Source organism: Streptomyces sp. NPDC005266 (assembly GCF_040607655.1).
Taxonomy (GTDB): Bacteria; Actinomycetota; Actinomycetes; order Streptomycetales; family Streptomycetaceae; genus Streptomyces.
This window is the reverse complement of record NZ_JBEXHC010000003.1, coordinates 22,074-79,744: the sequence shown is the minus strand read 5'-3', so window position 1 is coordinate 79,744 and position 57,671 is coordinate 22,074. Positions and strand designations below refer to the sequence as shown.

Annotated in this window: 47 protein-coding genes and 1 pseudogene (1 of these 48 only partly in view); 25 read left to right on the top strand and 23 right to left on the bottom strand. The window is 69.6% G+C overall.

The window, feature by feature from the left end; all coding sequences use genetic code 11:
- From ABZU99_RS06685 to ABZU99_RS06635, 11 genes are all read left to right on the top strand, one after another.
- Positions 1 to 505, top strand: partial view of an LLM class flavin-dependent oxidoreductase gene (locus ABZU99_RS06685; protein WP_356043484.1) — the final stretch only. 590 nt of this gene lie to the left of the window's left edge; the window shows 505 of its 1,095 coding nt (coding positions 591–1,095); the start codon falls outside the window, past its left edge; it ends in the stop codon at positions 503 to 505.
- Between the two features lie 69 nt (positions 506 to 574).
- Positions 575 to 958 (top strand): NIPSNAP family protein, encoded by a 384-nt coding sequence (locus ABZU99_RS06680; RefSeq protein ID WP_355941368.1) that lies wholly within the window; start codon positions 575 to 577, stop codon positions 956 to 958.
- A gap of 158 nt (positions 959 to 1,116) precedes the next feature.
- The gene (locus tag ABZU99_RS06675; protein WP_356043481.1) at positions 1,117 to 2,622 is read left to right on the top strand and encodes an aldehyde dehydrogenase; all 1,506 of its coding nucleotides are present in this window, start codon (positions 1,117 to 1,119) and stop codon (positions 2,620 to 2,622) included.
- Positions 2,619 to 3,308 carry an HAD-IB family phosphatase gene (locus ABZU99_RS06670; protein ID WP_355941374.1) on the top strand — a complete coding sequence of 230 codons (690 nt, stop codon included), beginning with the start codon at positions 2,619 to 2,621 and terminating at the stop codon, positions 3,306 to 3,308. The genes ABZU99_RS06675 and ABZU99_RS06670 overlap by 4 nt, the downstream gene beginning before the upstream one ends.
- Entirely contained in the window at positions 3,308 to 4,072 is a 765-nt protein-coding gene (locus ABZU99_RS06665; RefSeq protein ID WP_355941377.1) for a glutamine amidotransferase, read from the top strand. The genes ABZU99_RS06670 and ABZU99_RS06665 overlap by 1 nt, the downstream gene beginning before the upstream one ends.
- A gap of 79 nt (positions 4,073 to 4,151) precedes the next feature.
- Positions 4,152 to 4,430: a hypothetical protein gene (locus tag ABZU99_RS06660; RefSeq protein ID WP_355941380.1), complete on the top strand. Its 279-nt coding sequence runs from the start codon at positions 4,152 to 4,154 to the stop codon at positions 4,428 to 4,430.
- A complete protein-coding gene (locus tag ABZU99_RS06655; protein WP_356043477.1) occupies positions 4,427 to 5,374 on the top strand; it encodes a ribokinase in 948 nt (315 codons plus the stop codon). The genes ABZU99_RS06660 and ABZU99_RS06655 overlap by 4 nt, the downstream gene beginning before the upstream one ends.
- 128 nt (positions 5,375 to 5,502) lie before the next feature.
- Positions 5,503 to 6,495, top strand: a complete 993-nt coding sequence (locus ABZU99_RS06650; RefSeq protein WP_355941386.1) for a ribose-phosphate pyrophosphokinase — start codon at positions 5,503 to 5,505, stop codon at positions 6,493 to 6,495.
- A gap of 43 nt (positions 6,496 to 6,538) precedes the next feature.
- Complete coding sequence (locus tag ABZU99_RS06645; RefSeq protein ID WP_355860034.1) at positions 6,539 to 7,843, top strand: amidohydrolase family protein; 1,305 nt, start codon at positions 6,539 to 6,541, stop codon at positions 7,841 to 7,843.
- Between the two features lie 84 nt (positions 7,844 to 7,927).
- Positions 7,928 to 8,116 (top strand): tautomerase family protein, encoded by a 189-nt coding sequence (locus ABZU99_RS06640; RefSeq protein ID WP_355860036.1) that lies wholly within the window; start codon positions 7,928 to 7,930, stop codon positions 8,114 to 8,116.
- Between the two features lie 419 nt (positions 8,117 to 8,535).
- Complete coding sequence (locus ABZU99_RS06635; RefSeq protein WP_355941392.1) at positions 8,536 to 9,486, top strand: flavin reductase; 951 nt, start codon at positions 8,536 to 8,538, stop codon at positions 9,484 to 9,486.
- A gap of 202 nt (positions 9,487 to 9,688) precedes the next feature.
- Here ABZU99_RS06635 and ABZU99_RS06630 read toward each other — a convergent pair.
- The 3 genes and pseudogenes from ABZU99_RS06630 to ABZU99_RS06620 form a co-directional block, all read right to left on the bottom strand.
- Positions 9,689 to 9,913: pseudogene (locus tag ABZU99_RS06630) on the bottom strand (transposase); the annotation flags it as partial.
- A gap of 24 nt (positions 9,914 to 9,937) precedes the next feature.
- Entirely contained in the window at positions 9,938 to 10,201 is a 264-nt protein-coding gene (locus tag ABZU99_RS06625) for an excalibur calcium-binding domain-containing protein (protein WP_355941395.1), read from the bottom strand.
- A 318-nt stretch (positions 10,202 to 10,519) separates the two neighbouring features.
- Positions 10,520 to 10,729, bottom strand: coding sequence for a hypothetical protein (locus ABZU99_RS06620; RefSeq protein ID WP_355941398.1), 210 nt, complete (start codon positions 10,727 to 10,729; stop codon positions 10,520 to 10,522).
- Positions 10,730 to 10,990: 261 nt separating this feature from the next.
- Between ABZU99_RS06620 and ABZU99_RS06615 the strand changes: the two genes are divergently transcribed.
- Positions 10,991 to 11,227: a hypothetical protein gene (locus ABZU99_RS06615; RefSeq protein WP_355941401.1), complete on the top strand. Its 237-nt coding sequence runs from the start codon at positions 10,991 to 10,993 to the stop codon at positions 11,225 to 11,227.
- 86 nt (positions 11,228 to 11,313) lie between these two features.
- Here ABZU99_RS06615 and ABZU99_RS06610 read toward each other — a convergent pair whose 3' ends face one another.
- The 3 genes from ABZU99_RS06610 to ABZU99_RS06600 are packed head-to-tail and all read right to left on the bottom strand — an operon-like array spanning position 11,314 to position 13,879.
- On the bottom strand, positions 11,314 to 11,457 hold the full coding sequence (locus tag ABZU99_RS06610) for a hypothetical protein (RefSeq protein WP_355941404.1): 144 nt from the start codon (positions 11,455 to 11,457) through the stop codon (positions 11,314 to 11,316).
- A 39-nt stretch (positions 11,458 to 11,496) separates the two neighbouring features.
- The gene (locus tag ABZU99_RS06605) at positions 11,497 to 12,135 is read right to left on the bottom strand and encodes an endonuclease (RefSeq protein WP_356043877.1); all 639 of its coding nucleotides are present in this window, start codon (positions 12,133 to 12,135) and stop codon (positions 11,497 to 11,499) included.
- Positions 12,136 to 12,181: 46 nt separating this feature from the next.
- Positions 12,182 to 13,879 carry a helix-turn-helix domain-containing protein gene (locus ABZU99_RS06600; protein WP_355941407.1) on the bottom strand — a complete coding sequence of 566 codons (1,698 nt, stop codon included), beginning with the start codon at positions 13,877 to 13,879 and terminating at the stop codon, positions 12,182 to 12,184.
- Between the two features lie 420 nt (positions 13,880 to 14,299).
- Here ABZU99_RS06600 and ABZU99_RS06595 point away from each other — a divergent pair, with 420 nt between their 5' ends.
- Positions 14,300 to 16,495, top strand: coding sequence for an EAL domain-containing protein (locus ABZU99_RS06595; RefSeq protein WP_355941409.1), 2,196 nt, complete (start codon positions 14,300 to 14,302; stop codon positions 16,493 to 16,495).
- Between the two features lie 43 nt (positions 16,496 to 16,538).
- On the opposite strand, the gene ABZU99_RS06590 is transcribed toward ABZU99_RS06595, so the two are convergent.
- Positions 16,539 to 16,919 carry a DUF779 domain-containing protein gene (locus ABZU99_RS06590; RefSeq protein ID WP_355941412.1) on the bottom strand — a complete coding sequence of 127 codons (381 nt, stop codon included), beginning with the start codon at positions 16,917 to 16,919 and terminating at the stop codon, positions 16,539 to 16,541.
- A gap of 192 nt (positions 16,920 to 17,111) precedes the next feature.
- Entirely contained in the window at positions 17,112 to 19,097 is a 1,986-nt protein-coding gene (locus tag ABZU99_RS06585) for an N-6 DNA methylase (protein WP_355941415.1), read from the bottom strand.
- A gap of 134 nt (positions 19,098 to 19,231) precedes the next feature.
- Between ABZU99_RS06585 and ABZU99_RS06580 the strand changes: the two genes are divergently transcribed.
- The 3 genes from ABZU99_RS06580 to ABZU99_RS06570 all read left to right on the top strand — a co-directional run bounded on the left by ABZU99_RS06580 (position 19,232) and on the right by ABZU99_RS06570 (position 21,597).
- Positions 19,232 to 20,173, top strand: a complete 942-nt coding sequence (locus tag ABZU99_RS06580; protein WP_356043470.1) for a serine/threonine-protein kinase — start codon at positions 19,232 to 19,234, stop codon at positions 20,171 to 20,173.
- Positions 20,174 to 20,276: 103 nt separating this feature from the next.
- On the top strand, positions 20,277 to 20,684 hold the full coding sequence (locus ABZU99_RS06575) for a protein kinase (RefSeq protein WP_356043468.1): 408 nt from the start codon (positions 20,277 to 20,279) through the stop codon (positions 20,682 to 20,684).
- Between the two features lie 451 nt (positions 20,685 to 21,135).
- Complete coding sequence (locus ABZU99_RS06570) at positions 21,136 to 21,597, top strand: ATP-binding protein (RefSeq protein ID WP_356043466.1); 462 nt, start codon at positions 21,136 to 21,138, stop codon at positions 21,595 to 21,597.
- Positions 21,598 to 21,664: 67 nt separating this feature from the next.
- Here the strand turns inward: ABZU99_RS06570 and ABZU99_RS06565 are convergent, their stop codons facing one another.
- Positions 21,665 to 22,033 (bottom strand): hypothetical protein, encoded by a 369-nt coding sequence (locus tag ABZU99_RS06565; protein ID WP_356043464.1) that lies wholly within the window; start codon positions 22,031 to 22,033, stop codon positions 21,665 to 21,667.
- A gap of 515 nt (positions 22,034 to 22,548) precedes the next feature.
- Here ABZU99_RS06565 and ABZU99_RS06560 point away from each other — a divergent pair.
- From ABZU99_RS06560 to ABZU99_RS06550, 3 genes are all read left to right on the top strand, one after another.
- On the top strand, positions 22,549 to 23,808 hold the full coding sequence (locus ABZU99_RS06560) for a hypothetical protein (RefSeq protein WP_356043462.1): 1,260 nt from the start codon (positions 22,549 to 22,551) through the stop codon (positions 23,806 to 23,808).
- 320 nt (positions 23,809 to 24,128) lie between these two features.
- Positions 24,129 to 26,429, top strand: coding sequence for a CCA tRNA nucleotidyltransferase (locus ABZU99_RS06555; RefSeq protein ID WP_356043460.1), 2,301 nt, complete (start codon positions 24,129 to 24,131; stop codon positions 26,427 to 26,429).
- A gap of 62 nt (positions 26,430 to 26,491) precedes the next feature.
- Positions 26,492 to 27,568: a hypothetical protein gene (locus ABZU99_RS06550; RefSeq protein WP_356043457.1), complete on the top strand. Its 1,077-nt coding sequence runs from the start codon at positions 26,492 to 26,494 to the stop codon at positions 27,566 to 27,568.
- Positions 27,569 to 27,681: 113 nt separating this feature from the next.
- Here the strand turns inward: ABZU99_RS06550 and ABZU99_RS06545 are convergent, their stop codons facing one another.
- The 5 genes from ABZU99_RS06545 to ABZU99_RS06525 form a co-directional block, all read right to left on the bottom strand.
- Entirely contained in the window at positions 27,682 to 28,779 is a 1,098-nt protein-coding gene (locus ABZU99_RS06545; protein WP_356043454.1) for a MerR family transcriptional regulator, read from the bottom strand.
- Positions 28,780 to 28,943: 164 nt separating this feature from the next.
- On the bottom strand, positions 28,944 to 29,786 hold the full coding sequence (locus tag ABZU99_RS06540) for a hypothetical protein (protein ID WP_356043451.1): 843 nt from the start codon (positions 29,784 to 29,786) through the stop codon (positions 28,944 to 28,946).
- Between the two features lie 14 nt (positions 29,787 to 29,800).
- Complete coding sequence (locus ABZU99_RS06535) at positions 29,801 to 30,400, bottom strand: hypothetical protein (protein WP_356043448.1); 600 nt, start codon at positions 30,398 to 30,400, stop codon at positions 29,801 to 29,803.
- 44 nt (positions 30,401 to 30,444) lie between these two features.
- Complete coding sequence (locus ABZU99_RS06530) at positions 30,445 to 32,991, bottom strand: DUF262 domain-containing protein (RefSeq protein WP_356043445.1); 2,547 nt, start codon at positions 32,989 to 32,991, stop codon at positions 30,445 to 30,447.
- 90 nt (positions 32,992 to 33,081) lie between these two features.
- Positions 33,082 to 33,915: a hypothetical protein gene (locus tag ABZU99_RS06525; RefSeq protein WP_356043442.1), complete on the bottom strand. Its 834-nt coding sequence runs from the start codon at positions 33,913 to 33,915 to the stop codon at positions 33,082 to 33,084.
- 401 nt (positions 33,916 to 34,316) lie between these two features.
- Between ABZU99_RS06525 and ABZU99_RS06520 the strand changes: the two genes are divergently transcribed.
- On the top strand, positions 34,317 to 40,259 hold the full coding sequence (locus ABZU99_RS06520; protein ID WP_356043440.1) for an AAA domain-containing protein: 5,943 nt from the start codon (positions 34,317 to 34,319) through the stop codon (positions 40,257 to 40,259).
- Between the two features lie 105 nt (positions 40,260 to 40,364).
- On the opposite strand, the gene ABZU99_RS06515 is transcribed toward ABZU99_RS06520, so the two are convergent.
- The 3 genes from ABZU99_RS06515 to ABZU99_RS06505 all read right to left on the bottom strand — a co-directional run bounded on the left by ABZU99_RS06515 (position 40,365) and on the right by ABZU99_RS06505 (position 43,410).
- Complete coding sequence (locus ABZU99_RS06515) at positions 40,365 to 42,536, bottom strand: UvrD-helicase domain-containing protein (protein ID WP_356043437.1); 2,172 nt, start codon at positions 42,534 to 42,536, stop codon at positions 40,365 to 40,367.
- Positions 42,537 to 42,619: 83 nt separating this feature from the next.
- Positions 42,620 to 43,066 carry a hypothetical protein gene (locus tag ABZU99_RS06510; RefSeq protein ID WP_356043434.1) on the bottom strand — a complete coding sequence of 149 codons (447 nt, stop codon included), beginning with the start codon at positions 43,064 to 43,066 and terminating at the stop codon, positions 42,620 to 42,622.
- Positions 43,063 to 43,410, bottom strand: a complete 348-nt coding sequence (locus ABZU99_RS06505; protein WP_356043431.1) for a hypothetical protein — start codon at positions 43,408 to 43,410, stop codon at positions 43,063 to 43,065. Before ABZU99_RS06505 ends, ABZU99_RS06510 begins: the two co-directional genes overlap by 4 nt.
- 180 nt (positions 43,411 to 43,590) lie before the next feature.
- Here ABZU99_RS06505 and ABZU99_RS06500 point away from each other — a divergent pair, with 180 nt between their 5' ends.
- Complete coding sequence (locus ABZU99_RS06500) at positions 43,591 to 44,436, top strand: aldo/keto reductase (RefSeq protein ID WP_356043428.1); 846 nt, start codon at positions 43,591 to 43,593, stop codon at positions 44,434 to 44,436.
- 163 nt (positions 44,437 to 44,599) lie between these two features.
- Here ABZU99_RS06500 and ABZU99_RS06495 read toward each other — a convergent pair whose 3' ends face one another.
- The 5 genes from ABZU99_RS06495 to ABZU99_RS06475 form a co-directional block, all read right to left on the bottom strand.
- Positions 44,600 to 45,634: an LLM class oxidoreductase gene (locus ABZU99_RS06495; RefSeq protein WP_355941440.1), complete on the bottom strand. Its 1,035-nt coding sequence runs from the start codon at positions 45,632 to 45,634 to the stop codon at positions 44,600 to 44,602.
- 582 nt (positions 45,635 to 46,216) lie between these two features.
- Entirely contained in the window at positions 46,217 to 47,740 is a 1,524-nt protein-coding gene (locus ABZU99_RS06490; protein ID WP_356043425.1) for an aldehyde dehydrogenase family protein, read from the bottom strand.
- A 50-nt stretch (positions 47,741 to 47,790) separates the two neighbouring features.
- Complete coding sequence (locus ABZU99_RS06485) at positions 47,791 to 49,101, bottom strand: GAF domain-containing protein (RefSeq protein ID WP_356043422.1); 1,311 nt, start codon at positions 49,099 to 49,101, stop codon at positions 47,791 to 47,793.
- A gap of 47 nt (positions 49,102 to 49,148) precedes the next feature.
- Positions 49,149 to 49,277 (bottom strand): hypothetical protein, encoded by a 129-nt coding sequence (locus ABZU99_RS06480; protein WP_356043419.1) that lies wholly within the window; start codon positions 49,275 to 49,277, stop codon positions 49,149 to 49,151.
- A gap of 177 nt (positions 49,278 to 49,454) precedes the next feature.
- Positions 49,455 to 50,720 (bottom strand): glycoside hydrolase family 18 protein, encoded by a 1,266-nt coding sequence (locus tag ABZU99_RS06475; RefSeq protein WP_355941452.1) that lies wholly within the window; start codon positions 50,718 to 50,720, stop codon positions 49,455 to 49,457.
- Between the two features lie 338 nt (positions 50,721 to 51,058).
- Here ABZU99_RS06475 and ABZU99_RS06470 point away from each other — a divergent pair, with 338 nt between their 5' ends.
- Positions 51,059 to 52,231 (top strand): acyl-CoA dehydrogenase family protein, encoded by a 1,173-nt coding sequence (locus tag ABZU99_RS06470; RefSeq protein ID WP_356043416.1) that lies wholly within the window; start codon positions 51,059 to 51,061, stop codon positions 52,229 to 52,231.
- A gap of 133 nt (positions 52,232 to 52,364) precedes the next feature.
- Here ABZU99_RS06470 and ABZU99_RS06465 read toward each other — a convergent pair whose 3' ends face one another.
- Entirely contained in the window at positions 52,365 to 52,727 is a 363-nt protein-coding gene (locus tag ABZU99_RS06465; RefSeq protein WP_355941458.1) for a hypothetical protein, read from the bottom strand.
- Positions 52,728 to 52,944: 217 nt separating this feature from the next.
- On the opposite strand from ABZU99_RS06465, the gene ABZU99_RS06460 reads away from it, so the two are divergent.
- The 3 genes from ABZU99_RS06460 to lnt all read left to right on the top strand — a co-directional run bounded on the left by ABZU99_RS06460 (position 52,945) and on the right by lnt (position 57,467).
- Complete coding sequence (locus ABZU99_RS06460; protein WP_009713557.1) at positions 52,945 to 53,385, top strand: Lrp/AsnC family transcriptional regulator; 441 nt, start codon at positions 52,945 to 52,947, stop codon at positions 53,383 to 53,385.
- A gap of 26 nt (positions 53,386 to 53,411) precedes the next feature.
- Positions 53,412 to 55,064 carry an amidohydrolase gene (locus tag ABZU99_RS06455; RefSeq protein ID WP_356043413.1) on the top strand — a complete coding sequence of 551 codons (1,653 nt, stop codon included), beginning with the start codon at positions 53,412 to 53,414 and terminating at the stop codon, positions 55,062 to 55,064.
- 666 nt (positions 55,065 to 55,730) lie between these two features.
- Positions 55,731 to 57,467 (top strand): apolipoprotein N-acyltransferase, encoded by a 1,737-nt coding sequence (gene lnt / locus ABZU99_RS06450; RefSeq protein WP_356043410.1) that lies wholly within the window; start codon positions 55,731 to 55,733, stop codon positions 57,465 to 57,467.
- Positions 57,468 to 57,671: the final 204 nt, after the last annotated feature.

The following is a 57,671-nucleotide window of genomic DNA, read 5'->3' as shown; positions in this document are numbered from 1 at the left end:
GAATTACGGCAACTTCGAGCCATACGGCGACCTGGAGGAACTGATCGAGAGTTACAACGACGAGATCGCCAAGACCGGGAATCCTCGCGGAGAGGTCATGGTGCTCCGCCACACCTGGGTCGGTCGCACCGAGGAGGAGGCGTTGGAGTACTTCGATGACGTGGTGAATGAGTACAACTACTATATGGCGCTGGTCAAGGGCCCCGGCACCGTCGATACGCGCGAAGGCCGCCTCGCCACTCGCGACGTGGGCGAGAGCCGTGACTTCGTGCACCGCGGGAATATGCGGCCTGAACAGCACTCCTTCTCCAAGGACAACCTGCAAGAGAAGTACGCCGACCCGGTGCTCACCACGCCTGATCGCATGATCGAGCGGTTCAAGGCCTACGAGAGGATGGGAGTGGACCACCTGGCATGCCTCATCGCGGTCGGCATGCCCACCGACGCGATCATCAAGAACATGGAGATGATGGCTGCCGAGGTCCTTCCTGCGTTCGCTGACTAGCGTCGCTCGTTCCGCCGGTGAATCTGAGGCCGTGAGCGGGACAAGAGGGCGGCACCACCGTCCTCCGCCGTGACGGGTCAGAACTCGAAGACAGCAGAGGAAATCAGCAAGGTGATCTACGAGGTGCGCGAGTACGTCCCGGTGCCGGGTCGGCTGGGAGATGTCGTCGACCTGTTCAGGTCAGTCGTGATCCCACTCTTCCGCAAGCACAGGATGGAGATTACCCAGGCGGGTTGCACCACCATCGGTGATAACTCCTTCAACGAACTCGTCTACACGATGAGGTTCTCCGACTTGGCTGAGCTGGAGCGTAAGTGGGGGGCATTCCTCGCGGATCCTGACTGGGCGTCAGCGCTGGCCACTCGCGAGGAGAACGGCCCGCTCTACCAAGCCATCCGCCGGCGGGTAGTCGATTCCGCACTCTTCGACGAGGTGCTGAAAGACTTTGTCTGACCCCGCAGTCACACACCCTCAGGCCGCCCGCTGGCGGTACTCGACCGCGGAGACGGTGCTCCACCGCCGAACGGGTGCGATGCGATGAAGGTCCGGTCGGCAATTGATGACAACCACGAGTACTGCCGCAGCCGAACATTTGGAGGTCAACGATTCCCATGACGACCAAGACAACAGGATCGCCCATCGCGAACTCAGAGAAGTTCTACATCGATGGGAAGTGGGTCGACCCGTCGACGAACCACACGATCGACGTGGTCGAAGCCTCGACGGAGGAGCTGTACTTCACTGTCGCTGAGGCCGAAGCGGCGGATGTCGCACGAGCAGTGGGAGCGGCTCGCCGAGCCTTTGACGAAGGTCCGTGGCCACGGATGTCGCCGACCCGGCGGGCGGAATACCTCCGCGCCATTGCCCAGGCTGTTGCTGAGCGCGTCGATGACATGGTCCAGTTGTGGCCACGTGAGTCAGGCGTCATCGCCCGCGTGGTGCCGGCTGTCATGGAGGAGGTCCCGGCGGCGTTCACCTACTACGCCGATCTCGGCGATCGGTACCCGTTCGAGCAGGAGGCACCCACCAGCTCGGGTGAAGGCTTCGGGATGATTGTCGGCGAGCCCGTGGGCGTCGTCGGAGCGATCATCCCGTGGAACACGCCGATGCATCTGATCGCGTACAAGCTCGCCCCCGCGCTGCTCGCCGGGTGCACGGTGATCGTCAAGGCGTCCCCCGAGGCTCCAGGGGCCGCGTACGTGATCGCGGAGATCGCCGAACAGGTCGGGCTCCCCCCGGGTGTTGTGAACGTGCTCACCGCCGACAGGGAGGCGTCCGAGACGCTGGTGAGCGATCACCGCGTCGACAAGATTACCTTCACCGGTTCCACGGAGGTCGGTAAGAGGATCGCCGGGATCATGGCCGAGCGCATCGGGCGATACACACTTGAGCTCGGGGGCAAGTCGGCGGCCGTCATCCTCGAGGACATGGACATTGCCGAGGCGGCGGACAGCCTGACCGGCGGTACATGCTTTCTCTCCGGCCAGATCTGTGCATCGCTGACCCGGATCATTGTGCCTCGCCATCGGCATGACGAGATGGTCGAGGCCCTCGCTGACCGGTTCTCTCGGATCAAGGTCGGGAACCCGTTCGACCCCAGCGTCGAGATGGGGCCGCTGACCTCACAGCGGCAGCGTGAGCGGGTCGAAGGCTACGTCCAGATCGGCAAGGACGAAGGAGCGACTCTCGCGTTCGGTGGCAGCCGACCCAAGGATCTCAACCGGGGCTGGTTCATTGAGCCGACGGTCTTCGGGAATGTCGACAACTCCTCGCGGATCGCCCGGGAGGAGATCTTCGGACCAGTGATTTCAGTCATCGCTGCGGCGGACGAGGAGGACGCGATCCGTGTCGCGAACGACTCGGTGTTCGGCCTCAATGCTGCTGTGTTCACCCGTGACGCGGCACGTGGCCGAGAGGTGGCCAGGCGTTTGCGCGCTGGGACTGTCGGACAGAACGGCAACCGGGCGGACTTCGGGATCGGCTTCGGGGGCTTCAAGCAGTCGGGGATCGGGCGTGAGGGTGGCGTCGCGGGTCTGCTCCCGTACCTGGAGAACAAGACCATAGTGCTCGACCAGAACCCGCGTCTCTCCTCATCCGAAGAGCAGCTGGGAAAGTGAACAACTCCGCTGAGACCGCTGCCGTCGGTTGCCTCCACGTCTTCGACATGGACGGCACCCTCCTGAGGAGCACCGCCACCATCGAACTGGCCCGTCAGATGGGCCAGCTCAAGGCTGGGCGGGAAATCGAGAAGAAGTGGGTCGAGGAGAAGATCTCGGACACCGACTTCTGGTTGCGACTCCTCGACATCTGCAAAGGCGCAACCGCTGCCGACCTCGACGAGGCGTTCCAGAACGCGCCCTGGATGAAAGGGATCGCCGGAACCTTCGCAGATATCCGATCTCGCGGTGAGGAGGTGATCGTGATCTCCCAGTCGCCGACGTTCTTCGTCCGCGGGCTCGAGCTCTGGGGAGCCGACGAGACCTACGGCTCGGCCGTGGAGTTGGGAAGCCCGCTGGGGGACTCAGCCACGCTGATGCCAGAAGAGAAGGTGGCGATCACCGAGTCGGCCCTCGCTGCTCGCAGCCTGAGCGCGGATGACTGTGTGGTTTACGGGGACTCCTCCAGCGACGTGGGGCTCTTCAAGGCGTTCTCGCACACGGTCGCGGTGAACCCGACGCCCACTTTGGCGCCACTGGCCGCGACGAGCTACGTGGGGACCGACATTCGCGAGGCGTACGCGATGGGTCGCCAACTCCTCGCTGCATCAACCAGAAAGCAATCAGAGCAAGGAAGTCCAAACTGATGAGCGTTACCGGGTCGTCGATCAAGGTCCTGTTCGTGGGAGAGTCGTGGGTGAAGCACACGATCCACATGAAGGGCTTCGACCAGTTCCACTCGACCGAGTACGAAGAGGGCGCGGGGTATTTCCTTGACTGCCTCGATGACGCAGGCTTCGACGTCAGCTACGTCCGGGGCCACGAGATCACATTGCGGTTCCCCCGCTCGGCGGAGGAGCTCGACGAGTTCGACGTAGTCGTCATCTCCGACATCGGATCCAACTCCTTCCTGCTGCCCGACGAGTCCTTCCTGAGGTCGGAGAAGTCGCCAAACCGGCTCGGCCTGGTGGCGGATTTCGTCCAGCGAGGCGGTGGCCTGGTCATGGTCGGGGGGTATCTTTCCTTCACCGGGATCGACGGTAAGGGCCGATACGGCATGAGCCCGCTTGCCGAGCCGCTGCCGGTGACGATGCTGCCGTATGACGACCGTGTCGAGAGGTCGGAGGGCGTCGAGGTGGAGGTCTGCGAGCCCGATCACCCGGTCCTCGGCGGCACGCCGTCCGACTGGCCGCACCTGCTCGGCTACAACAAGCTCATGGCGAAGCCAGACGCCACCGTCGTGGCGCGGGTGGGCGAGGATCCGATGCTGGTCGTCGGTGAGTACGGCCAGGGCCGGACGGCTGCGTTCGCCTCCGATCTCGCTCCGCACTGGGCACCTCCGGAGTTCCTGGACTGGCCGCACTATGCCGGGATGTGGACGGCCATGCTTTCGTGGACCGCACAGGCGTAGGCAGCGCGGACGCTTGCCGAACAGGTGCCGAGAGTTTGGCCGGAGTGACGTGACAGATCCCCATCAGCGGCGCCCCATCATGAAGGACACGGTGGCGAACGCCCAGGTGTCGTCGAGCTCGGTCAGCCACGTGCTGAACGACTCAGGACCGGTCGCGCCCGAGCGCCAGCGGCGGGTACGCGACGCGGTTCGTCTGCTTGAGCACGCGCGCGACGAGTCTGGAGTGACGGAGCCGACCTCGTCCCGGGACGCCCTGGTCTCGGTGGCGGTGCACGGTCGCGAGGTCGACACGATGACCGAACTGGAGACGAAGGTGCAGTTGAGAGAGTCGGTGTGCAGACCGGTGGACGAGGCATGAGCGGCCGGCTGCTGGTCGTCGGAGCATTGAATGTCGACATGGTCGTCACCGCGCCCAAGCTGCCGGGGCCAGGGGAGACCGTCGTGGGGGCCGACCTGCAGCGTCACGGCGGCGGGAAGGGCGGCAACTCGGCTGTCGCGGCGGTGCGCTCGGGGGCCGATGTCCGCTATGTCGGCGCCGTCGGACGTGACGAGCTCGGGATGACTGCGCTGGCCGAGCTGCGTGCCGAAGGGATCGATGTCACCGACGTCGTGATCAAGGAGGGATCCGCCACTGGAGCTGCCCTCATCGTCGTGGATTCCGTCGGCGAGAACCAGATTGCCGTAGCTGCAGGCGCAAACGCCGCGGTCGCTGCCCAGGACGTGAGCACCGCGGTGGAGCGAGCGAGCGGGTGGCCGGGTTGCGTCCTGGTCAGCACCGAGATCTCGGTGGCGGCAGTTGCCACCGCCGTCGAGGCCGCGACAGCACAGGGCTGGCTCTGCGTGCTCAACCCGGCTCCGGTCATGCCCGGCATCCGAGAGCTCCTCAAGCTCGCGCCGATCATCACGCCGAACCAGGGTGAGCTGCGAGACCTCTACCGTCTGCTCGGCGAGCACGGAGACCCGCCGGTGGAGATGATGGCGGCCGCGGTGGCGTCCCACACCAGGGCGCCGGTGGTCGTCACGTTGGGTGCCGACGGTGTGCTCTCGTGTGGTGCTGACGGAGTCAGCACCCGGATCCCGGCTGGTTCGGCACGTCGGGTGGTCGACACCACCGGCGCCGGCGACACCTTCAACGGCGTGTTCGCCGCCAGCCTGGCAGCGGGGGAGGACGTCACCAGTGCGGCTCGTCGCGGCGTGGTGGCTGCGGCGTTGTCGGTCGAGTCGGCGGGAGCGCGCACGAGCATGCCGAGTGCGCCAACGATCGACGTGGTGCTGGCGAGCGCCGACAGTACGAACACGTGATTCAGGTGGGCTATCAGTGATTTTTATTGACCCGAGTAGAAAGGTTTCTACTTCATGAATCAGAGCATGCACAGTACAGGAGAGTCGGACAGTCGCGCAGGCGTTGGCACCGAAGGACCAGTGATTTCATGAACGCGTCGTTGCAGGCGGATTCCGACAAGCGGCTCATGGTGTTCTCGGGTCGCTCCAACGCGCCGCTGGCGGGTGCCATCGCCGAGCTCCTCAAGATCGAGCTCGGCAAAGTGACACTCAAGACGTTCTCCAGCGGAGAGGTTTACAGCAGGTTCGAAGAATCGATTCGAGGGGCGCATGTCTTCATCGTCCAGCCGATGTGCGCGAACCCCGAGACCGGTGTCAACGCCAACGACTCGCTCCTGGAGCTCCTGGTGATGGCGGACGCTGCCGTCGGTTCGAGCGCACACCGCGTGATCGCAGTGACTCCGTGGTACGGGTACTCGCGGCAGGACAAGAAGTCGGCTCCGCGCGAGCCGATCTCGGCGCGCATGGTGGCGCGCGCTCTCGAGGCGACGGGTGTCGACCGCGTGCTGACGATGGACCTGCACGCCGGCCAGCTGCAGGGTTTCTTCGGCATCCCGGTGGACCACATGACCGCCGTGGGTATCCTCGGTGACTACTTCGCCGGCCTCGGCGACGACCTGGTGATCGTCGCTCCGGATGCGGGCCGGGTGAAGCTCAACAAGCAGTTCGCCACCCAGACCGGGGCCGGCCTGGCAATTCTGGACAAGGAGCGGCCGCAGCAGCAGGTCGCCGAGATCAACACCGTCATCGGTGATGTCCGCGGGAAGACGGCGATCGTGGTCGACGACATCATCGACACGGCGGGCACGCTGTGCGCAGCAGGAGAGGCGCTCATGCGCGCGGGGGCTCGTCGAGTGCTCGCCGCGGCGACCCACGGCGTCTTCAGCGGGCCTGCGTTCGAGCGACTTGCCGCGTCACCGTTCGAGCGGGTCGTCGTCACGGACACAATCCCGCTCCGCGCAGGTGCCCCCGCCAAGATCGAGGTGCTTTCCTGTGCCCCGTTGCTCGCGGACACGATCAGCAGGATATTCACCGACGGCTCCGTGAGCGCGGTCTTCGGTGGAAGAAACCACACGTTCTGAGGGGAACAGACATGTCGGATCCAGAGACCTTCCTGGACTTGCGGTGACACCCGGCGACATCGCCATCGAGGGCGGCGTGGTCTGGTCAGGGCCGGGTGAGCACCACGAAGACGGGCTCGTCCACATCCGAGCGGGCACGGTGGTCTACGCAGGGCCAAGGGTAGACGGCAAGGTGCCGCAGGGGACCCCGTGTCTCGACGCCGCGGGTTGCACGGTCCTGCCCGGCCTGATCGACGCACACGTCCACCTGACGACCAACTCCGATCACCACCACGTGATTGCGAGTGATGTCTTCCGCGGCCAGGTGAGCAAGCCGGGCAAGCTGCTGCACGGGCTGCGGAACGCCCACCGATCGCTCGCCGCCGGATTCACGACGCTGCGGGTCATGGGGCACCGCGGCGCCGGAGAGATCCAGCTTCGCGATTTCATCGATGAAGGGCTGGCCGTCGGACCTCGTTTGCTGGTCGCGCCGTGGTGGATCACGATGACAAACGGTCACGGCGATCTGTTCTACCCGCCGTACACACAGCGGGAGCAGTGGGACACGGCGGACGGCATCGACGAGTGCCGCAAGCTGGTGCGGCTCCACGCCAAGGCCGGTGCGGACTTCATCAAGGTGATGGCCAGCGGAGGGATGTCGAAGGGCGAACGGCCGAGCTGGCCAAATTACAGTGCTGCCGAGTTGACTGCCATCGTCGAGACAGCCCACGAGTTGGACCTGCGGGTCGCGGCTCACGCACTCTCCGCGGAAGGCATCCGGCGCAGCCTCGCGGCAGGTGTCGACTCCATCGAGCACGGCTCGTACCTCGAGGAAGACATGGCGGCCGAGATGGCTGAGCGTGGGACCTTCCTCGTCCCCACGATGTCCTTCAACGACTGGTGCCAACGGGAGGGGACGCTCCGTGGTCTGACCGCACAGGGGGTGGCTGATCTCAGTGACGCACACGACCGGACCCTCGAGTCGTTCGCACTGGCGCGCGAGGCAGGGGTCAGGGTGGTGATGGGCACCGACTCCTCGGGGACCCTGTGCCCGTTCGGGGCGCACGCTCGAGAGCTCGAACTGTACGTGGAGCACGGCATGTCCACCGACGAAGCGCTCGCCACCGCTACGGCGAACGCGGCGTCGCTGCTGGACCGACCGGAGCTCGGTTCACTGCGGCCCGGTGCCGTCGGAGATGTCGTCGTCGTGGAGGGGAACGTGCTTACCGACATCAGTCGCCTGGCCCAGCCCTCCAACATCAGGCACGTCGTGCGGGCTGGGCGTGACCTCAGCGGCTATTTGCGCGGTGTATCGGAGGTGCTCGACCTCCGGGCAGCTGAATACCCGACCCGGTCCGACGGGTCCTGATCGACCAGCGACACGACCGAGGCCGACCCACCAGGCCCGACGGTCCTCCCACCTTGGAACCACGAGAGAAGGAGAAAGAGAACAATGGCTCACATCGAAGCTTCGTTCTTCAACAGGCGTTTCGACGACGAGAAGTTCAGCGAGCAGATGGTCGAGGCGCTTACCCATGCGGTCGCCTCGGTCCTGGGCGAGGACGCGGGGAACGACACGACCGTCATCCTGCACAGTGTCGAGCCGTCGCGCTGGGGCTACCGCGGCAAGCTGCTGGGCTGAACAGCGGGGCCCTGCAGACCGGACTCATGCCCGCGACCAACGGCCTGTCAGACCGACGACTGTTGGCCGACGACTGTTGGCCGACGACAGGCTCGTCGGCCAACATGTCTACGCCCGCGCGCGACCTCTCGGCACCGAGTACATCTCCAGCTGCATCGAGTCCCGCGGGGGCGAGCCCGAGCCCTGCTACGCGCCGGTATTCGCGTCCATGCTGGCCGCAGCCGGGGCGTCGAGGCGGGAGGCCCTCGCCGGGCCCTCCTTTTGGGCCCCTGACGGCAGGTCTGCTGCCCTTCCCCCGCTGTCGGAGTGCAGGAGGTTGATGTCGTTGAGCAACAGCCACACGGGCAGCATTGGCGGGTCCGGTTCGGGAACCGTCACGTCGACCGCCTTTCCCAAGGCAGAACGAGGAGTGGAAGAAGATGTCGGACTTTAAAGACCTGGTGCGTTCGGCCTGGGATGCTGCCTGGAACCACGGGGACTCTGATGCCCTGGACGAGATTGTCCATCCCGACTACGCGTTGGAGAACGCCGGGCTGGGGCGTACCTCGGGACTGGCCGAGCTGAAGGGCCAGGTCCGCGACATGCGGGCCGCCATTCCCAACCTGCAGACGACAGTGGACATGATCGTCGTGGACGGCGACGACTTCGCGATCTTCTGGTCGGCTACGGGGACGTTCATCAACGCATTTGGCGACGTCCCCCCGACAGGCCGTACTCTCCAGGCCCGAGGCGCGATCCAGGGAGCGCTCCGCGAGGGCCGGATCATCCGCGAGCGCGTGACGTGGGACCCCAGCGTCGAGATGCTCTCCGACCTGGGAGCGCCAGGGCTGGAGTCGGCATGCGAGCCAGCCGGGACACACGCCGGCGTCGGCGAGCCCGATGAGGGGCCCAGCATCGAGGAGCTCAAGGAGTTCAATCGCAAGTTCGTGACCGGTGTCACGGTGGTGACGGCCAGCGACTCCGCTGGTCGACCCCGCGGGCTGGCCGTCAGCGCCTACATGCCCATATCGCTGGATCCGCCGCTGGTGGTCGTGTGTGTGCAGAAGACGTCGTCGACCTACCCTTCGCTCTTCGAGTCCGGGCACCTCGGCATCAACATCATCGCCAACACGCAGCGGGCGGTGGTGGACAGGTTCGCCTCCAAGGCCGAGGACAAGTTCGCCGGGCTCGACTGGCACACCGCACCGGCGGGGTCTCCGCTCATCCGCGGGGCATCCGCCTCGATCGAGGCGGAGATCAAGGAGCGCTTCCGGGCCAAGACCCATGTGGTTATCGTCGCCCGAATCCGCTATCTGGAGGTCTCCAGCGTGGACCCGATGGTCTACAAGGCCGGGAAGTTCTACGACGGCGCGTCGCTCGAGGAGATCTGAACAGTCCTCGACGATCGCAGGGCTCACCTCCGCAGGCGGATGGGGCATGCGCCGAAGCGGTACAATGCCGACGGCAAGGTCGTTTCCGGCACCGGCGGCGTCTGCTACCTCTACTTCCCCGCTAAGGTTTCTGCAGCTCAGCGGGCTGCACTGGCCAGCGTCGGTGTCCGCTGACGGACGACTGAAGGCCCCGACCTCTCCAGGCAAGCAGCCTGCGCAGGCGGCGCGGCTCCAGCCAGCCGTGATTGACCGCGTCGTACATCGCTCCGTGTCCGCGCCGGTGCTCGGCGGTGAGCGTCAACTCGACCAGCCACGTCACCGGGCCCTCCGAGCACAGCACCGCGTCGGGGAGCTCGAAGAGCGTATCCGCCCGGGTGTAGAGGCAGTCGTAGAACTGAACACGAAAGTGGGCCCCTCGCTTCGGCAAGGAGGCGTCGTGCTGTCTGGGATGTCAGCTGTCGCAGCCGATTCCATCGCCGTCGCGGTCGAGGTGGGATCCGTATCCGGGTTCGCCGCGGTGAATGGGAGCGGCACCGGCCGCCCGGGCCTCGGAGCAGTTCGCGTAGTAGGCGGACCCGCCATCCGAGTTGCTTGAGTCGTCGTCTGACGAGTCGTTGGCGGCCGGGGCCTGAGCGGTGACCGTGACCTTCACGGTCTTGGTCTTGGTGACCGTGACGGTGGGCGCCGGCTTCGCCTTCTTCGGCTTGGTGGTCACGGTCGCGGTGACGGTGACTGTCGGGCCTGGCTTCGGTGCGGCTGCCGCCTGCTTCGTGTCGTCCTTTGAGCTCTTCGTCTCGCCGCTGGCTCCGGCGCCGATGCCGAGGAAAAAGAGCAGTCCGAGAGCGGGTAGGACGTATCGTTTGCGGGCCCACCTGGGTGCGGGTCTGGCGGCTGCTGGTGGTGGCGGGCTGGTGTACGGGTTGCTCATGATCCCCCCTGGGTGTTTCGGGTGGGATGACGGTAGTGGACAGCTGTGGCTACAGAAGGGGCATGTGAGGGGAAGTCACCAATCCGTGACTATCGAGCGTGTCGTCTACTCCTTCGCCTTCCGAGCTTGCTGTGCCGCTCGCACGGACTCTTCCAACGCGGCCATGAGGTCGACTGATGGCGCCGGCTCGGGCCGCACCGCAAGCTCACCTCCGGATGCTTTGGCGTCGACGAGACTGTTGAGCGCGGCGGTGTACTCGTCTTGGAGCTCGCTGATGTCGACGCCAGCGAGTGCGTCCATGAGTACCTCGGCCATCGAGCTGGGCTCTCTCTTGCTGTTCGCCTCCGCTACGCCGCTGGCGCTCGTGGCGGCGGTTCTCTACCGGCGGCTGCGGGCGCTGGGCATCACCGCGCCTGGCTCTGCGATCACGATGGTTGGCGGGGTCCTGGCGTCTGCGGCGCTGAGCGGCAGTGCGCTGTCGGCTGGGCGGGTGGCCGGCTGCCCAGGGACGCCGATCCGGCCCTGGCCCGCGCGCTGGCCGACCTGTCGTTCCTGTCGGGCGGCGTCGCCTACTCGGTGACGTTCGCGATGCTCATCTCCGGCGTCTCGGTGACCGGGCTGATGACCCGCCTGCTGCCGCGCCCGTTGACCTGGACCGGGCTGGTGCTGGCCGCTGCGGGGATGGTCTCCATGCTCTCGCTGGTGGCCGACCCGTTCAGCTTCCTGCTGCCGGTCGTCCGCTTCGGCGGGCTGGTCTGGCTGGTGGTCGTCGCCATCCTGCTGCCCCGCACCCGCCCCTCGCGGCACCAGTAAGCGTCGGGCACATGGGCATTGAGGGGGCCACTCCTTTGGGTGGCGCCCTCAACCATGCCAGTTCCGTCACCTCTCACCCCGAGGTCTCAGCCGTTTCTCACCCCGAGGTCTCGGCCGTTTCTCACCCGAGGTCTCAGCCGTTCGAGGCGTCCGCCCTCGATCCGCGTACCCAGCGCGATGGGCGCGGTGTCGCGCATGGCGGGCAGGACGCCTTGTTCGGCGATGGCCATCGACAGGCTCCAGGGCACCGGGAGCGGGCCGGCGTGCCGTCACGCGGCGGCCCGCACCTCCGCTGCTGCGTCCTCGTGGAGCGCGACCCGGACCAGGGCCGCGGCCAGCCGGGGCAGGTCTCTCCGATCCACCAGCCGCCCCAGCTCGCCGGGGGACTGGGGCAGCCCCACGCGCTCGGCGCCGTCCAGCGCCTTGCGGTCGAAGTAGGGGGCCGACTCCGGCCAGACGCCCTGCACCTCCCGCAGGAAGATGTCGACACCGGAGGGTCCGATGCCGGGGATGTCCCGCAGCAGCTTCCTGGGGTCCCCGGCCTCCCGCATCCGGCGCAGATCCCCCCGGTATTCCCGCAGCACCAGCTCGGCGGCCTCGCCGAGCTGGGTCGCGGTCCGCTCGTCGTAGCGGCGGTACCCGCCCCTGCCCAGCGCGTCGACGCGCTCCTGCCAGTCGGCTTCCGCCATCCTCCGGGCATCGCGCATTCGCGCCTCGAACAGGGCGCGGGCGGACGCCACGGCGATGTCCGCCTTGATCCGGGCTGACAGCAACTGAGTGAGCACCAGGAGCTGGTAGAGGGGGCCGGGGGTGTTCCGCAGGGTGATCCCGGCCTCGGCCGCATAGGTGGTGCCATGCCGGTCGAGCAGGGTGCGCGCCATGGCCTTGTGCTTCTCGCTCACGCGGATCCCACCTCCATCATGTGCGTCCATGGGTGCCCGGCGACGTCCCGCGCTATTCGGGCGCGCTGCGCATCAGCTTCCAGACCCTGGTGGCCACATGGAGGTTGAGCCTGCTGTCCACGTCCGCGAGATCGCTGCCGCTGATCTCGCGGATGCGCTGCAGCCGGTAGCGCAGGGTGGAGCGGTGGATGACGAGTGCCGCCGCCGTCTCGCTGTAGTTGCCGCCGCGGTCGAAGTACTGGCAGAGGGTCTCCACCAGGGCCGTGCGGTGCGTGGAGTCGTAGTCCAGCAGCGGGCCCAGCCATTCGCGCAGGAACCGGTCGACCTCCCGGTGGTCCTCGCCGGTGCGCAGGATCCGGTAGAGGCCGAGTTCGTCGAAGAAGGTCGTGCCGTACGCGGTGTGGGAGCGGCGGCGGACCTCCAGCGCCTGCAGCGCCTCCTGGTAGGAGCGGGGCAACTCGTGCGGAGTGTCGCACCGGCCGCCCACGCCGATCACCCCGGTGTCCGTGCCGATCTCCCGGCTCAGCGCGGTGTGCAGCGACCGCTCACCGGGCCCGCCCTGGGCGACCAGGACCGCCGTGCCGTCGCGCAGGGTGGGCAGGGCCCGCATGCCGAGGCTCGCGGCGGCCCGGCCGACGGCTCGCAGGAAGGACTCGTCCGCGGGGCCGTCCGGCCGGCCCACCGCGATCACATGGTGCGGGCCGTGCAGATCGTGGCCGACCGCCTCGGAGCGGGTGTACGCGCTCATGTCGTCCGCGCCCGCGAGCAGGTCGGCGACCAGCTCGCGCCGCAGTCGCAGCTCCACCTCGGCCAGCTCGCGTGAGTGCGCCAGCTCAAGGCCGAGCGAGGCCGTGGCCTGGTCCAGGGCGCGCACGGCCCGCTCGTCGGCCCGGCCCTCGGGGTCCACCAGGAACAGCGCGCCCAGCACCTCGCCGCGCGGATCGGCCACCGCGATCAGCCGGTCCCGCACCCGCACCGGACGCGGCCGGCGGGCGGCCTCGCGCAGCAGCTCCTCACGGTGCGCCGGATCGGGCTTGGGGTATGGATCGGGGCGCCCGGGGCCCGCCCAGGCCCGGAGATTGCCGAACCGGTCCTCGGACGCGGCCGGCAGCCCGGTGACCCGGTGCAGCGCCCGGACGATGCCCTCCTCGCCGTCGCCGCGGGCGGCGGCGCGGGCGAGGGCGTCATGGACCTCGCGCAGATGGCCGAGGTCGGCCAGGGAAGAGTCCAGCCGCCGCCGTATCGCCTCCCGCTCGTCCCGCGCCCGGCGCAGCTCCACGGCCTGGACCCGTTCGCGGTGGCGCGCGGCGGCGGCGGACAGCGCCGCGGAGGTCTGCCGCACGAGCACGCTCAGCAGAAACCGCTCGTCGTCGCCCGGCCGGTCGCGGGCGCTGACCACCAGGGTGCCGCGCAACCCGCTCGGGGCGCGCGATCCGCCCGGTTCGCGCAGCCCGAACGCCCATCCCCAGGCCCGCTGGGGAAACCGCACCGGCCCGTCCCGGCCCGCCAGCTCCCGCACCTGCGCGTCGAGCGCGGCGGTGGCCCGCAGGCCGTCGTGCGGGCAGCGGACCAGAGCGCCGCCGAGCTGCAGATAGCCCGCCTCGGCGCGGCCCGGCACCACCGCGCCGACCTGGGCCATCGCCTGGCGCAGTATCTCCGCCTCGTCCCGGCTGTCGACGCCGTCGAAGCTGTCGAAGAGGGTCAGACAGCGGTGCAGCAGCAGCTCGTGGGCGGCACCTGGTGGGGCCATGCGGTCACTCCATGCGTCCGGTATGTTCTCGTGCACACCCTGGGTACCCATTTATGGGCATTTCACCGCATGGACCGAATCGAGGTCCGGTTTTCCGTACCCGTGGCGCAGAGCGCCCCGTACCGGTGGCAGGTGCCCGGCTTGTCCCGGCTTCACCCATCTCCTGGGCCGCATCGAGGCAGTGGATTGCCGTTCTTCCTTTCCCCGGCGGACGGTTGATCAGTAATCTCGCCCCAGCAGCGGGTTGCCCTGCCGCTCTTCGTCGTGCTCAACTTCCCCGAGGACGCGGCCGACCCGAGGGCGCCCCGGAAGCCGGAAGAGGGCGAGGGAAGTGCACGACGTGGACTGGCGGCCGGAGGACATCGACGCCACAGGCGGTGGAGCGGCGGCCCATGGAGGCTGCCCCGCGGAGCACGCGATATGACCTCGGAACCGGGCGGACCGAGACCTGACGGCGGCGTGGGCGGCCGCGCCGGGGACCCCGGCCGGCCCGGGAACGACCGGATACGGCGGTTCGCGGCCATCTGGAGCCGGGCCGTCCATCCCCTCGCGGCCACGACCATGACCCTCGACGAGTTCGAGGGCTATCTGCTGCCGCTGGCCCGCCGGTTGGGCACCGCGCTGCGCACCCGCCCCTTCGACACGGCGGCCGCCTACGAGGTCGGGGCCGCGCTGGTGGACGCCCAGTGCGCCGAACCCGACGCCCTCCCCGCCATCCTGGGCGTCATCGACGCGCAGCTGGTGCTCCACTGCCCGCCCGAGGCGCCGATGAGCGAGGAGGAGGCCCGCGCCCGCTGTGCCCGGCTGCAGCACGCGCTCGCCGCCGGCTTCGTCCGTGAGCTGCGCGAACGCGAGCGCGATGAGCAAGCGGCCATCTCCCGGGCCGCGTTGGCCGCCCGTACCGAGGCCGAGAAGGCGCTGCACACGAGCGAGGCCAAGTTCCAGGCGGTGTTCCAGGGTGCGGTCATCGGCGTCGGCATCGCGGGTCTCGACGGCGAAGTACTCGTCGTCAACGACGCCATGGCCCGGATGTTCGGAGGTGCGGACTTCTTCCGCCCCGGGCGCAACGTCACCGAGTTCGTCCACCCCGACGACGTACCGAGCGCCCATGAGCTCTACCGCGAGCTGGTGACCGGCGTACGCGACCACTTCCGCATCGAGAAGCCGCACTACCGCGAAGACGGCAGCGTGCTGTGGACCAATCTGACGGTCACCCTGCTCCGCGACTCCACCGGAGCCCCCCAGTATCAGCTCGCCCTCGCCGAGGACATCACCGAGCACCGGCTGCTCCAGGAGCGGCTGCGCTACGAGGCCACCCACGACGAGCTGACCGGACTGCCCAACCGCACCCTGTTCCTGGAACGCCTCGACGACGTGCTCGCCGCCGCCGCCGACGCGACCCCGTTCGGCCTCTGCTACCTGGACCTCGACGGCTTCAAGTCCGTCAACGACAGCCTCGGGCACGCCGCCGGCGACCAGATGCTCAAGGCCGTCGCCGAGCGGCTGCGGACCTGCGTGACCTCGACGGACGAGCTGATCGCCCGTGTCGGGGGTGATGAGTTCCTGGCCCTGGTCACCGGCGTCTCGGCGCAGGCCGACGGCACCGCGCTGGCCCGCCGGATGCTCGCCGCGCTCGCCGACCCCGTTCGGGTCGGCGGCGGTACGCTCCAGGTGCGTGCCAGCATCGGCGTCGTCGACGGGCGGGCCGGGGAGATCGGCCGGGCCGAGGTGCTGCGCAGCGCCGACATCACCATGTACCGGGCCAAGGCCGCGGGCGGCAACCGCTATGAACTCGCCGACGCCGACTCCAACGCCCGGGTGATCGCCCGCCACAGCCTCACCAACGGGCTGCCCTCCGCCCTGGAGAAGGGCGAGTTCTTCATCGAGTACCAGCCACTGGTACGGCTCACCGACGGCACCGTACGCGGCGCCGAGGCGCTCGTGCGCTGGCTGCACCCGGTGCACGGGGTGCTCGGGCCCGACCAGTTCATCCCGCTCGCCGAGGACACCGGGCTCATCGTGCCGCTCGGCCGCTGGGTGCTGGAGCAGGCCGCGTGTCAGGCCCGCGACTGGCTGGACGCCGCGGAGAACGACGGCGAGCAGCTGCGCGTCAACGTCAACCTCTCGCCGTGCCAGCTCAGCCACCCGACGCTGGTCTCCGACACGGTGGCCGTGCTGGAGAACTCCGGGCTCTCGCCCAGCGGACTGTGCCTGGAGGTCACGGAGAACGACCTCATCGGTGCCGACGAGGACGCCCTGCGGCCGCTGCGTCAACTCGCCGACCTGGGCGTGGACATCGCCCTCGACGACTTCGGGACCGGTTACTCCAACCTCTCGTATCTGCGCCGGCTGCCGGTCTCCACGCTCAAGCTGGACCGCTCCTTCACCCGCGGAATGCAGCGGGCCCCGGCCGACCCCGTGGACGTCAAGATCGTCGAGGGGATCGTCTCGCTCGCCCACACGCTCGATCTGGCCGTCACCGTAGAGGGCGTGGAGACGGCGGTGCAGGCCGAGCATCTGCGGATGCTGGGCTGTGACACCGCCCAGGGCTGGTACTACGCCCGCCCCGGCCCCCCGGAGCGGCTGCACACCCTCGCCCTGGCCGACGCCAGCTGACGGCGCGAGGAGGTGGCCTCACCACCCCCTCGCACCGGCCTCTTCAGTGTGAGTCGCTGGAGTTCGCCTCGTCCATCAGGCGGGAGCGGATCAGGAAGCGCACGCCCTCGGGAGCCTCCAGGGAGAAGCCGCTGCCCCGGCCCGGCACCACATCCACCGTCAGATGAGTGTGCCGCCACCGCTCGAACTGCGACGCCGACATCCAGAAGCCCACCGGCTCCTCGACCCCGTCCACCTCCAGCTCCCCGAGCAGCACATCGGACGCGCCGGTACGGAACTCGCCCAGCGGATAGCACATCGGCGCGCTGCCGTCGCAGCAGCCGCCCGACTGATGGAACATCAGCGGGCCGTGGTCCGCCCGCAGTCGACGGATCAGATCGGCGGCCGCGGGCGTCAGCGCGACCCGGGGGGCGTCCTCGGGCATCAGGAGATTCCAAGCTTCGTCGGCGAGTAGCTGACCAGCAGATTCGTCGTCTCATGGTAGTACACCTGCCGCACGGTGGTTGACCAGCAGGAATGGCGGCTTGGCTGTCGTTGGTGGGGCGGCTGCCCGTGAGTGGTCCGGATCTCGGTCGGACGAGGGGGCACGAACAGCGGACGAACCTCCGTGACGCCGTCAGGTGGTCAGCCCACCCGCGCCGAGTCGATCGCTCACGTCGCTCACCAACCCCTTGCCCAGCCGGTCAGCCCGGGTGAGGAGAGCCTCGAAAGCCGTGAGGCGACGGAAGGTTTCGGCATACGCCACCTGCCCCTCCAAGGGGAGTTGGAGTACATGCAGACGCCGGATGTCGACCCGGGAGGAACTGGAGGCGTGGGTACCTGCCTGGCGGCCGTTCGCAGGGGCGCGCAGACAGCCGGCGAGGAAGTGGGCATCCAGTTTCTGCGGGTCCACCCGCAAGGCGTAGAGCTGGGGCCCCAGGGCCATCGGCGGTCCTTCGTGCACCCAGGCCTTGTACGCTCGGACGACTCCGGCGATCACGACGTCACCTTCCTCGGCGACGGCGTGTGCCGAGTCGGCAGGGATCAGTCCGCTGGGAGTGCCGTCCATCAGCAGGTCGGAGACGGTGAGCAGCGGTAGGGCGGCCCGATGGGGCGCGGCCGCGGTCTCCGGCGGTTGCTGTCCGGCGCGCAACGTCAGGGCACCGGCCTTGACGAGGTCTCCGACCGTGGCTGTGGTCTGCGGCGTCTCGGCCTCGAGGCCGAGTTCCGACAGGTACCTCACGTGGTCGGACAGGTCGGCCAGGTGAGTCCTCAACTCCTTCCAGGACGCAGCGAGTTCGAGGCCGGAAGGTTCCGCGCTCGCTGCGGTGTAGCGCCCCGGAGTGACGTCCACCTCGTCGTCCAGAAGGTCGAGCAGAGAGACACGAATGGCGTTCTCCGGCGGGCTGTCGTCAGGGCTGTCGAGGGCGTCCAGGGCGGAGAGGACGAAAGAGCCGAGAGCGTCCCAGTCCGGTCCCGGCTCGCGCGCGTCGGGTTTCGCGAACCGGGTGGCGTCCACGAGCAGTGCGTCCTGGCTGGGCAGGGCGGCGACGGTGCTGTCCGCAGCGGCTCGCAGGACCCACAACTGGAGTGAAACGCTGTGCGGTTGTGCGCTGCCGGGCGGCAGGGCCACGACTGCTCGGAGCACGCCGGTACGCAGCAGGGAGCCCCGGATGCGTCGGCCGGCCTTGCGCGACGCGACGGCGGGCGGAAGGACGACGACAGCCGCCCCGCCGGGCCTGAGGTGGGAGAGCAGGTGCTGCACCCAGGCGAGTTCCGGCTCGGTCCGCGGTGGCAGTCCGTGGGTCCAGCGCTGGTCGGTGGCGAGTTCCTCGTAGCCCCAGTCGCGTTCGTTGAACGGCGGGTTGCAGAGTGCGATGTCGGCCCGCGCCCCGGCGAACGGATCCTCGCGCAGTGCGTCGGCCGTAGCGATCTCCGCACGGACATCCCGGTCCTCCGAGATGAATCCGAGCCGCGCGGAGGCCAGCGCGGCGAGAGCCGGATCCCGCTCACACGCCTGCACCACCAGGCCCGACCCATCGTATTCCTGTGCCGCCGCGGCAGGCAGATGCCCAGTGCCGCAGGCCGGATCGAAGACGGTCAGTCCCTCATCGTCCTCGCCCATTCGGACCGCGAGGGCGATCCGGGTCATCAGGGCGGCGAGCTGCGGGGGCGTGGTGCTGAGCTGCCGTACATGCGTTTCGAGCCACCGTTGCAACAGGAACTCAAAGGTCTCGCGTGGCCCCTCGCTTCGCCCCAGCTTCGCCGCCTCACCCACCAGCTTCCGGGCGCCCGCGGAGAGTTCGGACTGCGAGGTCCGTGCGCGAGGAGAACGCATCCGACGGGCTGCCTCGGCGACGGCCAAGCCCGACTCGTCTCTGCTGCCGAGTGCCTCGAATCGCGGCCAGAGGAACTCGCGACGACCGATGTCCTTGAGTTTGCCGTTGTCCCGCAGCCATTGCTCCACCTCCGCCAGGGAGAACTGCGGACTGACGTCGGTGCCGCCGATCCGGGTGGGAAACGAGGTGTGGCGGCGGCGCCAGTTGCTCACCGCGGCGCGCCCCACGCCGGCGATCCGGGCGATCTCGGCCAGGCTGACGGGTACGGCGTTGGGTGTACTCATCGAACAGTCTCCGAGGTCTTCGCCGGCTGGGCTGGTCGGCGTCCCAGCGGCCGTGTTGCATGGAAGGCTACTACGCTCATTGACTTTGTTCACAATACAAAAACGCGCGTGCGGAAAGTGTAGAGGACGGAGAAATGCAGAAAATCGCGCCGGGAATGGTGCTCCGTGACCGCTACCAGCTGAAGTCGGTCCTAGGCCGAGGGGTGATGGGACAGGTGTGGCAGGGCTGTGACCTGTATCTCGAACGGCCGGTGGCGGTGAAGACCGTCGCCGCGGAACTGCTGGCCGTCCCTCGGACTCGCACCGCGGCACTGACGCGTTTCAAGAGGGAGGCGCAGGCCGCGGCGCGCCTCGACCACCCCAATATCACCACGGTCTTCGACGCCTCGATCACGGACGACACCTGCTGTCTGGTGATGGAATTAATCGAGGGCACCACCCTGGAGTACCTCTTCGACCAGCAGGAGGGCGGACGATTCGACGTGCCCTCGGCCGCCGCCGTCACCGCCCAGCTGTGCGCCGGACTGTCCGCGGCCCACGCCGCCGGCCTCGTGCACCGTGACCTCAAGACGCAGAACGTCATGATCCGGCGGGACGGTGTCGTGAAGATCCTGGACTTCGGACTGGTGAAACTGCTCGCCGATGCCGACCCGCGCCTGACCATGACCGGCGAGGGCATCGGCAACATCGTCTGCGCGTCACCCGAACTGCTCTCCGGCCGGGACCGGCTCGACGGCCGCAGTGATCTCTACGCGGTGGGCTGTCTGCTCCACCACATGCTCACGGGGGATACGCCCTTCGCCACCGACCAGCCGGCGGTGCTCGCCTCCCGTCATCTGAGCTCGCCCCCGCCCGTCATCTCCGACTCGGGTGTGGACGTCCCCGGCGACCTTCAAGAACTGGTGACGGCCCTGCTCGCCAAGCGTCCGCAGGACCGCCCCGCCTCCGCCGCCGAGGTCTACGCGGCCCTCGCGCCTTACCTGCCGGCCCCGGACCACCGGCTGGCCACCCGCCGCGGTCTGCCCGAGGATCCCCGCCGCCCTTTCCTGGTTCCGCAAGGGCCGAGGCCCGTGTGAAGGTTGAGAGGATGACCTCGCCGACCGGGTGCGCTGCGCCGCCCCGGCCGCAGGGGCGGGGGTGTGACAGGCGCCGCGGGCGCCGGGACTGGGGACGGGCGCAATGCGGCGAAGCCTTGGACGGTACGAGCTCACGCGCGAGTTGGGCCGGGGCGGCATGGGAGTCGTATGGGCGGCATACGACCGCGACCGCGGTCGGGAAGTGGCCGTGAAGCTCGTCGCGCCTCGCGGTCGCGGTACCGAACTCACCAGGCTGGAACGCCGGTTCCTGCGCGAGGCGCGCCTCACCAGCCGTCTGGAGCACCCGGGCATCCCCGCAGTCCACGATCATGGCAGCCACGAGGGCGAGCTCTACCTCGTCATGGACCTCGTCCCGGGACGTGCCCTCGACGCCGTGCTCGACGGAGAAGAAGGCGAGGGAGAAGCACCCCGACCTGCCTCCGCCGTCTCCCGAAGCCATCCGGAAGCGCAAGGAGCAGCTCGGCGCGCGAGGTGGGTCGGATTTCGGTGAGGGCGCTGAGGGCGCCCTGTTCTGAGCCGTCAGCATGACAACGGGCTCGCCCGCGTCATCCCAAGTGACGCGGGCGAGCCCGTTGTTCCGTTCGGAAGCCGTGCTCGGCCCTACCTCACCGTGAGCGCCACGAACGCCGCCCACTCGCCCCGGCCGACCCGCAGTACGGGCCCGCCACCCACGACCTTCGCGCCCCGCCGCGTCCGCGTCTCCCGTGCGTCCCGTACCGCCCTCACAGTCCCACGTCCTTCCCATCCCGCTCCGCGCCCCGCCACGGCCGCGCTCGCCACCGGTCCATGTCCAACGCGACGCGCGGGAAACGGGACACACGCCGGCCCCGTACAGCGCCCGTACAACCAGGCCCACAGCCGCTCGCCAACGCCGTACGACGAGGACGACGTACGGCCGTCGTACCTGGTCAACGGGCCATGTGCCTGCGCACGCTGACACCGTGACTTACCATCAGCTCACCGACGAGGCGGCGCCGCCTCTCACTCCCGTCCGCCAACTGACCCTGCGTTTCAGCAGCACGAGACGCGGCGCCCGCCTCGCCCGCCAGCTCGCCGTGCAGCAGTTCACCGAGTGGACCGGCCTCCCGTACGACTCCGACCCCGCCCGTGCCGTTGCCCTCGTCGCCGCCGAGTTGGCGTCGCACGCGGTCCGCCACGGCAGCCTCCCCGGCCGGGATTTCCGGCTGGCGCTGCTCCTCCTACCCGACCGTTTCCGTATCGAGGTGACGGACACCCGCCCCGAGCATCTCCCACCACCCGTGACCCCGCCGCCCGCCGACGAGACCTCGGGCCGCGGACTGCTCATCGTCCAGTGCTACGCCGACCGTTGGGGACGCACGGTCCGCGACGCGTACACGAAGACCGTCTGGGCAGAGGTGCGGCTCCGCACCACGCTCTCGTAAGGCCGGCCCACCCCGGGTCCGGGGCAGGCCCGGCCAAAAGCCGCCGCAACGCCGACGAGGAGGACCGTCACCGACCGGCGTAGTGCTCCGCCAGCTTCTCGATCTCCCGCGTCCACAGCAGCAGGTTGTCCCCCGACCGCTTGTACGGCGCGCGCCGGGCCAGCTTGAAGAAGCCCCCGGACGGCCAGCCGCTGTCCTTCAGCACCACGAGTGCCGACAGCAGGCGCAGCGATCCGTCCGGGCTCTCCCGGACGGAGGCGTCCTCCAGGAGGTAAGGCATGGGGCCCTCGTGGGCGGGGACGTGATGACCGAGCCGTGCCAGTTCGCTGCTCAGATCACCGTACGGAATGGGCACCGCGCCCTGGCGTACCCGCGAACGCAGGATCTCGACCACGGCGTCCAGAGCCTGCTCGTACTCGAAAGTGCCCTTCTGCATGTGCCCTCGCGACCTCGAATTCCGACGACTGCCGAACCTATGCCACCGGCGGTGCGAGCGCTGTTCGAATGCTCGAAGTAATGATGCGCCCCTTGTGAACTGAGTGCATGGGTTCCATACTGGTGGCGATCAACCGCCGCCCGCCCTCTCTGCGGGCAGGCGCGCATGGCCGGGGGGAATGCGTGAACGGGTGGGCGCGGCCAGGCAGCGTGTTCGCTTCCGGTTCCGCAGTGGTGGCACCGGTTGTCGGGCGTCACGACGCGGCCGGCCAGGGAGGCTGGTCGGGCCCCAGTTGCTGCCGGCCCGACGACGCGCCGGCCCGAGCACGTCCCGAACCATGAGGAACTGGTGTCTGCCCGGACGTCGACTCCACATCGGCGCAAGGAAAGCGGGCCCTGGCCCTGTCCGGGTCGGCACCTCGCTCTCCCGTCATCGGAAGAGCTCCGCCCTGCCCGGCGATCGCCGCGCACACCCCGACCACCCACCACTGCGAGAAGCGACTTCAGGAGCGGGCGATGGACAGCGAGATTCAGCTGATCGGTGACGATGACGGGCTGATGGTCATCGGGAACGCGGCGGATGTCGACCGCTTCCTCATCTCGGAGGGACTGTCGTCGTCGAAGGATCTCGGACCGCGGTGGCTCAAGTCCGTCTTCGGTGTCGGAGCGGCAGTCGGGCAGGCAGGTTCGGAGATTGCCGAGAACTCCGGTCGCTGGGTGAAGCTGACGCCGAAGTCGGCACAGCTCGTCAAGAAGTACGGGCTGAGGCAAAGCGCTAAGACCGCTTGCAGCACGGGTGTGGTGAAGGGGCAGAAGGGCCAGATCAGGGGATTCGTGGAGTTCGCGAAGGCACCCCGATCCTTTCTGACCAACCCGGCGGCTCTCGCCAATGCCGCGAAGCTCATGTCCCAGGTCGCGATGCAACAGAGCATGGACGAGATCACCGACTACCTCGCCACGATCGACGCGAAGGTCGACGACGTGTTGCGCGCCCAGAAGGACACGGTGCTGTCCCGCATGATCGGAGTGGGCTTCGTCATCGACGAGACCATGACCATCCGCGAGAAGCGGGGCAGAGTCGACGAGACCATGTGGTCGAAGGTGCAGGACGCGCCGATGTCGATCGCGGAGACCCAGGTGTACGCCTTGCGTCAACTCGACGCGATCGTGGAAAAGATGGAGCGGCAGTCCAAGATCGGTGATCTCGCCGCGACGGTCAGGGAAGCCGAGTCCCCGGTTCGGGAGTGGCTCGCCGTTCTGGCTCGCTGCTTCCAACTGCAGGACGCGATCGCCGTGCTCGAACTCGACCGGGTGCTGGACGCGTCTCCGGAGGAACTGGACGCTCATCGTCTCGGATTGAAGGCTGCCCGGCAGGACCGGCGGGAACTCATTTCGCGGAGCACCGAGCGGCTGGTGGCGCGGATGAATGCGGTCGCAGGCACGGCCAACGCGAAGGTGCTGCTGCACCCGTCCAAGTCCCCGGCTGTGGTGCAGTCGAGCAACCATGTCGTGATCGGCGTCCATGACTTCCACGAGCGGCTCGGGATCGAGTCCGGTCGCCGGTCGCCGGAGGCGAGACGATGGGCGGAAGCGGCCGCCGAGGTGAGGGACAAGGCGCTCGAGACAGGAGCGAAGGGCGTCGATGCCGCCAGAAGCCGCGGCAAGGTGACCCTCGACCGGGCCGGCTCGGTCAAGGGCAGACTCGCCGGAGAGATCGCCGAGCGAGCGCGCCGTCGGCGCGGGGGCGAGGTGGAAGGGGCGAGCGAAGCTGAGTGAGCGCCAACGTGTCGAGTCGGCGGCACGTCCTTGGCCCACCGCGCGCTCGTCGGTCGACTCGCTCCACGAACGGACCTGCAAGGTCGATGACGTAGATCCATAGTTCGCCTCTTGTGAACTAAGTGCATGGAGGCAATACTGATCTACGTGCGGCGATTCCGTGCCAGGAGGAGGCCTCACTCCGATGAGGCGACCGGTGCTGGAGGGTTCCCCGTGCGCGGTTCCGAGGGCGACACGGGGCTCGTCGGCGTCCACTTGGGGCAGACCGGGCGGCGGGTGGCCGCCGGTGACGTTCGCGTGAGACATGAGGGTGCGTGGAGATGGCCTCGGCCGTGACCGAAGAGGACAACCGCAAGGTACAGACCGCCGTTCTGGGCGGATCCCAGGGGCATCAGCCCGTCTTCCTTCCCTTCGAGAAAGACGATGCCCAGCGTCTCCGGCAGCTGCGCGGCGCGGACGCGTTCACTTGTGGTGTCCTCCTCGGAGGCTGCGGCCAGGTGCTGACCCTTCGCGCCTGCGGTGACCGGAAATCCCACTTCGCCCACCGCCCGCCCGTACGGTGCCGTCGGACCGCCGTGGGGGAGAACAGCGCCGACCACCTGTACATCGGAGAGGCGCTCGTCCGCTGGCTGCGCGGGCAGGGGCAGCCGAACGTCACGGTCGCGTACGTCCAGCAGGCTCACGCCCGCAGCGACTCGATCGAGATCCGGTTCGGCCCGAAAGGGCGGCGCCGCCTCCTGCACGTACAGATGGTCCGCCGCTCCTTCTCCGAGTGGAAGGACGACAGGAGGAGGCTCGAAGCCGCGTCCGGCAGGTTCCCGACGATTCGTGCGTACGGGTCGGAGAGCGAGCTCTCCCCGTACGAGGTGCAGGCTGCCGGATACGCACTGCGCTTCCGGTGCGAGACGCGTGATGGCACGCGTGAGGTGTCGATCGGTACGCAGTCCCCTGATCACCAGGTTCGGTGGACGATTCTCGAACGGTGCCGTCTCAGCGACCTGGGAGTCGTGACGCCGTCCCTCGAAGCGGCTCCGGGGGGCGACGTTCTGCGTCTCAAGACAGCGGAGGGGGCTGCGACGTCGGCGCCCCAGCCACGGCGACAGACAACCGAACGGGACAAGGCACGCGGCCGGGAAGAGCAGCCGCCGGCCACTGCCTCCGCACCACACGAGACGGCCGAGGCGACCGCACTCGATGAACCTGTCGATCCCCGGGTGGAGGCGGCGCGGGCAGGGCTCCCGCCAGTCGTCGAGGACCTCCTCCACCGCTTCACCACCGCAGGGTTCGACCTCGTGCTGGTCGGCGCCTCAGTGCGCCACGCTTTGGCGGGGAGCGTCGGGCCCGAACTCGACTTCGTCACGGACTCCGACGTGCAACAGGTACGGCAGATCGTTCACGACTGGGGAGTCCAGGTCCGGGTACACCGAACCGGCACACCCGGTGTCGTGAGTTTGCGCAAGGAGCTGGGCGCCGACAGCTACACCATACGGATCAGCGCATGTCCGACACCGTCGCGCAACCGTTCCTCCGGATCGCGACGTACGGAACACGAGAAGGCATTGGAGGCGTACCTGCGGCGCAGTGATTTCACCATCGACGCCATGGCCCTCGGCCTGTCGCACGTGACCCTGACGGACCCCTTCGGTGGCCTTCAGGACCTGGAGCGGCGCGTACTGCGCTCGCCGCGCGCACCTACGGCGTCGATCGCCAACGACCCGCCGCTGATGCTTCGAGTGGTTCGCGCTGCGGCCCGACTCGGCTTCGAGCCGGTAGCGGAGCTGAGGGACGCGATGCACACCATGGCGCGACGAGTCACCGAGGTCCCGGCCGAACACGTGCGTGAGGAACTCACCGCCACCATGCTCGCGGCCCGGCCCAGTACCGGTCTGCGCCTGTTGGTCGACACGCGAATCGCCGAACACGTCCTGCCGGAGCTGCCCGCCCTGCGGTTCGAAAGTGCCGCACACCACCGTCACAAGGACATCTACGAGCACACACTGAAGGTCCTCGACCAGGCCATCGCCCTCGAAACAGAAGGGCCCGACCTGACACTGCGGTGGGCGGCGTTGCTCCACGACATCGGTACGCCACGCACACGCCGGACCGGCCGGGACGGTCGTGTCTCCTTCCACCACCACGAGGTGGTGGGGAGCAAGATGGCCCGCAAACGTCTTCGTGCCCTGGCGTATCCGGGGCAACTGATCGAGGATGTCGCTCGGTTGGTGGAACTGCATCTCCGGTTCCACGGCTATGTCGACGAGCGGTGGACCGACCCCGCTGTGCGTCGCTACGTTCGCGACGCCGGCCCGCTGCTCGACCGGCTCCACCGGCTGACCCGCGCCGACTGCACCACGCGCGACCAGCGGAAGGCGAATGCGCTCGCGCGGGCCTACGACTCCCTGGAAGAGCGCATCGAGCACCTGGCGGTCGAGGACGAACGGCAGTCCGCCCGCCCGGACCTCAACGGCCACCAGATCATGGAGATTCTCGGCATCCGTCCCGGGGCCGATCTCGGAAGAGCCTATGACTACATGCGGGACCTCCGCATCGAGAAGGGCCCCATGAATTTCGAGACGGCCAGGGACGCGCTGCTGGAGTGGCGAGCCCGGCGGGACCGCTGACTCCGGCCGGGCCGCCGACCGACGCACCGAACCAAGCCTGCTGTCACCAACGGAGTTGCCCCATGTACCGATACCGCCGCGCTGTCGGCACCGCCCTGCTCGTCGCCGCCGCCCTCGCCGTAGGCGGCTGCGGGAGTGACCCCCGACCCTCCGCCGCGCACACCTCGGCCGCTCCGGAGGACGTGACCGGGGATCGGTCAGCACCGGCGGCCGATTCGGACTCGGATGCCGAGCACGCGGAGACGACGACGGGGGACGATACCTCCATCGAGGACTTCGTGGCCGCCGCCGGTGTCGACGACGCGCTGGTCAACCAGCTCGGCGAGGTCGGTGACGCCAACAACTACGGCCTCGGCGAAGGCGTCGAAACCGGCCTGGAGGACCGCCGTGGACTCGCGACCCTCCAGGTCACCACCTGCCGCAACGTGGCCGTCGGGTACCGGACATGGGAAGGCGTCCAGTATTCGGACGAGGCGGACGGCGCGACCGAGGACCAGGCCGCCGCGATGGCCGACTTCCTGCAGACGGAGTTCTGTCCCCACGTCACCCCCTTGAAGGAAGCCCCTCTTCCCGAGCAGACCCTCGGCGGACCGTCCGAGGACGACCTCGGCGGCCGGGGACTCGCCTCGCCGCTGACCTGGTGGGACGGACGCTATCCACGCATCTCGTGGTCCAAGGCGTGCGCGGCACAGACGGGAATGCCCATCGGTGACCCCGTCGCCTATCGCCTGGCGAAGGACGAGGTCGTCTGCGCCACCGTCCCAGCCGCCGCATCCCTGAAGGAACACCTCATCAGCGTGGACGTCGTCTTCTCGTCCCCGGTCGGCGAAGACCGGGCGCAGGAGGCCGCACTCGCCCTGCTTCCGTCCGACGCGTCGGCGACGGAGCCGACGGAGGGCACCAACCCCGACTGGTCCTACTTGGGCGGCGGCTGCCTGAACATCAACTTCCGCACGGCGACCATGGAAGGACTGATGGACGGGCTGGGGAAGGATGCCGAGCCCTGGGCGTCCGCCCTGTACTACTCCGACGGGGCGACCGAGGACGGAGCCGTGGGCGACTACACCGGAAAGGTCAAGCAGATCTCGCTCTCCACGGGCGCCGATGAGCCCGACTCGTCGGGCGAGCTGACCTGCTGACACCCGCGGTGCCGAAAATCCCGTCGAGTTCCGCCCAGACGGCGTTTACCCTGCCGACCAGAACACCGGCCCCGGCTGTAAGCGCCCCGCAGCAGTAGTCCGCCGGACGGAAGCTAGTCGTCCAAGCGGACCGGCATCAGGAGCGAGAAGGTGCCCTCGTCGTCGAGCCGGCGGATCGCGAGCGGTGCCGTGGGCGCGCCCAGTTCCAGGATCAGCTCGTCCCGGGCTCCGGCGGTGAGCGCGTGCAACAGGAACTCGCGGTTGACGGCTACGTTGTTCTGGTCGTCGTCACCGTCGTCGCACACGATCACGGACCCCTTCTCCGTCACCCGCAGCACGCTGAGGTCGTAAGGCTCGCCGTTCTGCTCACGCGTCTCGCTCGCGCGGACCGGGCCGGTTTCCAGGGACTGGCGGAAGGCCACCGTATCGACGTGGCCCCGCCGACCGGCCGGGAGGGCGACGAGACGACGGTAGTCGGGGAACTCGTGGGCGAGGCTCCGGCCGGACGTCTGCCGGTCGCCGGTCTCCAATGTGACATGGTCACCGTCCATCGCGAGCTGGACCGGGTCCGCGCCGGTCAGCAACGCCCGCATGGCGTCGGCGAGCGGAAGGGGCACCACCACCTGCGTCCTGGGGCCGCCATGCCCGGTCGTGTGTGCTTGCGCGACAGCCATCCGGTAGCGGTCGGTGGCCACGAGGTGGAGGTCTTCGCCCTCGATGTCGAACAGGATCCCGCCGAGCATCGGCAACTCCGCGTCGCTACTGACGGCGAAACGGACCGCGTCCAACGCGGCGGCCAGCTCCGGCGCGGGGACGGACAACCGGGCGGTGGCGGTGTGGAGTGAGGCCATGGGGTCTGTCTCCCTGCGGTCGAGTAGAGCTCGGAGCGTGGAGAACTCGGTTCGGGCATCGGACAGCCCCAGTTCGAGACGGCGCAGGTGCGCCTGAAGGAGCCCGCGCACCAGGTCCGTGTCCGCGCCGGCCCAGCCGGCCAGGACGAGCCGGATGTCTGCCAGGGGCATGCCCGCCCGGCGCAGCCGGGCCAGCAACCGGGCCTCCTCCAACTGCTCGGCCGCGTACCAGCGGTAGCCGCTGACCGGGTCCACCCAGGCGGGGACCAGCACGCCGGCACGGTCGTAGAACCGCAGAGCGCTCACGCTCAGTCCGCCGTCCCGGGCCATCTCCCCGATGCTGCGCATCTCGTTCTCCACACCCGGAACTCTGAGCCCTCGACAAGGTCGAGGGTCAACCTCGGCCATGGTCCGAATCCGCCTCCTCAGGTTCAGCAGTCGGCCTGAGGGGTGACCGTGCCCCAACGGATCATCATGGAGTGGGGCCGCTGATGTCCGCTACGGCGTAACGAGGGTACGGCCGGTCAGATCCCGGAGAAGTCGGGTGCCCAGGTGAGTCGTAGGCCGACATCGTCGGCCAGGGCGGTCCAACGGACCGCGGACGGGTGTTTCTCCAGCACCAGGACCGGATGTATGACGGTGCTTGGGTGCGCGCTCCGGAGCTGGTGGGCGTAGTCGAGGATCTGCCCGATGCCCAGGCGGATCTGCTGGTCCTCGCGCGTCCCGGTGAGGCTTTTGACCTCGGCGACGAAGATGTCTTCACCGCGTGACCACCCGGCGTCGAGTGCCGGAGCGCCGGAGGCGTGCGTACATGCCTCGATGCCCTGGCGGGACAGGTGCGCGATGAGCGCTCCGACCGTCACCTCGTGCACCGCCGTCGCCTCGTCGAGACGGTTGAGGTCCAGCGTGAGATCACCCGAGGCGCGTCGGGCCGCCGTCCTCCGTACCCGGAGAGGGCCGCCGAGAATGTGTGCCTCGGTCGCAGTGGCCGCGACGGGACGAACGCGTCCCGTGCGTGCCTTTCTCAGCTCCAGGCACGGCGCGGGACGCCTCCGCAACAGTTTCGAGAAGCCGTCTCCGTCCACAACGCAGACGTGCCGTCCCCGGCTGCGTTCGGCCTCGGCGTCCACGAGCGTGCTGCTGTAGGTGCGACGGTCGTCGGTCACGACCTTGCTGGCCAGATCGCCATAGACGACAAGGGTGACCTTCTGCGAGAAGTCGGCCTTGGGGGTCGCGGCCTGTCGCCTGGCTCTCTCGGCGCAGTGCGTTCTGACCGTCCACTCACCGTCGACGAGAACACGACCCGTGAAACAGATCGTCTGGCCATTGAGCCTGTGAACAGTTCCTTCGCACGGTCGGCCCGGCACAGGTACCGCCTCCCTCAGTCGTCACCCGGCGACAGCCAGCCGATGTGCCGCAGTACGGGCACGATCCGGAAGCGGACGAAGGCGACCACTGGTGTCTCGTCATCCGTGGCGGGAAAGAACAAGGCGTGCTGGAGCGGCTTTTCGTGCTGTGGGTCGTCCAGGTCCACAGGGGGCAGATCCGGTCGGTCGAACGCGGCCTCCAACCTGACACCCTCCCGAGCGGTCAGCTCTCTGAGATGGTGCAACCCCATGGCGTTCGTGAGGTCCGCTGTCGTGAGGGACTTCTTGATCCGTGGCCTGCCATGCGTGTCGACGTGCGTGGGGAACACCATGATGCGCATCTCCCCACGTCGTGCAGAGGCGCATATCCCGGAGCGCAGTCGGTTGTGCAGATTGGAGAGGGCCGCCGGCATCTCGGGGACGACCGTGGGTTTGTGGAGCACCAGGTCACGCTCGCCGTGCACCCAATGGTTGTCGTGCACTGTCAGCGAGGGTTGCCCGGGGAGGCGTAGCTCCCACTCGATGGCGCTCGCCCTGGACATTTCACCGGAACAGGTCGTTCCGCTCTTCTCGATACCCTTTCCGCTGTTCCGGGTCAGAGTGAGGTCGTTCAATAACCGCACGAGTGATGCCTCCTTCGAGAGACGCCGAAACGCATTCAGTCCCTCCGTGCCAGATCCAGCGCCGCCACCCCCACGAACCAGTCCAGCACCTCGCAGATGTCCTCACCGTGCTCCGCGAAGACGCTCACCGGGAACGACGGACGCAGCTCCAGCTTCGCCTCGGGCAGGTCGATTCCGTCGATCTTGTTCAGACGGATCAGCAACTCCCGGCGCTGTTCCGTGTCGTCGAAGGGGGTGCGGGACTTCAGGTACTGGAAGACCACCTCGACCGTGCCGCTCACGGGGTAGATCCCGACCGGCCAGAGCAGGTGCGGCCTACGGCTCGTCCCGGCGTCCAGCATCGGGAAGCAACTGGTCTCCTCGTACCGGCCGTAGTTGACGTAACCGCCCTGTCGGCGCCAGAAGTCGAGGGCCGCCATGACGCCGGGATACGCGTCCGGCCAGTGCTCCTGCAACTGCGCCCGGAAGCGCGCGGTCGCCGCCGAGTCCTCCCCCTCGGGGAGCGGGTCGTGCGAGACCTGCTGTGCGACGTCCTTGCCCAGCAAGGTGGCCAGCTCAGCGGCGGAGAGACGTTGGGAACGGTGCGCCAGGCCCCAGGAGTCGAAGCGCACTCCTTCGCTCGTGAGCAGTTCCTGAGGCGGCTGCCGGTCTTCGCCCTCCGCCCAGCGGAAGGAAGGTGAGATCTTGCCCTCCGCGGTGAGGACACGGTAGGCACCGATCACCGTCGGGTTGGCGCCCAGGTAGGCGCCCACAGCGACCGGGTGACTGCCGATCAGCTCGGCGACATCGCCGTACGTCGTCCACGTGCCGCTCGGCATCGCCACCAGCGCGGCCCGCAGCTCGGCCCAGCCCGGGGACTCCTCACCGGCCGTCTTCATCCCGCCGATCGGACCGGGCCACAGCTCCACCGCGCGCTCGGCCAGACGGTCGGCTCGGGCCAGGATCTCCGCCTTGCCCCAGCGCTGCGCCGAGGCGATCTCGAGGTTCATGCGCAGGGCGCTGGAGTCGAGGATCTGCTGCTTGCGCTCGAAGGGGTGGTTGGACAGTTTGGCGTTGTCACCGGTCAGCGTGAGGTTGCCGAGTGTGTGCACCAGCAGGTCGTGGAGTTCCTGCGGAGTCTGGTTCGGCTCGGTCTCCTCGGCGAGCAGGTCGAACCATGCCGGAGCGGGGCGCTGGGGCAGCACGTGCTCCACGCTGAGGGACGCCTTGGCGAAGTCCACGGGCTCGGAGGCACGGTAACTCTCCTCCAGGCGGCGCAGGATGTAGCTGCGCTGCGGAGGACGCCCGCTCCAGTAGAACGGCTTGCTGCGGATCGCCTCGCGGAGTTCCTCGTCGCTCGGCCAGCGGCGGCGCCGGCCGGACAGGAACCGTCGTACCGCCTCGGCTGCCGGCCGATCGGTCTCCAGCTCCTTCGGTGCCTCCATGAAGATGCGGTTGAGGCCGGTGGTCGGCGTCTGGCAGATCAGGCGGCGCACCAGATAGGACTCGACGTAGCCCAGCGCCTGCGCCGCGTCGTCAGGCCTCGTCCTGCCGGCCGCGACGAGGTCCAGCAGGTGCAGCGCGAGCGGGTAGTGCGTCTGGCCGCCCCAGGAGCCCAGGCGCTCCAGAACCGCGCGGAGGGCGGGGGACTGCTCGCGGGCGGGGTCGACGATGCGCAGGAACCTCGCGGCCCGCTCGGTCAGCTGCTCGATCTCGTGCTGCAGCGCGTCCTCGTCACCGGCCAGCGGCTGGAGCCGTTTCTGCTGCTCGCGGTAGATCTCACTCTGCTTGGTCTTGTAGTGGCCGCGCACCACCAGGTCGAGCCAGACCAGCAGTTCGAGGTTCTTCGGGCCGAGGCTCTGTTGCATGGGCAGCCACAGTTCCTGGTAGATCCGCTCGCCTCGCTTGGGCAGCAGCATGAACACGTAGTTGCGCAACAGGTCGCTCTGACTGAGCCCGACACCCGTGTTGTTGATCGACTCGAAGATCCGGTAGACGTTGTCGCCGGACTCGGCGGTGATCTCCACGATGGACAGCAGATCCTTGAGGACCGTCTCGACTGTGGACGCCCAGCGCTCGTCGCCCGCCTCGTGGCCCTCGGCCAGCGCACCGCGGAAGAACCGGTAGGCAGCCCCGATGTTGTCGCCGCCGCCGGCGTCGGCCCGGGAGCGGACACAGGCGGTGTACGCCTCACGGTCCGCCTGCGTGGGCAGCAACCGGTAGTGGTCCGCACCCTCGTGGAACTCGTTGACCAGTATCTGGCGGTGCACCCGGTCCACACCGCGCGCGTCACCGACCTCCTTCAGATGGTCCCGCAGCGCCGCAAACGCCAGCATCAGGGTGGTCAGCCGCTGCTGTCCGTCCACCACCAGCCACCGCTGCACCCCGCCCGCCTGGATCTGGCGCGGTGCGAGCACCACAGAGCCGAGGAAGTGCGGAGCCGCCGCCTCACCGGCCAGATGCTGCTCGACGAGTTCCCCGACGTCCTCCCACAGCCGCTGTAGCTGCTCCCTGCCCCAGCTGTACGTGCGCTGATACAGCGGTACTTGGAACTGTTTGTCCCCTTGTACGAGCTTCAGGAAGGTGATCTCCTGGGCGCGCATGCGCTTCCTTTCCCTGCCGGGTGCACAGGTCTTGCCGGTCCGTCCAGCCCTTCGGCCCTGAGGACAGCGGTCAGCTGAATCTATGCCCCGTCAGGCTTCCTTGTCCGCCGGTCCAGTGCCGGACTGGTTGGTGATCCTGGGCATCGTCTCGTTGGGGGACCGGCGCAGAAGCTTGATGGTCCGGCCTTCCACCCAGGCATTCCACGCCTTGAGGTAGTAGAGCAGGTGCTCGCGGGAGTCGTCGCGGCGACGGTGTGTCCTGCCCGCGGCGAGGCTGAGCATGGTGTTGCGCAGGGTGAGGCGAGGGTCGCCCGATTCCAGCCGTGCGCCGGTGACGACTCCGTCCTTCCAGGAGGACTGATCGATGTCGGGCCGGGCCTCCGTGGTGACGTACCAGCCGATTGTCGCAGCTGTGACAGTGATGCGGCATGCGCGGTTGAGCGCGATGCCGTGGTGCAGCGCGTCGCGGATGCCGGGGTGCTTCTCGAGCATGACCAGAAGCTGGTCGTTGCTGGTGACGGATGAGCCGCCGCTCCAGACGGAGTTCGGTACGGACAGGTAGAGGTGGAGTCCGCGCAGGGCTGCGGCCAAGTGCGTCGCGTTGGCCTCACCCGCAAGTGCCAGAGCGTCCCGGCCGGTGCGCTTGCGCCCGGTGTCCATCACGGTGAAGGCAGTGCGGGGCACGCCGTGTGTGACGGTCAGGGGCACCGTGATCCCGGCCTTGGCGATTGCCGCCAGCCGGTGCTGACCGTCGATGAGTACGTCGTCCTCGTCAAAGGCGATGCCCTGGTGCGTCAACTGCCATTCGCCGCGCTGGATCTGGCCGACCAGCTGCTGCACCGTGCTCTTGCTGAGGGGTCGGTTGTTGGTGTTGCGAGTGAGCCACTCCGCTGCCAACTGGGGTGAGACGTCGAGCACTTCCATGTGCATGGTACGTGTGCCTTTCTCCGGGAACGGTTGGGACCTCGGACAGGCGAAGCCAGAGCCACCATCCTGCGACATCACTGTGAACTCAGTCAACTTACATGCGTTGTTGCCGGAGTGTTCCTGGAGGGTGGCGCGGACGCTCGCCGAGCCGATAAGGGGTTCAAATGCGGCGATGAGGGACCTGGCTGCCGGGGTTTTGAGGGCTTCGTTCGCGATGGGCGAGCGAGGCGTTCCGTATGGCGGTGGCCCCGGTGGCGTTCCTGATACCATCGGTCCGTGTGCTCAGTTCACATCAAGTTGACGTGCCGGGGGGTGCGTTGCGTTCGTGCTTGATGTGGCCCGGGGCGGGATTTCACAAGGTGGCCACCATGTGGCCCTGAGCAGCAGTGGGGTGGCGTGTGAGCCAGGGTGAGAGTGGCCTGAGCGACGGTGTGCGGCCGGTCGGTTCCGTCTACCAGTACGACGACGGGCTGCACGTCCGCGTCGACGACGTCGTGCCGTACGTGCTGGTCGATCCCGAGGACTCGTACGGGTACCGGCAGGGCGACGACCTGGTGCGATGCACTCTGTACCTGAGCAACGGCACCGGTCGGCCCATCAACGTGGACGGCATCGGCCTGCGCCTCCGGAGCGGGCCGTACGGAAAGACGGGCCGCCAGGTACAGGACTGTCGGACCGACGTGCTCGACGACGAACTCGAAGGCACGTTGCGCACGGGCCGTAGGATCTCGGCGACGTGGGCCTACAGCATTCCCGCCGGCACCGCCGCGGAGCTGGACATCGAGGTGCGGTTCCCGCCTTCGCACGACCGCGAGAGCGTCACCTTCACCACGGCCGTGGCCGCTGGGTCCGCCCCCGTCGGCACCCGTGTGGCGAATGCAGGCACCACGCCCCCATGGCCCCCGGACCAGGCGGCGCCGTTCGGCGATCAGCAGCAGTCCCTGTTCGCGGACGCTGGACCGGAGCCCACGGGTGGCCACGGCGGTCCCGTCGAGGGAGGCGGACCTCAGCCCACGGGCCCGGTAGTGCTCGGGGCCGTGCCGGCGCAGCCGACCAGCGCCGACCGGCAGGCCGCATTCGCCCGGACGCAGGAGCCGCCCGCCGACAAGACCGACGCCACACGCGTCCGGCAGATTTTCCGGTTCCTCGCCGAGGCAGAGGAGTCGAAGGCCCGGCCCGTCCGCACTCTCGACGGCGCGGCCGGCACCGTGTGGTTCGAGGAGCTGCCGGACGACCCCAGCGTCGAGGTGATGCTCGACGGAGTGCTCACCACGGACGGTCCGGCCTGGCTGACCGTCGCCCGCCCCGAACGGGAGGACGCCCCTCACCCCAAGACCCTGCTCGCGCCCTGGGTGGACGAGACGCGCGTCCGTGACTTCAAGCAGACCCGCGCCCCGCATCTGCGCCGGCGGATCGAGCCCGAATTCCCGGACTGGTCCCAGGGCATCCCGCTCGAGAAGACCTATCACGAGCTGGACGAGCACCCGAAGCGGGAGAAGATCGAGAAGCTGTACGCCGCCTGGGAACAGGAGTGGCTCGCCTGGGCGGAGCGACGTCGGGCGATCGACCCCCTCGTCAAGCTGTACGACCGGCTGCACAAAATGCACGAGGACGCCGACAACCTCGGCGAGGCGTACGAACTCGTCCTCGGGTTCGGCCGGCTGACCTGGCAGACGGCCGGTGGCCAGCGTGTGGAACGGCACCTGGTCACCCACCGGGCCACCATCCAGCTCGACCCGTCCACCGGCACGCTCACGGTCGCCCCGGACCCGACCGGCGTCGGCCTGGAACTGGAAGAGGGCATGCTGGAAGGAACCCAGCACGTCCCGGGGCCCGTGCGCGAGGGGATCGTCGAGGTGCTGGAAGGCGCCTCCGACGTGACGGACCCTGAACACCTCGAAGCCCTGCACACTGCCCTGCGCAGTTGGGTCAACGCCGCGCACAGCGCCGGAAGCTACCTGCCGACTGTGGAGCGTGCCAAGCCGCGAAACCTCGACGTGCCGCAGGTGGGACTCACACCCGGACTCGTTCTGCGGGAACGCAGCCGTCGGTCGACGATGGACGCCCTCAAAGCCATCGCCCGTCAGATCGACGCCGGCACCCGTCCCACCGAGCTGCTCGGCTACATCGCCGGCCGCGACGGGGCGCTGACCGCCGCCGACCTCGCCGCGGCCGAGGACGACGGGACGGAGACCGGCACCGGCGAGATGTACTTCGCACTCCCCGCCAACGAGGAGCAGCGCACGATCGCCGAACGTCTGCGCGCCAACCGGCTCGTCGTCGTGCAGGGCCCGCCCGGCACCGGCAAGACGCACACCATCGCCAACCTGGTCACGGACCTGCTCGCCCAGGGCAAGCGGGTCCTCATCACCAGCCACACTCCGCGCGCCCTGCGCGTCCTGCGGGACAAACTGCCGGAGTCCATCCGTGACCTGTGCGTGAGTCGTACCGAGGACGGCGCGGCCGCCCAGCGAGAGCTCGAGGCGTCCGTCCAGAGGATCCTCAGCGAGTACGCCGGCTACGACCCGAAGGCCTCCCAGAAGGAGATCCGTACCCTCCAGGCGCGGCTCGCCGCCGCCCGGTCCGCCCAGCAGGCCATGCTGCGCGACCTCGCCGTGCTGCGCGAGCAGGAGACCCACCGCTTCGAGGCGGAGATCGGCGATTACCGCGGCAGCCTCCAGGAGATCGCCGAACGTCTCACCGCCGAGGCGGGACGGTACGAATGGCTCGGCCAGGTCCCGCAGGAACAGCCCACCCTGAGCGCCGACGAAGCTGTCCGCCTCCTGCACACGACCCGCGCTTTCACTCCCCACCACCAGGCCCTGGCGGCCGAGGTGCCCGGCCCCTCCGAGCTGCCGAGCCCCAGCGACTTCGAGGTAGCCGTCTCCGTTGTGCGTTCGGCGGAGGAGGCGCACGCGGCGGTGCGGCAGGACCCGCTGAGCCAGGAGTACGACACGGCTGTGCGCGGCCTCGGTGAAGCCGAACAGCAGCGGCTCTCGACGGCTCTCGACGCCTTCTCCGCCGCCCGTGCCCGCGCCGCGTCTCTCGCCGCCGCGGCCGGCGAGTGGGCCGTGGCGCTCCTGAAAGAGGTGAGCGCGGGCCAGGACTGGCAGGCGCGGAGCCGACAGGCCGCCGTCACCGGTGCCCTCGAGGCGGTCGACACCTCGCTCGCCACGCTGGGTACCGCGATGGTCAGCGGCCTGGAGCAGTACGACCCGGCCACAGCGCTCGGCCAGGCCACTGCCCTGCACGACGGTCTCGGCCAGGGACAGAAGCTGCGCGGGCCGCTCGGCATGCGCTCGAAGCTGGCCAAGGGCGTCGGGACCTTCGTGGAGACCGTCCGGGTCGACGGGCGGCCTCCGGAGGATGTCGGAACCGCGGCCGTCGTCCTCGCCCGCGTTCAGCTCGAACTGCGCCTGGCGCAGGTCGAATCCGAGTGGGGAACCCCCGCCGGCGCCTGGCAGGGGCACGGTCCGCGACTCGCTCGCCTGCGGCAGGACGCCGCGGTACTTCAAGCGCTTCTCGCCGTCGCCGCCGCCCGCATCGACGTCCTCACCGCCGCCGCCACCTCGCCGGAGCTGGCCGTCGCCACCTGGCACGACCCGTCGGTCGAGAACGCCGTACGAGCCCTGCTGCGCGCGGCGACGACGCTGCGCGCGGCCGAGCAGTCGCGCAGGATCATCGCGGACACCGCGGAACTTCTGCGCGCCTGGACCGACCGGCCCGGCGTCTCTCCCGCCGTCGAGCGCGCACGCGACAGCGTGCGCGCCCAGGACCCCGAGGGCTATCGCGAGTTCAGCCAGGAGCTCGCCGGGGTTCGCGAGGCGGCGCGGCTGCGGGCCGAACAGCACGTGGCACTCACGCGCGTGCGCGAGGCGTTCCCCGCACTCGCGGAGCGGATCACCGGCGCACCCGAGGACCCCGCCTGGGACACCCGGCTGCCTCACCTCGCCGAGGCCTGGGCCTGGTCCGCGTGGCGCGACCGCATGGAGCGGCTCACCGACCCGGAGGCCGAGCGCACCCTGCGCAAGCGGCTGACGGAGGCCGACGACGAGGCACGCATCATGCTCGCCAGGCTCGCCGCGGCCCGCGCCTGGCACCGCTGCCTCGGGCTGCTCACCGGCGACCAGTCCCGGGCCCTCAGCGCGTACCAGCAGGCCGCCCGTCGCATCAGAGGCAAGTACCAGCACCGCTATCGGCGCGACGCTCAGGCCGCACTGCGCAAGGCGCAGACAGCGGTGCCGGCCTGGATCATGCCGCTGCACCAGGTCGCGGAGACCGTGCCCATGGACCGGCCCGGCTTGTTCGATGTCGTCATCGTCGACGAGGCCAGCCAGTCCGGCCTGGAGGCCATGCTGCTGAGCTGGCTCGCCGGCCGGATGGTCGTCGTCGGCGACAGCAAGCAGGTCAGCCCCTCCAACGTCGGCCTCAAGCAGGACGAGTACTTCCACCTGAGGGACCGGCTGCTCACCGCACTCGAGCCCGACGTCCGCAGCCTGTTCGGTCCCGAGTCCAGCTTCTTCGATCTCACGGAAGCCCTCTCCGCGGGCCGGGGCACGCTCATGCTCAAGGAGCACTTCCGGTGCATGCCGGAGATCATCTCCTTCTCCAACGAGCTTTGCTACAACGGCCGGCTGCAGCCGCTGCGTCAGTACGGTGCCGACCGGCTGGACCCGGTCCGCAGCGTGTACGTCGAGGACGGCGAAGCCTTGGGCACCAACACCCGGCTGACCAACGTCGCGGAGGCCGAAGCACTCGTCGACGCCGTCGTGCGCTGCTGCGCCGACCCCGCGTACGACGGGAAGACCATGGGCATCGTCAGCCTCCGCGCCGCCAAGGGGCACGTGACCGAGCTGGAGAATCTCCTCGCCGAACGCCTCGCCTACGAGCAGCGTGAGGAGCGGCGCATCCGGGTCGGCGACGCCGAGGACTTCCAGGGCGACGAGCGCCACGTCATGTTCATCTCCTGCCTCAACTCGGCCACCACCGCCGCGGGAACCGTGCCGGGAGGCTTCAACGGCAAGACGTACGAGCAGCGGCTCAACGTCGCAGCTTCCCGCGCCCAGGACCAGGTGTGGGTGTTCCACAGTGCGCGCATCGAACAGTTCCACGAGAACGACCTCCGCCGGCAGTGGCTCGATCACCTCACCCGGCCCGCGGAGGAGGACACCGTCGCGGTCAACGGCGAGGTACTGCCGGACGTACGGCACGAAGCGTTCGACAGCCTGTTCCAGCAGAAGGTGTACTGGGAGCTGACGGCGCGTGGCTACCGTGTGCGGCCCGGATACCGCGTCGGCCGCCACACGATCGACCTGGTCGTCGAGGGCGGGACACGCAGGCTCGCGGTGGCCTGCGACGGCGACGCCTTCGCGGACGGCGAGGACGCGTCCACCGCGGCCGCCCTGCAGCGTGACCTGGAGCGCGTCGACTGGACTTTCGTCCGCATCCGCGGAAGCCGGTTCCACCTCGACCGTGAGCAGGCGCTCGCACCGCTCTGGGCCGAGTTGGAGCGGCTTGGCATCGAGCCGGTAGGTGAAGAGGAAGGGGAGCCCGGCACTCCTGCCGAGGATGCGGATGCGCAGACGGAGGTCTCGGCGGTCCCCGACCCGGACGGGAGCGACCAGGAAGGGGACAGCCGGGACCACGAGGGCACGGAGGGCACGAGCCCGGGGGCCGATGCACGGGCAACCGGCGACACGCCGGCACGGCGGGCGGCATCCGTCTCCCACTCCAGGGACCCACGCGAGTCCGGGCCGGATCCTTCGAGGGACGCGGCCCCGGCCCCGCGCCCGCACACCGGGGCGTCGGCGGCCACGACCCCGGCAGCGTCCGTGGCCCCGGCGCCGCGAGCACAGGAGCCGCCCCGAGCCACCCCAAGTGCTCTGCCGGTTCAGGAAATTCCCGCCGCCGCCTTCCACCGGCTCGTCCGCGAGATGCAGGAGTTGCAGGCAGCCGTCGACGCTCCGGACGAGATTCCCGACGGGGTGGACGCGGCGAACCTCGTCTTTATCCGTAAGACACAGGCCGATCAGCGTGACCGGTGGACGAAACGCCTCGGTTTCCTGCGGGCGTTCATCGACGCCGTCCGTGTCGGGCGGGAGACGGCCACGCCGAAGATCGTGATACCCGGCGCGCTCCTTGTTCTGGAATTCGACGGACAGGTCGATGTCGACACGCTGTACACGGTTGCCGAAAAACTGCCCACCGACGAGGCGGACATCGTTTCTCCGTCGTCTCCGCTGGGCCACGCGCTGATGTGGCAGCCGGCGGGGCGTGAAATCTCCTACGACGCCTCTCAGAACAAGACACACAAGGTCGTCGTCCGGGAAATCCGGGCCTGAAAACTCTGGGCGCAGGCCGGACCGGGATCGGGAACGTCCGCCTCCGCCGCTGGACCCCGCCGCCCGAACCCGGCTCCGGGTTCGCGTGGCGGGGCCCTGCGCGTCTCATCCAGCGACCGGGTCCAGCAGGCGGCTCCGCTCACCGTTCCACGAGATCGCCAGCGCGTCGCGGGCCCGCGTGCAGGCCACGAACAGCAGGCAGTGCTCGGCCAGAAGATCCGACTGGTGCTGAACGGGATCCACGTCGGCCGGCGTCACCTGCGGGGCGAAGGGCAGCACGCTGGACGTCACGCCCACGACGGCCACGCACCGGAACTCCAGCCCCTTCATCGCGTGCATGGTGGCCACCCGTACGCCGGATACGGACGGCCCCGGATCGTCCCTGACCGCGACCGCCGGGATACGCTCGCGTCGCAGGCGTGTGATGACCGCGTCGACCAGTGTGTTGAACCGGGCGCACACCGCCACCTCGGACGGCTTGACCCCGTCCTGGTCGATCCAGGTCCGGATCTGCTCGATCAATGCCCGCAGCTCCTCGTCCTGGCTGCCGTATCCGCTTGCCGCCGGAACGCGGCCGTGGAGCTGGGAACGGTAGCCCCGGAGCGAATCCCGGCCACCGTCATCGTCGTCGTCCTCACCGAGTCGGCCAACGGGCTGACCGTCGAGGAGGGATGCGGACCAGCGCAGGATCTCTTCCGTGCTGCGGTAGTTGAGGCGGAGCCGGGACGTGCGTCCTCGGACGTTGATGCCCAACGAGCGCAGCGAGACCCGGGAATCGTAGATGCGCTGATGGGGGTCGCCGACGAGGAACATGTCGTCGGACTGGGGTGCCGCGCAGGCGCGCAGCACCCGCCACTGAGCCGGATGGAGGTCCTGGGCCTCGTCCACGACGACGTGGCGGTAGCGCGGCCCGCCCTCGGCCAGGATCCGTGCGGCCTGGTCGCACAGCTGCGTGTACGTCGCCGAGTCGCGTGAGGCCAGGTCTGCCGTGAACCGTTCCATGACGCGCCACAGCCGGGCTCTTTGCACCCGCCCCACCTGGGTGCCGCGCCCCCGCCGTACACAGCGCAAGTACTCCTCGGGTGTGCGCAGCCCCTGCGCCAGGACGACGTTGCGGAACTCCTGGGAGAGGAACCGCTCCGTCCACGGGAGTTCCTCCCGTGCGGTGGCACGGGTCCAGGCGCTCTTCTCGGCGGCGGCCGAAAGGGGCTTCGGGGAACTGCCCCGCGCCTCCCGGATGACCCGCGCGGCCAAAGAATCCACCGTTGTGACGTCGACGCGATTCAGCAGGTGGACGTCGGCGTCGCCGAGCAGGAGCGCCATGCTGTCCCGCAGCGCGGCCGCCATGGCATTGGTGAAGGTGGTGAGCAGGATCCGGTCGCCCTCACGGCCGGTACGCAGCAGATGCCGGACCCGGTGCAGGGCGACGACCGTCTTGCCGGTGCCGGGCCCGCCGGTGACCTGAGCGGGTCCGTTGAAGCCGGGGTGGTATGCGTAGCGGCGCTGAGCAGGGTGGAGGAAGATGCGCCAGCGGGTGAGATCCTCGGTGAGGATCCGCTCCAGCTCGCCGGGCCCCGTCACTTCCACGATGCGGTTGGGCGTGTTCAGAATCGCCTCGGTGAGGGTGACCGTCGGCCGGTCCTCCGCCGTACGCACGGTCTGCCCCCGGGGAGCGATCAGTTGCTCCCAGACGTCTTCGGGGGAGTAGTCGGCGGCCAGGTACTCCAGCACCTCGTATTGGTCCGCGGGCATCATGGGCGGTGCCATGACCGTCAGATCCTCCGCCGTGACACAGACGCGGGCCAGGCGCAGGACCTGGTCGTCGATGCCGAGGTCGCGCAGTACGGTGTCGGAGTGCTCTTCGAAGAGGCGGGCGGGGGTTGCCACCGCCTTCGTTTCGAAGTACGTCTCCATGTGTTCCAGGGCCTCGACGTTGCGCACCTCCAGGCATCCGGTGGCGCCGTTGACCGAGTAGGCGCGCTTGCAGGCCCAATTGATCGCCTCGTCATGAGGAGCGACCCGAAGGAGTGTGAACAGGTCGCTTCCGTCGTCGGGCGCCAGGAGAACGCCCCGGTAGAACTTGGTGATGCGTATCGTGCGGATCCGGGGATCGCGCGCCCGCTCGAGCTTCTCCAGGTGCATGCCCTTGCTGGCGTGGAGTTGGGGCACGGTCATGCCCCGGAACATCTGGATCGCGTCGTTGACTTCCTTCTGGACGGGTCTCTGCAGCGAGATGAGGTCCGCGACGAAGTCGTCGGAGAGGGCGAGTCGGGGCATCGGCGTCCTCGGGGCGCGGGGCGGGCGGTGTCGAGGACCAGCCTAGAGACTCGCCCGGCCCGGAGCGACGGAGCGAGCGATCTTCATTGTGTGAACTCTGTCAACGGTCTATATTTTCGCGCTGTTAAGCTCCGCGTAGGCGATCTCGATCTCCCAGCGTTCGTGGTAGAGCCGGATGAGTTCGGCGGCCGGGTGCGTCGATGGATCGGTGAGGGTGGGCAGCAGCCGGTAGTGGCCGGTGCGGGCCCTTGGGACGTGACGATGCTGATCTCGGCGTCGATCACCCGCACGGTCAGCGCGCCGAGCCGGGCCAGGAACGAGCCGTCGTCGCAGCGGGCCACCGGCGGCAGCCTCCGTCCGGTCTTGCACCGCACAAGCAGATGGGCGCCGGTGGCGGCAAACCGGTTCAGCAGGTCGACGGCGGCGAAGTTCCGGTCGCCCAGCAGCATCCCGGCACGCAGATCGCCCGCCAGCCGTCCGGCGTAGTCCAGCTCGGCGGTAGCGGCCGAGCCGAACACCGCCCCGATCACCGCCCGGGTCCCGCAGGCCACCAGCGCCGCCAGCCGGACCTGCGGATACCCCCGGACCCGTGGTTGCACCGCTGTTTGGCGAAGACCGTGAGGTTCGCCGGAGTGTCCGGCACCGGCAGCAGCGTGCCATCAACCGCCACCACCAGCAGCCCCCGCCACCGCACCTGAGCCGCAATCGTGGCCGCCGGGCCGCGCACCAGGTCGAACAACTCCTTCAATGGCGCCGCCCCCAACCGCTGGCGGGCCTTGGGCCTGCCCTCCGTCCTGTTCAGCATCGCCCTGCGGCACTTCGCCGTGCAGACCGCGATGATCGGCTTCGCGGCGGTCCTCTCCTGCGGCGCCATGGTGTCGGTCGCCGTCGCGTTGCGCGACCGCGCACCCGGTCCCGGCGCGCTCTGGCGCAGTCAGCTCGCCCCTCCTGACCCCCCTGCGGCGTATGCGACACCGGTTGCCTGGGAGGCGCGGACCTGGGCACTCGGTGAGGGTAGGCGTGACACGGATCCGCGGCAGACGGGAGGCACGAGATGTCTGCGGAATCGGCCAGAACGATCGCACTCCCCTCCGGTGAGGAGATCGCGGCGCTCGGGCAGGGCACCTGGTACCTGGGCGAGGACCCGGCCCGGCGTGAACAGGAGATCGCCGCACTGCGGCTGGGCGTGGACCTGGGCATGACCGTCGTCGACACGGCGGAGATGTACGGCGACGGCGCGGCCGAGGAACTCGTCGGGGAGGCCCTCCGGGGACGCCGGGAGGAGGTCTTCCTCGTCAGCAAGGTGCTGCCCGGCCACGCCGACCGGAAGGGCACCGTCGCCGCCTGCGAGGGCAGCCTGCGGCGGCTCCGTGCGGAACGGCTGGACCTCTACCTGCTGCACTGGCGGGGACGGTGGCCACTCGAGGAGACCCTTGCGGGATTCACCGACCTGATGGAGGCGGAGAAGATCCGTTACTGGGGCGTGAGCAATCTGGACGTCGACGACATGGTCGAGCTCACCGCCCTCCCCGGCGGCGACGCCGTGGCCGTCGACCAGGTGCTGTACAACCTCTCCCGGCGCGGCATCGAGTGGGATCTGCTCCCCTGGTGCCGTGAGGCCGGGGTGCCGGTCATGGCCTACTCCCCGATCGAGCAGGGGCGGCTGCTGAAGGTCGAGGCTCTGGGTGCCGTGGCCCGGGCCCTCGGAGCCACGCCGACCCAGGTGGCACTCGCCTGGGTGCTGGAACAGGGGGTGGCCGCGATCCCGCGTTCCGGATCGCCCGACCACGTTCGGGAGAACCGCGGCGCGGCGGACCTCCACCTTCCTACCGAGGCGCTCGACGCCCTCGACGAGGCGTTCCCGCCGCCCAGCGGGCCCACGCCCCTGGAGATGCTCTGAAGGAGTTGACAGGATGGCGCGCTCCTCGCCTCGTCGTCGGAATGGGGGGTTCGCAGCGCACCCCGTCGACCAGCCTCACCGCACTGTGTGTGGCGGTCGAGGGGGCGGCCGAGGCGGGCGCCGACACCCAGGTGATCGACCTCAAGCGGCTGGATCTTCCGCTCTACACACGGTGCTCGCCGCGCGCCTCGGAGCGCCCGGGCGGGAAGTGCGGCAGCACGTGCTCGGCCAGTTCGTCGATCACTTCGGCGACCGGGCGGCGGCTGTGCTTGAAGTTGATCATCAGCTGGTCGATGCCGATGTCCTGCCAGGCCCGCATCATCGCCAGGAACGACACCCGGCCCACCGAGAAGCCCTGGTGGATGCGCCGGGGCAGGGCCAGCGGGTCCTCGGTCAGGTCCAGGTAGGTGGCCTGGGCGTACGGCTTGAACCCACCGCCGTCGCCCCGGGTCAGCTCCCGCCACCGCTCGATGTTCTCGGCCTGCTGCTGGAGCGGCGGGGTGTAGTACAGCCAGCCGTCCGTGTTGTCGGCGATCCACCGGACGTCCTGCCTGCCGCGTCCCGTCATCAGTACGGGGATCCGCCGGTACACCGGCTTGGGCAGCAGATCGGTGCCGCGCATCCGGCCGAGCGGCGACTCAACGTGCGGGAAACGGTGCTCGAGGACGACACGGAAGTACTCCAGCGACTGCCGGAACCTCTCGGCCCGGCCGCCCAGGTCCTGACCGAAGGCCGGGAACTCCACGGGCCGGTCGCCGGTGGCCACCCCGAGCAGGAGCCGTCCGCCTGACAGTTGGTCCACCGAGGCGGCCGCCTTGGCGGTGTGCAATGGATGCCGCAGCGGCATGACGATGCTGGCGGTGCCCAGCGTGATCGAGGTGGTGCGGGCGGTGAGCTGCCCCAGGTACACCCACGGGTCGAAGACCTGCCCGGCGTCCCCGAAGCTCGGGTCCAGCAGCGGCACGTCACGGACCCACACCGAGGCGAAGCCGGCCCGCTCGGCCTGCTGGATCCGCTCGATGTGCCCGGCCAGGGACGGCACGGGCCCGTCGAAGCCCTCCAGGGGCGTGATGGCGCCCACGGTCATCCTGCCGCCGGGATACGCCCTGGCCATGGCCACGTGCTCGGAGAACGGCCGCTGCGCCCTGCCTTCGACGTCCACGGGTGCGCCGGCTGAGGGAACTGTCGGTTGTGTCATGCGATCCTCCGGCGATTTCATGCCGTGTCCGGGTCCGCATCCATGCGCTGCGCCGCGCCGGGGCGTGTCGTTCCAGGGCCCGTGACGTCCGCCCAAGCGGCGGGTGCCCATGCCGCCGGGGGCAAAACCGTGACGGCCCGGCCACATTCAGTGATTGGCATGACCTCGTCAGGGACGGTGCTGGCCGACCCCCGCTTTCTCAAGGCCCTCGAAGCCGTCATGTGACGCTCGGACTCGCTCTGGCTCTACTCGGGAGTGGGCCCGGCCGAGTGCGCCCGCCGCGCCGGCCAGAGCATCGAGGTTCTCTCTCGTCACTACGCCAAGTTCCTTGACGGCCTTCGAGAGCAGGCGAACCGCCTCATCGAGCAGTCCATGAACGAGTGGCAGCGCGTCAGCCAAGGTGACGTACCCGAAGGCTGAACCGGGGGTTTGGTCCGTGACTGGTCCGGAAGCACTGGTCAGGAGGGGTACAGCCGTGGGAGGAATTGGGAGTCAGCACGCAAGCCGGGCTCGGTCCAGAGCGAGTTGAGCGAAAGGCGCCTGACGGGTGAAAAGCCAGGTCAGGCGCCTTTTTTCGTGCGTCTAGAAGAAGCCGAGCTTCTTCGGCGAATACGACACCAGCAGGTTCTTCGTCTGCTGATAGTGGTCCAGCATCATCTTGTGGTTCTCACGGCCGATTCCGGACTGCTTGTAGCCGCCGAAGGCGGCGTGTGCCGGGTAGGCGTGGTAGCAGTTCGTCCACACCCGGCCCGCCTGGATGGCGCGCCCGGCCCGGTACGCGGCCGTGCCGTCACGGGTCCACACGCCCGCGCCGAGCCCGTACAGCGTGTCATTGGCGATCTTGATCGCGTCGTCGAAGTCCGTGAACCGGGCCACGGCCACCACCGGGCCGAAGATCTCCTCCTGGAAGACCCGCATATGGTTGGCGCCCGCGAAGATCGTGGGCCGGACGTAGTAGCCGCCCTCCAGCTCACCGCCGAGCTCGGCGCGCTCGCCGCCGGTGAGGATGCGGGCGCCCTCCTGCTTGCCGATGTCCAGATACGAGAGGATCTTCTCGAGCTGGTCATTGGACGCCTGGGCGCCGATCATGGTGTCGGTGTCCAGCGGATGGCCCTGGACGATCTTCTCCGTACGGGCCACGGCCGCGTCCATGAACGCCTGGTAGTGGCCCTCCTGGACCAGCGCCCGCGACGGACAGGTGCACACCTCGCCCTGGTTGAGGGCGAACATCGTGAACCCTTCCAGCGCCTTGTCCAGGAAGTCGTCGTCGGAGGCCGAGACATCGTCGAAGAAGATGTTCGGGCTCTTGCCGCCGAGCTCCAGCGTGACCGGGATCAGATTCTCGCTCGCGTACTGCATGATCAGCCGGCCGGTCGTGGTCTCCCCGGTGAAGGCGACCTTGGCCACCCGGGGGCTGGAGGCCAGCGGCTTTCCGGCCTCCGCCCCGAAGCCGTTGACGATGTTGACCACGCCCGGCGGCAGCGCATCGGCGACCAGGCTCATCCAGACATGGATGGAGGCGGGAGTCTGCTCGGCCGGCTTGAGGATCACCGCGTTGCCCGCGGCCAGCGCCGGGGCGAGCTTCCAGGCGGCCATCAGGATCGGGAAGTTCCACGGGATGATCTGGGCGACCACGCCCAGCGGCTCATGGAAGTGGTACGCGACGGTGTCGTCGTCGATCTCGGAGAGGCTGCCCTCCTGCGCCCGGATCGCCCCCGCGAAGTAGCGGAAGTGGTCGATGGCCAGCGGGATGTCGGCGGCCAGCGTCTCGCGCACCGGCTTGCCGTTCTCCCAGCTCTCCGCGACCGCGAGCTCCTCCAGATGCTGCTCCATCCGATCGGCGATCCTGAGCAGCACCGCCGCCCTCTCGGCGGGCGCGGTACGGCCCCAGGCGGGGGCGGCCGCGTGGGCCGCGTCCAGGGCCCGGTCGACGTCCTCGGCGGTGCCCCGGGCGATCTCGGTGAACGGCTGCCCGTTGACGGGGCTCGGATTCTCGAAGTAGCGGCCCTGGGCGGGCGGTACGTACTCCCCGCCGATCCAGTGGTCATAGCGTGGCTGGTAGCTGACGACCGAGCCCTCGGAGCCCGGGTTTGCGTAACGCGTCATGGGGCGGCCCTCCCGTGGTGGTCCCTCACTGGTCCCGTACGGCAACGACGCTAGACACCGCTACGTTGCGCGGACGTTGCGTCCCGGCGAGCGGATCCGGCCAGTCCGTACATCTCGCGCAGCCGCCGCACCCGCGCCGCCGGTGCCGCCCGGTGGGGCGAGTGCGGCGGAAGGGCGGTCAGCAGCGCCTCCGCCACCTCCAGATCGTCCTCGCCCCACGGTGTCTGCGTCCACCGCCGCAGCAGCTCCGGATCGCGGCGGGACAGTACGGCCCGCCGCACCCCGTCCTCCAGCACCCGCCGCATCCGGCACACCCCCGGCGCCTCCGACAGCGGCAGCAGCGGCCCCGGATACGCCCGCAGGGCCGCATACGCGTCCCCAGCCGCCAACTCCTCGCTCAGCGCCGCCATATCGGTCCGTACGGGCTCGCACAGCCGGTACGGACGCGACGCCAGCAGCGGGCCCACCAGCCGGCGCAGCCGCGACAGCTCCGCCCGCAGCGTCACCGCGGGCTGCCGGTCCGCCCGGGGCCCGTACAGCTCCAGCGCCAGCCGGTCCCCGGTCAGCCCCTCCGGATGGCCCGCCAGCACCACCATGATCTCGCTGTGCCGCCGCCCGAGCCGCACCCGCCGGCCGTCGGTGACCAGCAGCGCCTCATCGCGTCCCAGCGCCGTCAGACACCTCCGTGGCTCCCGCGTCCTGGGCGCCTCCGCGGCCAGCTGGGCCTCGGCGGCGCGCGCGGTCGCCTGCACCAGGGCCAGGCTGTGCGGGGCGGCCAGATGGTCGCCGCCGGTGAGGTCCACCGCGCCCAGCAGCCGCCCGGTGTGCGGATCGTGGACGGGGGCGGCGGCGCACGTCCACGGCTGCACGCTGCGGTTGAAGTGCTCCGCGGCGAAGATCTGCACCGCGTGGTCCAGGGTCAGCGCCGTCCCGGGCGCGTTGGTGCCCGCGTGGGGCTCGTCCCAGCGCGCCCCGGCCACGAAGTTCATCCGCTCGGCCCGGTCGCGTACGCCGGTGTGCCCCTCGACCCAGAGCATGCGCCCCTGCTCGTCGCAGACCGCGAGCAGATGGGCCGCGTCGTAGGCGATGGTCCCCAGCAGCTCCCGGAACAGCGGCATCACCCGGGCCAGCGGATGCTCCGCCCGGTACGCCTCCAGCGCGTCGTCCGCCAGTTCGATCGGTGCCACGCACTCCTGTGCGACCCGGGCGTCCGCCGAGCGCCGCCAGGAGTCCGCCACCACCGGGCGGACGGTCGGGCCCAGCGCCCCCTCCGCCAGAAAGGTCTCATGGGCGCGGCGTACGGCGCGGGTGCGCTCCGCCGGATCGGTGCCGGACGCCATCGCCAGCCAGGGATTGACCACGGGTCCTCATTCAGCGGTACGGGGGGGCAGGGATCGCGGGAGTTGGGTCAGGTGGGCGGGGACGGGGCGGGCACGACGCCGGGCGGGGAGGCATAGCCGCAGGAGTGACAGATCTTCCACCCGTCCTGGTTGACGGCCAGCCGGCCGCCGCAGCTCGGGCACTGCTCGGAGCTCATGATCGTTCCTTTGGTCCATACGCACCAGGCGGTGGGGGCCGCCCGTGCCGCCACATTTACTTGTGAGGCGGATGCCCCGCAATAGTCGGAACACGCCGCGTTCGGGAACCGTCCGGAAACAACGACGGGCGGGGAGCCGGATCGCGGCTCCCCGCCCTGCGCGTACGTACGGGTCGGTCAGCTGATGGACTTGATCAGCTCACCATTGGAGGTGTCGCCGCTGAGCTCCCAGAAGAAGGTGCCGCCCAGGCCCTGCTGCTGCTTGTAGCTCATCTTCCCGGCGATGGTGGAGGGGGTGTCATAGCTCCACCACTGGTCGCCGCAGTGCGCGTACGCCGTCCCGGCGACCGTGCCGGTGGCGGGGCAGGAGCTCTTGAGCACCTTGTAGTCCTCGATGCCCGCCTCGTAGGTGCCGGGGGCGGCGCCGGTCGCCGTGCCCCCGGGGGCTGCCTGGCTGACGCCGCTCCAGCCGCGTCCGTAGAAGCCGATGCCCAGCAGCAGCTTCGAGGCCGGGACGCCGAGCCCCTTGAGCTTCTGGATGGCGTCGTCGGTGGTGAAGCCCTGCTGCGGGATGCCGCTGTAGGGCTTGAGGGGGGAGTGCGGGGCGGTCGGGCCCTGGGCGGCCCAGGCGCCGAAGAAGTCGTACGTCATCGGGTTGTACCAGTCGACGTACTGCGCCGCGCCCGCGTAGTCGGCGGCGTCGATCTTGCCGCCGGAGGAGGCGTCCGCGGTGATCGCCGCGGTCACCAGGTTGGACGAGCCGAACTTGGCGCGCACCGCGGCCATCAGGTTCTCGAAGGCGTCCTTGCCGCTGGTGTCGCAGGTGTTGCCGCAGGCGTTGGGGTACTCCCAGTCGATGTCGATGCCGTCGAAGACATCCGCCCAGCGCGGGTCCTCGACCAGGTCGTAGCAGGACTGGGCGAAGGCGGTGGGGTTCTTGGCGGCCTCGCCGAACCCGGAGGACCAGGTCCAGCCGCCGAAGGACCACAGCACCTTGAGGTTCGGGTGCAGCTTCTTCAGCTTGCGCAGCTGGTTGAAGTTGCCGCGCAGCGCGCCCGCGTCCCAGGTGTCCGCCGTGCCGTCGACGCTGGACGCCGCGTCGTACGCCTTGTCGTAGTCGGCGTAGGCGTCGCCGATGGCGCACTTGCCGCCGGTGACATTGCCGAAGGCGTAGTTGATGTGGGTGAGCTTGGCGGCCGACCCGGAGGTCTCGACGTTCTTGACGTGGTAGTTCCGCTGGTAGATGCCCCATTCGGTGAAGTAGCCGACCACCTTGTTGCCGGCTGCCTTCGGGTGGGGGGTCCCGGGGGCCTTGGGGGCGGTCTTCGCGGTGCCGGCGCTCAGGGGTTCACCGGCCGCGGCCGAGCCCGCGAGCAGAGTGGCGGCCAGTACCGCCGTACAGATCGCCGCTATCGCGGCGAGCAGTCCGCGTGGTCTGAGCATGGGATCTCCTCGGTGGGGGGTGAGGGGAGTGAGGTGCCCGACGACCTGAGCAAAGCTTGACATGAACGCGAAGGGCACGGTGGGCAAACGGTAGAAGGACTAGACCAGTGGGGTCAATGGTTTGGACCAATGCGCCGTGTACGCGCAAAGTTGGTTGAAGATCGATCAACCGGTGACGGACGGCCGCCGATCGGGCATACTCCAACCGCCGCAGTGCAGGTCATCACCCGTTCGCGACCCGACCGGGAGGACCGGCGGTGCGGCAACCACCCGGCGGCGCCGCCTCACCCCGGCGCACGCCGCCGCCGCGCCCTACAAGGGGAGAGGAGAGCGCCGCCATGACCGACCACGGCCCGCAGCCGGTGGAGCGCGAGCTGCCCACCGAGGAGGCCCGCGACCTGATCTCGCTCGTCCGCGAGCTGATCGAGCGGGAGATCAAGCCCCATGCCGCCGAGGAGGAGGCCGCCGGCCGCTTCCCCCGCGAGCTGTTCACCCTGCTGTCCGAGTCCGGACTGCTGGGGCTCGTCCACCCCGAGGAGTTCGGCGGCGGCGACCAGCCGTACGAGGTCTATCTGCAGGTCCTCGAGGAGCTCGCCGCGGCCCGCCTCACCGTCGGCCTCGGCGTCAGCGTGCATACCCTGGCCTGCCATGCGCTCGCGCGCTACGGCGGCAAGGAGCAGCTGACCGAGCACCTCCCCGCGATGCTGGGCGGGGGACTGCTCGGCGCGTACTGCCTCTCCGAGCCCTCCTCCGGCTCCGACGCCGCCGGGCTCACCACCCGGGCCACCCGGGACGGCGACGGCTGGAGGCTGGACGGCACCAAGGCGTGGATCACCCACGGCGGCATCGCCGACTTCTACACCGTGCTCGCCCGCACCGGCGCCGAGCGCACCCGGGGCATCAGCGCCTTCCTCGTCCCCGGCGACGCCCCCGGGCTCTCGGCCGCCGCACCCGAGCACAAGATGGGTCTGAACGGCTCGCCGACCGCCCAGATCCACTTCGACGGGGTCCGGATCCCCGATGCCCGCCGGATCGGCGAGGAGGGGCAGGGGTTCGCCATCGCCCTGTCCGCCCTCGACGCGGGACGTCTGGGCATAGCGGCCTGCGCCATCGGCGTCGCCCAGGCGGCGCTGGACGAGGCGCTCGCGTACACCGCGCAGCGCCGGCAGTTCGGCCGTCCGATAGCCGACTTCCAGGGCCTGCGCTTCACGCTCGCCGACATGGCCACCCAGATCGAGGCCGGGCGCGCCCTGTATCTGGCGGCGGCGCGGCTGCGGGACGCGGGGCGGCCGTTCTCCAAGCAGGCGGCGATGGCCAAGCTGTTCTGCACCGATGCCGCGATGCGGATCACCACCGACGCCGTCCAGCTGCTGGGCGGATACGGCTACACGGTGGACTTCCCGGTGGAGCGCTACATGCGCGAGGCGAAGGTGCTGCAGATCGTGGAGGGCACCAACCAGATCCAGCGCGTCGTCATCGCCCGCGCCGTGGCGGGTCCGGAGAGCAGCTGAGGCGAGGTTCGGTCAGGGGGCGCCGCGAGGTTCGGTCAGGGGGCGCGGCGCGCCCCCTCTTTTCCGCGGCTCGGTTCTCCCCAGTTACCGCTGGGAGGTGCCCCCGGCGGGGCACCCAGAAGGCGGGCCGGACCTACCGGCTCGACGTCGGCGTCCTGACCGGGCAGGACCCCGGGCCGCCGATGTGCGAGAACGGCTGCATCCGCCAGTCCAGGCCCGCCGGCAGCGTCAGCAGCAGCGCGGCGTCCTGCTCATGGGCGCCGCGCGTCGCGTCCGCGGGCAGGGCGTCCGCCGCCTTGCGCCCGGTACCGGCACACACCGTGAGCCCGAACGGGTCCCACGGGGAGGAGCACAGCGCGTGCTCCGGAAGAACGTCCTCGTCGGCGAGGAGCGCGATGGGCCGCGCGCAGTCCGGGCAGGTGACCCGGAACATCTCATAGGTCTCGTTGTCGTCGATGTCCATGTCGCCTTCGTCGAGGCGCTCAAGGTAGGGCATGAGTTTCCCCCTCGGGTGAGCCGGCCGGGCGCGTCGGCCTCAGCCACAGCAAGCATTTCCCTCGGCGCCGCATAGGTAATCGCGGCATCTCATAGGACGCTCATCAGTAGATGTGGCGTTCGTCACATGCCTCTCGCGGATGCGGCGCACCACGGCGCGGGCCGGCGTATGCCGCCCGCTGTGCCGGAGCGCCCCCGACCACATAAGGTGATCGGCTGTGGAGGAGTTGGACAGACAAATCGTGGAGCTGCTCGTCAAGGACGGGCGGATGAGCTACACGGACCTGGGCAAGGCCACCGGCCTGTCCACATCGGCCGTGCATCAGCGGGTCCGCCGTCTGGAACAGCGGGGAGTGATCCGCGGCTATGCCGCCGTCGTCGACCCGGAAGCCGTGGGGCTTCCCCTGACCGCTTTCATCTCGGTCAAACCCTTCGACCCCAGCGCCCCCGACGACATCTCCGACCGGCTGGCCGAGGTGCCCGAGATCGAGGCGTGTCACAGCGTCGCGGGCGATGAGAACTACATCCTGAAAGTGCGGGTCGCCACGCCGCTGGAGCTGGAGCATCTGCTGAGCCGGATCCGTTCGCTGGCCGGCGTCTCCACCCGCACCACCGTCGTCCTCTCCACCCCCTATGAGGCGCGCCCGCCGCGCGTCTGAGCAACCGATCCCGCGAGGCCCCCGCCGTGACCCACCCGAGCCCCGACCCCGACCCGGCCGCCGCCGAAGGCCGTACCGTCCTGCTGCGCGGTGGTGAGGTGCACAGCCCCGCCGATCCGTTCGCGACCGCAATGGTCGTCGACCGCGGCACCATCGCCTGGGTGGGCTCCGAGGGGGCCGCGGACAGCTTCTCGGATGGCGTGGACGAGGTCATCCAGCTGGACGGGGCGCTGGTGACCCCCGCGTTCACCGATGCGCATGTGCACACCACCGCGACCGGGCTCGCCCTCACCGGACTCGACCTCTCGGACGCCCGTACGCTCGCCGACGCGCTCGCGCGGGTGCGCGCCCACGCCGCCGCCCGCCCCGCCGACCGGATCCTGCTCGGCCACGGCTGGGACGCCAGCCGCTGGCCCGAGGGACGCCCGCCGTCCCGTGCCGAGCTCGACGATGCCACCGGCGGCCGACCCCTGTACCTCAGCCGGGCCGATGTGCACTCCGCCGTCGTCACCACCGCGCTGCTCGACCTCGTCCTGGACGTCACCGGCCTGGCCGGCTACCACCCCGACGCGCCCCTGACCGCGGCCGCACACCACGCCGTGCGCGCCGCCGCCCAGGCGAGCGTGACCGAGGCCCAGCGCACCGAGGCCCAGCGTGCCGCCCTCGCCCGCGCCGCCTCGCTGGGCATCGGCTCCGTCCATGAGTGCGCGGGCCCCGACATCTCCTCCGAGGAGGACCTGACCGGGCTGCTGCGGCTCGCCGCCGGGGAGGCCGGCCCGCGCGTCCACGGCTACTGGGCCGAGGCCGCGAGCAGCGCCGCCGACCTGGAGAAGGTGCGCGCGCTCGGCGCCATCGGCGCGGCCGGCGACCTCTTCGTGGACGGCGCGCTCGGCTCCCACACGGCGTGTCTGCACCAGCCGTACGCCGACACGCCGCACACCGGCACGGCCTATCTCGACCGGGGGGCCGTCGCCGCCCATGTCATCGCCTGCACCGAGGCCGGGATCCAGGCCGGGTTCCACGCCATCGGCGACGCCGCCGTCACGGCCGTCGTCGAGGGCGTACGGGCCGCCGCCGACAAGGTCGGCCTCGGCCGCGTCCGCGCCGCCCGGCACCGCGTCGAACACGCCGAGATGCTCACCCCCGAGACGATCGCGGCCTTCGCCGAGCTCGGCCTCACCGCCTCCGTCCAGCCGGCCTTCGACGCCGCCTGGGGCGGCGAGCAGGGCATGTACGCCCAGCGGCTCGGCCCCGAGCGGGCCCGCACCCTCAACCCGTATGCGGCGCTGCTGCGTGCCGGTGTGCCCCTGGCGCTCGGCTCCGACAGCCCCGTCACCCCGCTCGACCCCTGGGGCACCGTGCGCGCCGCCGCCTTCCACCGCACCCCCGAGCACCGGATCTCCGTACGCGCCGCCTTCACCGCCCACACCCGCGGCGGATGGCGGGCCATCGGACGGGATGACGCGGGCGTGCTGGTGCCCGGCGCGCCCGCCGACTACGCGATCTGGCGGACCGGCGAGCTCGTCGTCCAGGTCCCCGACACGCGCGTCGCCGGATGGTCGACCGATCCGCGCTCGGGCACGCCCGGTCTGCCCGACCTCACCCCCGGCGGTCAACTGCCCGTGTGCGTGCGCACGGTGGTGTCCGGGCGTACGGTCCATCTCCGTCCGGACGAGTGACGAACAGGCCCCTCGTACCGCCGAACGATGATCCCCCGGCCTGTCGTGGCATCTGAACACCGTCCGTACTGACCTGGTCATTTGAGGAAACGGCGCAGGTCATGCGGCTGTTGACAGGGTGCGGTCGGTGGCCGGTAGGTTCGGCCGAGTCCACCACTGGACGCCCGACCGGGGAATCTTCACGCAGTCGTCGAACGCCGCTGGGCCAGAGGGAGACGCGCCGCACCGGTGCGCCACCACTGGGAGCCAGGTCCAGCGCACGGGGGCGAGGGAGGGATCGCCGGGTCGGCAGGTGCGACCCGGGAGGGGCCCGGACGCTCAGTAGACAACGGCTCTCGGTCGACCCGCAGCCGGCGGGTCCCAGGTCGGCCCGAAGGGCGTCGGGCCCCCACTCCGCACGCGCACACGGCGGTCCGCCCCCGATACGCGGGGGCGGCGCCGCCGAGCCCGGGAACCCTCACCCCGGCCGAGGCGTTCCGCACCCCGAGACGACTTTCCGCACCTCGGGGCCACACCTTCGGGCCCGCGTTATGCCGAGCCCGGGAACCCTCACCCCGGCCGAGGCGTTCCGCACCCCGAGACGACTTTCCGCACCTCGGGGCCACACCTTCGGGCCCGCGTTATACGGTCACCTCACCACAGCACGACTTGCAGGAAGGCCGCACCGTGCCCTCGGGTTCCGACACCACCGCCGAAGCCGCCTCGTCCGGACCGGACGCAGGCCGGCCGGCCGCAGACCGCCCGGCCGACCGGCCAGGGCCCGCCGCCGCGCCCCACGACGGCGACGGAGAGGCCGCGACGCCGCGTGACGGCGACAGCCAGGCCACGGCGCGGCCCGGCAAGCTGCGCCGCCTGGGCGCTCTGGCCCGCCGTGAGACGCCGCGCAGCGCGCTCGCGGCCGTGAGCGGCCTCGCGCTCGGCTTCGCCTTCCCGCCGTTCGGGGTGTGGCCGCTGTCCCTGCTGTCCGTCGCCGCCCTCGCCCTGCTCACCCACGGCCGGACCGCCGGCCAGGGCGCCTGGACGGGCTTCGCCTTCGGGGTGCCGTTCTTCGTCCTGCTGCTCAAGTGGCTCAGTGTCGTCGGCTGGGACGCGGTAGTGGGCCTGTCCGTCATCCAGGCGGCCTTCCTGGCGCTTCTGGGCGCCGGTCTCGCCCTGGTCTCCCGGCTGCCGGTGCGGGCCCTGTGGCCGCTGTGGACGGCCTGTCTGTGGGTCGCCGAGGAGTGGGCCCGCGACCGGACGCCCTTCGGCGGCTTCCCCTGGGGGCGGCTGGCCTTCGCGAACACCGGGTCGCCCTTCACCCCGCTCGCGGCGCTCGGCGGCGCCCCACTGGTCAGCTTCGGCGTCGCGCTCGCGGGCGGCGCGCTCGCCGCCGCCGCGCTCGCCCTGTGGCGACTGCGCGGTGCTCAGGGCTTCTCACCGCGCGGCGCCCTGCCCGCCGCCGTGGCGGTGGCCGTCGCCGCGGCCGTGACCGTGGCCGGGAACGCCGTGCCCATCCCGACCGCCGCCGCCGACTCGGTCGACATCGCCGTCGTCCAGGGCAATGTGCAGCAGGCGGGTATGGACTTCCTTGGCCGCCCGATGAAGATTCTCAACAACCATGTGAACGCCACCCTCGGCCTGGCGAAGGACGTCAAGGCGGGCCGGATCAAAAAGCCCGACCTCGTCATATGGCCGGAAAACGCCTCCGACCTGGATCCCTTCCAGTACCGGGAGGCCTACGCCCGGATCGACGAGGCCGTGAAGGCGATCGACGTCCCCGTGCTGGTCGGCGCCCTGGTGGACCACCCCACCAAGAAGGGCTATGTGGAGAACCAGGGCATCGTCTGGGACCCCAAGAGCGGCCCCGGCGCCTCGTACACCAAGCAGCACCCGGTGCCCTTCGGCGAGTACGTGCCGTTCCGGCAGCAGCTCAGCAAGGTCATCACCCGGCTCCAGCGGGTGCCGCGCGACTTCTACCCCGGCGACCACAACGGTGTGCTGACGGTCGGCCCGGCCCGGCTGGGCGATGCGATCTGCTTCGAGGTCGCGTACGACGAGATCGTCCGCGACACGGTCAACGCGGGCGCCCGCGCGATCGTCGTCCAGACCAACAACGCCACCTACGGGCGCAGCGGCCAGCCCGAGCAGCAGCTGGTCATGTCCCGGCTGCGCGCGATCGAGCACGGCCGTCCGGTGATCACGGCGGCCACGAGCGGAATCAGCGCGGTCGTCTCGCCGGATGGCACGATCGAGCAGCGGACGAAAGAATTCACGGAGGATGTGCTCACCGCTCGCATCCCGCTGCGTGACGGCAAGACCCTCGCCGACCGCGTCGGTGCGATCCCCGAGTGGGTGCTCGCTATGGTGGGCGTTCTGTCCTGCGCGGCCGCGATCATGGTCGGCCGTCGGGGACGTACGGACTAGAAGGGGCAGTATCCGTGAGCGACGCACGCGAGGCCGATCAGCCGCGCCGTAGCAATGAACGTGAGGAATCGCCTCGCGGGCGGAGAAGCGAACAGTCAGGCACGGTGAGCGACGCACGCGAGGCCGATCAGCCGCGCCGTAGCAATGAACGTGAGGAATCGCCTCGCGGGCGGAGAAGCGAACAGTCAGGCACGGTGAGCGACG

Bases quoted from the DNA above. Each gene is read 5' to 3' on its own strand.
- ABZU99_RS06590 (WP_355941412.1), bottom strand. From the start codon at position 16,919: ATGCCCGAGGACGCCCCCCGGGTCGCGCTGACGCCCGCGGCCGCCGAT.
- ABZU99_RS06475 (WP_355941452.1), bottom strand. From the start codon at position 50,720: ATGCTCAGACCACGCGGACTGCTCGCCGCGATAGCGGCGATCTGTACG.
- ABZU99_RS06665 (WP_355941377.1), top strand. From the start codon at position 3,308: ATGAGCGTTACCGGGTCGTCGATCAAGGTCCTGTTCGTGGGAGAGTCG.
- ABZU99_RS06650 (WP_355941386.1), top strand. From the start codon at position 5,503: ATGAACGCGTCGTTGCAGGCGGATTCCGACAAGCGGCTCATGGTGTTC.
- ABZU99_RS06640 (WP_355860036.1), top strand. From the start codon at position 7,928: ATGGCTCACATCGAAGCTTCGTTCTTCAACAGGCGTTTCGACGACGAG.
- ABZU99_RS06470 (WP_356043416.1), top strand. From the start codon at position 51,059: ATGACCGACCACGGCCCGCAGCCGGTGGAGCGCGAGCTGCCCACCGAG.
- ABZU99_RS06620 (WP_355941398.1), bottom strand. From the start codon at position 10,729: ATGGCCGAGGTACTCATGGACGCACTCGCTGGCGTCGACATCAGCGAG.
- ABZU99_RS06515 (WP_356043437.1), bottom strand. From the start codon at position 42,536: ATGCCCCGACTCGCCCTCTCCGACGACTTCGTCGCGGACCTCATCTCG.
- ABZU99_RS06575 (WP_356043468.1), top strand. From the start codon at position 20,277: ATGCGGCGAAGCCTTGGACGGTACGAGCTCACGCGCGAGTTGGGCCGG.
- ABZU99_RS06635 (WP_355941392.1), top strand. From the start codon at position 8,536: ATGTCGGACTTTAAAGACCTGGTGCGTTCGGCCTGGGATGCTGCCTGG.
- ABZU99_RS06500 (WP_356043428.1), top strand. From the start codon at position 43,591: ATGTCTGCGGAATCGGCCAGAACGATCGCACTCCCCTCCGGTGAGGAG.
- ABZU99_RS06655 (WP_356043477.1), top strand. From the start codon at position 4,427: ATGAGCGGCCGGCTGCTGGTCGTCGGAGCATTGAATGTCGACATGGTC.
- ABZU99_RS06660 (WP_355941380.1), top strand. From the start codon at position 4,152: ATGAAGGACACGGTGGCGAACGCCCAGGTGTCGTCGAGCTCGGTCAGC.
- ABZU99_RS06525 (WP_356043442.1), bottom strand. From the start codon at position 33,915: ATGGAAGTGCTCGACGTCTCACCCCAGTTGGCAGCGGAGTGGCTCACT.
- ABZU99_RS06505 (WP_356043431.1), bottom strand. From the start codon at position 43,410: ATGGCGCCGCAGGAGAGGACCGCCGCGAAGCCGATCATCGCGGTCTGC.
- ABZU99_RS06530 (WP_356043445.1), bottom strand. From the start codon at position 32,991: ATGCGCGCCCAGGAGATCACCTTCCTGAAGCTCGTACAAGGGGACAAA.
- ABZU99_RS06580 (WP_356043470.1), top strand. From the start codon at position 19,232: ATGCAGAAAATCGCGCCGGGAATGGTGCTCCGTGACCGCTACCAGCTG.
- ABZU99_RS06610 (WP_355941404.1), bottom strand. From the start codon at position 11,457: ATGGCCATCGCCGAACAAGGCGTCCTGCCCGCCATGCGCGACACCGCG.
- ABZU99_RS06480 (WP_356043419.1), bottom strand. From the start codon at position 49,277: ATGAGCTCCGAGCAGTGCCCGAGCTGCGGCGGCCGGCTGGCCGTCAAC.
- ABZU99_RS06465 (WP_355941458.1), bottom strand. From the start codon at position 52,727: ATGCCCTACCTTGAGCGCCTCGACGAAGGCGACATGGACATCGACGAC.
- ABZU99_RS06495 (WP_355941440.1), bottom strand. From the start codon at position 45,634: ATGACACAACCGACAGTTCCCTCAGCCGGCGCACCCGTGGACGTCGAA.
- ABZU99_RS06560 (WP_356043462.1), top strand. From the start codon at position 22,549: ATGGACAGCGAGATTCAGCTGATCGGTGACGATGACGGGCTGATGGTC.
- ABZU99_RS06675 (WP_356043481.1), top strand. From the start codon at position 1,117: ATGACGACCAAGACAACAGGATCGCCCATCGCGAACTCAGAGAAGTTC.
- ABZU99_RS06550 (WP_356043457.1), top strand. From the start codon at position 26,492: ATGTACCGATACCGCCGCGCTGTCGGCACCGCCCTGCTCGTCGCCGCC.
- ABZU99_RS06585 (WP_355941415.1), bottom strand. From the start codon at position 19,097: ATGAGTACACCCAACGCCGTACCCGTCAGCCTGGCCGAGATCGCCCGG.
- ABZU99_RS06565 (WP_356043464.1), bottom strand. From the start codon at position 22,033: ATGCAGAAGGGCACTTTCGAGTACGAGCAGGCTCTGGACGCCGTGGTC.
- ABZU99_RS06490 (WP_356043425.1), bottom strand. From the start codon at position 47,740: ATGACGCGTTACGCAAACCCGGGCTCCGAGGGCTCGGTCGTCAGCTAC.
- ABZU99_RS06555 (WP_356043460.1), top strand. From the start codon at position 24,129: ATGGCCTCGGCCGTGACCGAAGAGGACAACCGCAAGGTACAGACCGCC.
- ABZU99_RS06595 (WP_355941409.1), top strand. From the start codon at position 14,300: ATGACCTCGGAACCGGGCGGACCGAGACCTGACGGCGGCGTGGGCGGC.
- ABZU99_RS06600 (WP_355941407.1), bottom strand. From the start codon at position 13,879: ATGGCCCCACCAGGTGCCGCCCACGAGCTGCTGCTGCACCGCTGTCTG.